39 protein-coding genes are annotated in these 40,766 nt (G+C 64.4%); 14 read left to right on the top strand and 25 right to left on the bottom strand.

Features of this window, described 5'->3' with window-relative positions; all coding sequences use genetic code 11:
* Positions 1-268: 268 nt before the first annotated feature.
* Positions 269-784, bottom strand: coding sequence for a tRNA (N6-threonylcarbamoyladenosine(37)-N6)-methyltransferase TrmO (gene tsaA / locus DVDV_RS09225; RefSeq protein ID WP_075354388.1), 516 nt, complete (start codon positions 782-784; stop codon positions 269-271).
* 26 nt (positions 785-810) lie between these two features.
* Positions 811-1,656, bottom strand: coding sequence for a hypothetical protein (locus DVDV_RS09230; protein WP_075354389.1), 846 nt, complete (start codon positions 1,654-1,656; stop codon positions 811-813).
* A 166-nt stretch (positions 1,657-1,822) separates the two neighbouring features.
* On the opposite strand from DVDV_RS09230, the gene DVDV_RS09240 reads away from it, so the two are divergent.
* Positions 1,823-4,477, top strand: a complete 2,655-nt coding sequence (locus tag DVDV_RS09240) for a cache domain-containing protein (protein WP_075354391.1) — start codon at positions 1,823-1,825, stop codon at positions 4,475-4,477.
* Positions 4,478-4,507: 30 nt separating this feature from the next.
* Positions 4,508-4,873, top strand: a complete 366-nt coding sequence (locus DVDV_RS09245) for a response regulator (RefSeq protein WP_075354392.1) — start codon at positions 4,508-4,510, stop codon at positions 4,871-4,873.
* A 543-nt stretch (positions 4,874-5,416) separates the two neighbouring features.
* On the opposite strand, the gene tsaB is transcribed toward DVDV_RS09245, so the two are convergent.
* The 6 genes from tsaB to DVDV_RS09275 all read right to left on the bottom strand — a co-directional run bounded on the left by tsaB (position 5,417) and on the right by DVDV_RS09275 (position 11,552).
* The gene (gene tsaB / locus DVDV_RS09250; protein WP_075354393.1) at positions 5,417-6,193 is read right to left on the bottom strand and encodes a tRNA (adenosine(37)-N6)-threonylcarbamoyltransferase complex dimerization subunit type 1 TsaB; all 777 of its coding nucleotides are present in this window, start codon (positions 6,191-6,193) and stop codon (positions 5,417-5,419) included.
* On the bottom strand, positions 6,186-7,265 hold the full coding sequence (gene rseP / locus DVDV_RS09255) for an RIP metalloprotease RseP (RefSeq protein WP_075354394.1): 1,080 nt from the start codon (positions 7,263-7,265) through the stop codon (positions 6,186-6,188). Before rseP ends, tsaB begins: the two co-directional genes overlap by 8 nt.
* 126 nt (positions 7,266-7,391) lie before the next feature.
* A complete protein-coding gene (dxr, locus tag DVDV_RS09260; protein ID WP_075354395.1) occupies positions 7,392-8,663 on the bottom strand; it encodes a 1-deoxy-D-xylulose-5-phosphate reductoisomerase in 1,272 nt (423 codons plus the stop codon).
* Positions 8,660-10,174: a hypothetical protein gene (locus DVDV_RS09265; protein WP_075354396.1), complete on the bottom strand. Its 1,515-nt coding sequence runs from the start codon at positions 10,172-10,174 to the stop codon at positions 8,660-8,662. The genes dxr and DVDV_RS09265 overlap by 4 nt, the downstream gene beginning before the upstream one ends.
* A 15-nt stretch (positions 10,175-10,189) precedes the next feature.
* Positions 10,190-10,978, bottom strand: a complete 789-nt coding sequence (locus DVDV_RS09270) for a phosphatidate cytidylyltransferase (protein ID WP_075354397.1) — start codon at positions 10,976-10,978, stop codon at positions 10,190-10,192.
* A gap of 82 nt (positions 10,979-11,060) precedes the next feature.
* A complete protein-coding gene (locus DVDV_RS09275; protein WP_075354398.1) occupies positions 11,061-11,552 on the bottom strand; it encodes a hypothetical protein in 492 nt (163 codons plus the stop codon).
* Positions 11,553-11,682: 130 nt separating this feature from the next.
* Between DVDV_RS09275 and DVDV_RS09280 the strand changes: the two genes are divergently transcribed.
* Genes DVDV_RS09280 through DVDV_RS09290 form a run of 3 tightly spaced genes read left to right on the top strand, consistent with a single transcriptional unit; the run spans position 11,683 to position 13,720 of the window.
* A complete protein-coding gene (locus tag DVDV_RS09280) occupies positions 11,683-12,678 on the top strand; it encodes a sensor histidine kinase (RefSeq protein WP_075354399.1) in 996 nt (331 codons plus the stop codon).
* Positions 12,675-13,058, top strand: coding sequence for a response regulator (locus tag DVDV_RS09285; protein WP_075354400.1), 384 nt, complete (start codon positions 12,675-12,677; stop codon positions 13,056-13,058). The genes DVDV_RS09280 and DVDV_RS09285 overlap by 4 nt, the downstream gene beginning before the upstream one ends.
* 23 nt (positions 13,059-13,081) lie before the next feature.
* Positions 13,082-13,720 (top strand): class I SAM-dependent methyltransferase, encoded by a 639-nt coding sequence (locus DVDV_RS09290; protein WP_075354401.1) that lies wholly within the window; start codon positions 13,082-13,084, stop codon positions 13,718-13,720.
* A gap of 85 nt (positions 13,721-13,805) precedes the next feature.
* Here the strand turns inward: DVDV_RS09290 and DVDV_RS09295 are convergent, their stop codons facing one another.
* A complete protein-coding gene (locus tag DVDV_RS09295) occupies positions 13,806-14,867 on the bottom strand; it encodes a flagellar motor protein MotB (protein ID WP_075354402.1) in 1,062 nt (353 codons plus the stop codon).
* 165 nt (positions 14,868-15,032) lie between these two features.
* Between DVDV_RS09295 and pabB the strand changes: the two genes are divergently transcribed.
* The 3 genes from pabB (at position 15,033) to DVDV_RS09310 (ending at position 18,382) form a co-directional block, all read left to right on the top strand.
* Entirely contained in the window at positions 15,033-16,802 is a 1,770-nt protein-coding gene (gene pabB, locus DVDV_RS09300; protein ID WP_075354403.1) for an aminodeoxychorismate synthase component I, read from the top strand.
* 123 nt (positions 16,803-16,925) lie between these two features.
* The gene (gene dapF, locus DVDV_RS09305) at positions 16,926-17,783 is read left to right on the top strand and encodes a diaminopimelate epimerase (RefSeq protein ID WP_075354404.1); all 858 of its coding nucleotides are present in this window, start codon (positions 16,926-16,928) and stop codon (positions 17,781-17,783) included.
* Positions 17,784-17,803: 20 nt separating this feature from the next.
* On the top strand, positions 17,804-18,382 hold the full coding sequence (locus tag DVDV_RS09310) for a VOC family protein (RefSeq protein ID WP_075354405.1): 579 nt from the start codon (positions 17,804-17,806) through the stop codon (positions 18,380-18,382).
* Between the two features lie 10 nt (positions 18,383-18,392).
* Here DVDV_RS09310 and DVDV_RS22220 read toward each other — a convergent pair whose 3' ends face one another.
* From DVDV_RS22220 to DVDV_RS09340, 8 genes are all read right to left on the bottom strand, one after another.
* Positions 18,393-18,815 carry a hypothetical protein gene (locus DVDV_RS22220; RefSeq protein WP_139311573.1) on the bottom strand — a complete coding sequence of 141 codons (423 nt, stop codon included), beginning with the start codon at positions 18,813-18,815 and terminating at the stop codon, positions 18,393-18,395.
* A complete protein-coding gene (locus DVDV_RS22225; protein WP_139311574.1) occupies positions 18,803-19,225 on the bottom strand; it encodes a hypothetical protein in 423 nt (140 codons plus the stop codon). Before DVDV_RS22225 ends, DVDV_RS22220 begins: the two co-directional genes overlap by 13 nt.
* 136 nt (positions 19,226-19,361) lie before the next feature.
* Positions 19,362-20,555: a sulfate reduction electron transfer complex DsrMKJOP subunit DsrP gene (gene dsrP, locus DVDV_RS09315; RefSeq protein ID WP_075354406.1), complete on the bottom strand. Its 1,194-nt coding sequence runs from the start codon at positions 20,553-20,555 to the stop codon at positions 19,362-19,364.
* Between the two features lie 8 nt (positions 20,556-20,563).
* Positions 20,564-21,340 carry a sulfate reduction electron transfer complex DsrMKJOP subunit DsrO gene (gene dsrO / locus DVDV_RS09320; RefSeq protein WP_075354407.1) on the bottom strand — a complete coding sequence of 259 codons (777 nt, stop codon included), beginning with the start codon at positions 21,338-21,340 and terminating at the stop codon, positions 20,564-20,566.
* A gap of 41 nt (positions 21,341-21,381) precedes the next feature.
* Positions 21,382-21,798: a sulfate reduction electron transfer complex DsrMKJOP subunit DsrJ gene (gene dsrJ, locus DVDV_RS09325; RefSeq protein ID WP_075354408.1), complete on the bottom strand. Its 417-nt coding sequence runs from the start codon at positions 21,796-21,798 to the stop codon at positions 21,382-21,384.
* A 3-nt stretch (positions 21,799-21,801) separates the two neighbouring features.
* Positions 21,802-23,415, bottom strand: coding sequence for a sulfate reduction electron transfer complex DsrMKJOP subunit DsrK (dsrK, locus tag DVDV_RS09330; RefSeq protein WP_075354409.1), 1,614 nt, complete (start codon positions 23,413-23,415; stop codon positions 21,802-21,804).
* 43 nt (positions 23,416-23,458) lie between these two features.
* Complete coding sequence (gene dsrM / locus DVDV_RS09335) at positions 23,459-24,460, bottom strand: sulfate reduction electron transfer complex DsrMKJOP subunit DsrM (protein WP_075354410.1); 1,002 nt, start codon at positions 24,458-24,460, stop codon at positions 23,459-23,461.
* Positions 24,461-24,496: 36 nt separating this feature from the next.
* On the bottom strand, positions 24,497-25,039 hold the full coding sequence (locus DVDV_RS09340; protein ID WP_075354411.1) for an RsbRD N-terminal domain-containing protein: 543 nt from the start codon (positions 25,037-25,039) through the stop codon (positions 24,497-24,499).
* A gap of 167 nt (positions 25,040-25,206) precedes the next feature.
* Between DVDV_RS09340 and DVDV_RS09345 the strand changes: the two genes are divergently transcribed.
* Positions 25,207-25,719 (top strand): hypothetical protein, encoded by a 513-nt coding sequence (locus DVDV_RS09345; RefSeq protein ID WP_075354412.1) that lies wholly within the window; start codon positions 25,207-25,209, stop codon positions 25,717-25,719.
* On the opposite strand, the gene DVDV_RS09350 is transcribed toward DVDV_RS09345, so the two are convergent.
* Entirely contained in the window at positions 25,716-25,973 is a 258-nt protein-coding gene (locus DVDV_RS09350) for an amphi-Trp domain-containing protein (protein ID WP_075354413.1), read from the bottom strand. The genes DVDV_RS09345 and DVDV_RS09350 overlap by 4 nt on opposite strands.
* Before the next feature lie 98 nt (positions 25,974-26,071).
* Entirely contained in the window at positions 26,072-26,575 is a 504-nt protein-coding gene (locus tag DVDV_RS09355) for a CinA family protein (RefSeq protein WP_075354414.1), read from the bottom strand.
* A 212-nt stretch (positions 26,576-26,787) separates the two neighbouring features.
* On the opposite strand from DVDV_RS09355, the gene serS reads away from it, so the two are divergent.
* Both serS and DVDV_RS09365 read left to right on the top strand, forming a co-directional pair.
* Positions 26,788-28,077, top strand: coding sequence for a serine--tRNA ligase (gene serS, locus DVDV_RS09360; protein ID WP_075354415.1), 1,290 nt, complete (start codon positions 26,788-26,790; stop codon positions 28,075-28,077).
* Positions 28,074-28,262, top strand: a complete 189-nt coding sequence (locus DVDV_RS09365; protein WP_075354416.1) for a hypothetical protein — start codon at positions 28,074-28,076, stop codon at positions 28,260-28,262. Before serS ends, DVDV_RS09365 begins: the two co-directional genes overlap by 4 nt.
* Before the next feature lie 265 nt (positions 28,263-28,527).
* Here the strand turns inward: DVDV_RS09365 and DVDV_RS09370 are convergent, their stop codons facing one another.
* Entirely contained in the window at positions 28,528-30,141 is a 1,614-nt protein-coding gene (locus DVDV_RS09370; RefSeq protein WP_075354417.1) for a TolC family protein, read from the bottom strand.
* 246 nt (positions 30,142-30,387) lie between these two features.
* Here DVDV_RS09370 and polA point away from each other — a divergent pair, with 246 nt between their 5' ends.
* On the top strand, positions 30,388-33,060 hold the full coding sequence (gene polA, locus DVDV_RS09375) for a DNA polymerase I (RefSeq protein WP_075354418.1): 2,673 nt from the start codon (positions 30,388-30,390) through the stop codon (positions 33,058-33,060).
* Between the two features lie 131 nt (positions 33,061-33,191).
* Positions 33,192-34,001, top strand: coding sequence for a hypothetical protein (locus tag DVDV_RS09380; RefSeq protein WP_075354419.1), 810 nt, complete (start codon positions 33,192-33,194; stop codon positions 33,999-34,001).
* Here DVDV_RS09380 and DVDV_RS09385 read toward each other — a convergent pair.
* The 5 genes from DVDV_RS09385 to dsrA all read right to left on the bottom strand — a co-directional run bounded on the left by DVDV_RS09385 (position 33,998) and on the right by dsrA (position 39,606).
* Positions 33,998-35,074, bottom strand: coding sequence for a hypothetical protein (locus DVDV_RS09385; RefSeq protein WP_075354420.1), 1,077 nt, complete (start codon positions 35,072-35,074; stop codon positions 33,998-34,000). The two genes, DVDV_RS09380 and DVDV_RS09385, sit on opposite strands and share 4 nt — an antisense overlap.
* Positions 35,075-35,246: 172 nt before the next feature.
* The gene (locus DVDV_RS09390; protein ID WP_075354421.1) at positions 35,247-36,668 is read right to left on the bottom strand and encodes a cobyrinate a,c-diamide synthase; all 1,422 of its coding nucleotides are present in this window, start codon (positions 36,666-36,668) and stop codon (positions 35,247-35,249) included.
* 159 nt (positions 36,669-36,827) lie between these two features.
* The gene (locus DVDV_RS23335) at positions 36,828-37,055 is read right to left on the bottom strand and encodes a dissimilatory sulfite reductase D family protein (RefSeq protein WP_075354422.1); all 228 of its coding nucleotides are present in this window, start codon (positions 37,053-37,055) and stop codon (positions 36,828-36,830) included.
* 57 nt (positions 37,056-37,112) lie between these two features.
* Positions 37,113-38,276 carry a dissimilatory-type sulfite reductase subunit beta gene (gene dsrB / locus DVDV_RS09400; protein ID WP_075354423.1) on the bottom strand — a complete coding sequence of 388 codons (1,164 nt, stop codon included), beginning with the start codon at positions 38,274-38,276 and terminating at the stop codon, positions 37,113-37,115.
* 16 nt (positions 38,277-38,292) lie between these two features.
* On the bottom strand, positions 38,293-39,606 hold the full coding sequence (gene dsrA, locus DVDV_RS09405) for a dissimilatory-type sulfite reductase subunit alpha (protein ID WP_075354424.1): 1,314 nt from the start codon (positions 39,604-39,606) through the stop codon (positions 38,293-38,295).
* A 349-nt stretch (positions 39,607-39,955) separates the two neighbouring features.
* Between dsrA and DVDV_RS09410 the strand changes: the two genes are divergently transcribed.
* Entirely contained in the window at positions 39,956-40,609 is a 654-nt protein-coding gene (locus DVDV_RS09410) for a hypothetical protein (protein ID WP_075354425.1), read from the top strand.
* Positions 40,610-40,766: the final 157 nt, after the last annotated feature.

Genomic DNA, 40,766 nt, shown 5'->3' on the forward strand with positions numbered 1-40,766 from the left:
CCGCATCCTTCCCGGATGCGGCCGTTTTTTGGGTGAAAACGCCAGGGCCAACAACGAGCAAGCCTGTCGTTTCACCCCTTTTTATATAAACGGCCGAGGGCTGCTTTCCCCCGGCGGTCAAAAATCTCTTCCCGTCCTTTCTTGTTTCACTCCCACCACCGCCCCGGCACCGCGCCCCTCAAATCGAACTGACCCCAGGTGGGATTCCAAAGGGCTCAGCCCTTTGGCCGCCGGAGGCATCTTCCTCTTCTCTCCTCTGCTTCCTGTCCTACTCCCGGCCCGCGACCTCGTCGGCCGCCACGAACCGGTCGTCGGAGCGGGTCTTGGCCACGGCGTCCTTGCGCCCATCGAGCCAGCCGCTGCGCACCGCTCCGGCCGGGGCGTCGAAGGCCGGGGCGTAGGGTTTGATGTCGAGCAGCGGCGTGCCGTCGAGGACATCGATGCCGCGAACGGTCAGGACATTGCCGGCCACGGCCACCACCTCCACCACCGACAGGCCGATGGGATTGGGCCGTTTGGGGGCGCGGGTGGCGAAAAGGCCGCGCGGGGTATCGTCGAGATAGGGCGTCACCGCGGTCTTGTAGCCGGTCGACTGGTGAAAGCAGTAGAGGAGGTAGACATGGGAAAAGCCGTCCACATCGGCCAGGGCCGGGGCCAGATCAGGATCCAGCACGACCTGCCCCAACACCTCCCTGGCCCCGCCGGGCTGGATGGGCATTCCTTCCAGGGTGGTAAACGGGGAGTGGATGATCCCGATGGGACGCATGGCGATGGTCTCGGACATGAGCTTCTCCTTGGCGAAATACGGTCTCAGGCGTCGGCCTCAAAGGCCTCGCTGGCCCGGGATACGCCGTAGGCAAAGGCCATGGCTGCAACGCCGATGACCGGGGCGTAATAGGCCGGCGCGGCCAGGGCGAACCGGATCAGCAGCGTGGCCAGGGCGAACCCGGAATTGCGGAATACCGAATGGAAGGCCGGCTGGTAGGTGTGGGAAAGCAGCACGATGAAAATGTCGCTGAAAATAAGGACCGTATAGAAGACGGAAAAGAAGGCGTGAAAATGGCCGGCCACAACACTTTCCCAGCCAATCCACAGGCCGTAGGAAAGGAAAAAGAACAGCAGACAGAAGGCCAGAAATTTCTTGGTGGCCACAAACGGGTAGAGCCAGGGGCCTTTGCGGCCCTGGGCGCGCTTGCGATAGCGCCGGTAATACAGGCCAAGCCCCAAAAACACCACCAGGGCTCCGGCCCCGTCGGCCAGCATGGGCAACAGCACATTGACGGCCTCGACCAGGACGATGGGCTCGTGCAGATGCACCAGTTCCTTGAAGGCGTCCCGCAACAGGATCAGGCACAAGACCTCGAACTGCTTGCCCAGGGACTTGGTCACCGAACAGGGCAGTACGAAAATGAGGTCCACGACTTCCTGGATGAGCACCAGGGTGAAGGCCAGATTGATGGCGTAAAAATGGGAGACGGGCGTCACCCGGGCCAGGACCGGGGGCAGCAGGCCGCGAATGTTGAGTTCAATGCCGATCAGGCCGACCAGAAAGGCGACGACCTGGCTTACCGCCACGAAACGGCGGGTTTTGGGATGCTCCCAGAAGGAATGGAGCGGATCGAAAAGGTCGGTGGCGAGTTCGTAAAATGTACTCATAGAATATTCCTAGGCAGGCTTATGCACCAGGGTTTCCCGAAAGAAAAGTCCGGAAACGCCGGTCCCCTTGCCAGAAGGGGCCGGTTCGTTCATATCGTTGCATAGCATCGCCGGCCGCTGCCGTTTTTTGCTGCCGCCGAAAGCACCCCACGCCCCGGAGAGATCCATGAAAAAAATGCGCGACTGGTCCATCAGCCTCAAGATTGCCATCGTGTTTATCGCCATGCTGACCGCCCTGGCGAGCTTCACCATGTTCTTTTTCATCTACGAGCTGGGTCAGTACCGGGAACAAAACGGCCAGTTGATGCGCACCAAGCTGACGACCGAAGCCAGGGACCGCCAGCGCGAGGCCGTCAACCAGGCCTACGATGTCGTCAAATATTTCTACGATGTCTCCCAGGACGAGGCCGCGCTCAAAAAACGCGCCCACGACCATTTAAAAGGCGTGGTGGACGCCGTGCTCGGGCAGGCCAAGGCCTTTTACGAAGCCAACAAAGACACCATGCCCCGGGAAGCAATCGAGGCACACATCAAGGAACTGGTGCGAAGCGCCCGTTTCGACGACAACAACTATATCTGGATCAACGACACGGCCGCCCGCATGGTCATGCACCCCAGCCAGCCGGCCCTGGAAGGCAAGGACCTCTCGGGCTACCGCGACCCCAAAGGGACAGCCCTTTTCATGGACATGCTCAAAGTGGCCAAAGACAAAGGCCAGGGCATGGTGTCCTATATGTGGGACAAGCCCGGAGCAAAAAACGACCCCAAGCCCAAGGTGTCCTACGTGCGGCTGCTGCCGGAACTGGGCTGGATTTTCGGTTCCGGAGCCTGGATTGAGGACGAGACGGCCCGGCTGCAGGCCGAGGCCAAGACACAACTGTCCAAGATGCGCCTGCTCGATGGCAATTACTTCTTCATCTACGACAACATCCGTCCCATCCCGCGCATCCTCATGCACCCCATCCGGCCGGATTTCGACGGCAAGGTCCTCGACACGGCCCAGTTCGAACGGGCCACCGGCATGATACCGGGACTCGGTGCGCCGGAAGTCCCCTACCCGGCCGGCAAGACCAACATCGCCACAGCCATGGCCGACGCCGTGGCTGCCACCGGCGAAGGCTTCGTCAGCTATCCCTGGCCCAAGCCCCTGGCCGGCGGGGGCGAGACCACGGAATCCTACCCCAAACTGAGCTATGTCAAACTGTTCAAACCCTGGGGCTGGATCGTCGGCATGGGCGACTACATCGACGGCATCGACCGCAACGTGGCCGCAGAGGCCGGCAAGCTCAACGAGGCCATCCGGGCCATCGTCGTCAAACTCGTCATCTTCTCGGCCATCATCCTCGCAGCCATGGCCGCCCTGTGCCTCATTATGGTGCGCCGCCTGCTCAACCGCCCAATCTCGGCCATCGTGGCCTACGCCGACAAGGTGGCCGGCGGCGATCTCAATGCCACGGTCGAAGCCGACCTGTCCGCGGAAATGGCCAGCCTGTCCGCCTCCATCCACGCCATGGTGGACCATCTCAAGACCGAGCTGGAATTTGCCAAGGGTATCCTCAACTCCGTCACCCTGCCCTGCGTGGTGGCCGATCCCTCGGGCAAAATCACCATGGTCAACCGCTGGCTGGCCCACTTCCTGGGTGAGAAAAAAGAACCGGAAGCCTACGTCGGCCGTCCCATGACCGAGGTCTTCGCCAGCCACGCCATCGTGTCCCGGGTTCTTGGCGAGGTCATGTCCCGCCGTGAGATCATGACCAACGTGGAATACGACGGCAACTACGCCTGGGGCGAACGGTTCTTCATCAAGATCGACGCCGCTCCCATCAGCGACGACGCCGGCCGGATGCTCGGCGTGTTCGCCATGCTGGCAACACTCACCAAGGTCAAGCTGCAGCAGGAAGCCCTGGCCGAACAAAACCGGCTCATCGCCACGGCCGCCAATACCGCCGAAGGCATCTCGGCCAAGGTCACGGAAAACGCCCGTGATCTGGCCCAACGCATCGAAAGCACCAATGAAGGCGTCTCCTACCAGCGCCAGCGCACCATTGAGACGGCCACGGCCATGGAAGAAATGAACGCCACGGTGCTGGAAGTGGCCCAAAACGCCGGTCTGGCCGCCAGCAGCGCCGACGAAGCCCAAACCCGCGCCCGCCAAGGCTCGGATATGGTACGCCAGGTGGTGGCCGCCATCGAAGACGTCAAGAAGATGGCCGAAACCCTGCGCCAGGACATGGCCGAACTCGGCAACACCGCCGAAAATATCGGGCAGGTCCTGGGCGTTATCTCCGATATCGCCGACCAGACCAACCTCCTGGCCTTAAACGCCGCCATCGAAGCCGCCCGGGCCGGCGACGCCGGCCGCGGCTTTGCCGTAGTGGCCGACGAGGTCCGCAAACTGGCCGAAAAAACCATGACCGCCACCCGCGAAGTCGGCCAGGCCATCACGGCCGTGCAGCAGGCTGCCCGGCGCGGCAACCAGGAAACCATCCGGGCTGCCGAGGCGGTCTCGCGCAGCACCGATCTGGCCGAAAAAGCCGGCGAAGCGCTGGCCGCCATCGTCGGCATGGTCGAAAACACCGCTGATCAGGTCCGGGCCATCGCCACTGCCGCCGAACAACAATCCTCCACCGCCACCGAAATCAGCCGGGCCACCGAGGAGGTCAGCCGTATCGCCGAAGACATCCGCGAAGGCATGGACGCCTCGGTCATCGCCGTGCGCGGGCTTAACGACGAGGCCCAGGAACTCGGGGAACTGATCGAACGCATGCAAACCTCCAGCCAGGACGAGGCCGACGCCAAGCCGGCCCGCCTGACTGCCTGATCCTATCAACACGCCCAAGGAGAACCCAACGTGGCCCGGATACTCATCGTCGACGACGCCGCCATCACCCGCACCATGCTGCGGGCCATCCTCGAAAAAGCCGGCCATCAGGTGACCGAAGCCGCCGATGGCAACGACGCCCTGACATCCTTCCGCGAAACCCCCGCCCAGGCCGCCTTCGTCGACATCTTCATGCCCGGCAAGGAAGGCCTGGCCACCATCAAGGAGCTCCTGGAAATCAGCCCCGCCCTGCCCATCATCGCCATCAGCGCCGGCAGCACCTTCACCGATACCGAAACCCTGGGCTGGGCCAAAAGCTACGGAGCCAAATACACCCTGCCCAAACCCCTGTCCGCCGCCGCCGTGCTGGAGACGCTCAAACTGATTTTCGGATAAGCGAAGAGAACCGGGACGGTGTCCCGGCCCCTGGCAGGGCTCTGCCCTGCACCCGCCGGGGGGATGATCCCCCCGGCCCCCCCAAAGGGTCGCATGGCGTGGACGAAGTAAGGAACTGCTGCGGCTGCGGGAGGACGGGGAGTTGCGGGCGCGGAGTTCTTGGCGGCTTTGCCGCATGGTTCGCCCGGCAAAAGCAGTCAAACCAGCAATACGTGCTTGCTCTCTCGGAAAGACGCTGGCGCGATCAAAAAGCCCCCACCCCTCTTTCAAAAATGCGTCCGGGCCGGTTTTGCGCGAGGCTTTGATCGCGCAAAACCGGCCCGGACGCTGGCGCGTTGGGGTCTGGGATTTGGCTGGCGGTCCCGGGCGGCTTCCGGCCGGGACCGCCAGCCAAATCCCAGACCCCATTCCCTCACGCCTCCACGCCTCCACGCCCCACACCCACCCCATACGCTTACAACCCCATCGCAGGGGTCCGGGGGGATCATCCCCCCGGCCGCCGGAGGCCTCTTCCCTCCCCCGACTCCCGCTCCCCGGCCTGCGCTATCCCTGCATGGATTGCAGCACCCGGGCATGGGCTTCTTCGGGACTCAGGCCCCGGGCGGCGGCAAAGGTGGCGAGGTTGTCTTCGGCGTCGCAGGGGCGAAGATAGAGCGGCTCGATGGCCGTCACGCCGTAGCTGGCGCGGGCGGCGGCTTCCAGGACGATCTCGGGGGCTGGTTCGTGGTATTCGGGGCCGAGGATGGTGGCCAGCGGGGCGGTATTGAGGAAGACGTCCCGGGAACGGGCAGCGCCTTCGCCGACCAGCCACAGCGGGCCGACGGCAGCGGCATCGGCCAGGCGTTCGGCCGCATCGGCGATGGTGAGGGCCACGGGCGGGCCCATGGGCATGGGCGGGCCGTCGGTCAGAAAGGTTTGCAGGTAGACGAATCCGGTCCGGGCGTAGGTGATGGCCACGACGACGCCGGTGGCCTGTCCGGCGGCGGTGGCGGCCAGAAGCGGCAGGTACTCCAGGCCGGCCATGGGTACGCCGCTGCCAAGCGACAGGCCAAGAGTGGTGGCCAGGGCGACGCGGATGCCGGTGAAGCTGCCGGGGCCGCGCACGCAGGCGATGCCGCCGAGGCTGGCCGGGGCGATGCCGGCTTCAGCCAGCAGGCCGGCAATAATCGGAATCAGGATTTCGGCGCTGCTGCCCGAGGTAACGGCCCGGCGGTGCCAGAAGGCTTGGCCGGGCCGGCCCAGGGTGACGGCCAGTTGCGGCGTCACCCCGTTAATGACGAGGAGCGGCCCGTTTCCGGGCAGTGAAGCGGCATCAGCCATCGGTCAGGCTCAATTGCCGCCGGATGTCGTTGACCGTGGCCAAAAGCATGAGGCCGAGCAGAAAGGCCAGCCCGAGCTTGGTGGTGAGCTGGCGCACCCGGGGGCTGACCGGTTTTCGCATGATGATTTCAAGGGCGTAGAAGAGCAGATGGCCGCCGTCGAGGACCGGGATGGGCAGCAGGTTCAGCACGCCGAGGTTGACGCTTATAAGGGCGGCCAGGGCCACGACGTTGCCAAGGCCTTCGCCGGCCTGTTTGCTGACCATCTGGGCAATCATGATGGGACCGCCGATGCTGTCCAGCGGCACGACGCGTTCGATGAGCTTTAAAAGGCCGGTATAGGTGACGACAACGACGTTCCAGGTCTGTTTGACGGCTTCGGTGGCGGCCAAGCCGGGGCCAAGGGGCACGGTCCGGGTCTTGCCCGAGGCCACGATGCCGACGAGGGGCACGCTTTCCTCTTCACCGAAGAGGTTTTTGACGGTGCGCAGCGTCGGGGTCAGGGTGAAGGTGGCGTCTTTGCCGTCGCGGTTGACGGTGAGGGTGACGGGCTTGCCGTTGCTGCCCCGGATGGCGGTGGCCAGGGTGTCCCAGTTGGCCACGGGTGCGCCGTTGATCGTAAGGACGGTGTCGCCGGCGGCCAGACCGGCCACGGCGGCCGGGCTGTCCTTTTGCACCTGTCCGACCACGGGCAGCATTTCAAAGCGGCCCTCGGCGGCGAGCAGGCCCCAGAAGAGCAGCCAGGCCAGGAAGAAGTTGAACAGCGGGCCGGCGGCCACGACGATCATGCGCTGCCAGGCCGGGCGCAGGCGGAAGTGGGTTTCCGGCGGGAAATCGTCCGGCGCGGTGTCGTCCGGGTCCTGGGCCACGAGCTGGACATAGCCGCCAAGGGGGATGGCGGAGAGGATGTACCGGGTTTTACCGCGGGTGAAACCGAAGAGCTTCGGCCCAAATCCCAGGGAAAAGGTGGTCACGCCCATGCCGAAGGCCCGGGCGGCGATGAAATGTCCCAGTTCGTGGAAAAAGATGAGGCCCCCAAGGACCAGAGCCACGGCAAGGATACTTTCGATCATGGGCACTCGCAAACGCCTGGGGACGGCTTGTCCGGGCGTGGTGTTTCGACGGCGGCCGGGCGGTCGGGAAATCCGAGCCCGGGCCTGCCGAGTGGTAATAATAAGCCGGAATGGCGCAAAAGCAACTTATTGCCGCGCTTTGGCCCAGTCCGCGACCTCGCGGCGCACCTGGACATCGAGGTCCATGACGGCGGCGGCATCGGGCAGGGGCTGGCCGGCGTGGGCGCTTAAGGCCTCGGCGATGGCCGCCGGGATGTCCATGAAGCGCAGGCGGCCATTGAGGAAAAGGTCCACGGCCACCTCATTGGCGGCATTGAGGGCCACGGTGTGGCTGGAGCCGGCGGCCAGGGCCTGCCGGGCCAGGCCCAGGCAGGGGAAATCGTCTTCGCGGGGGGCTTCGAAGGTGAGCGAGGCCAGCGTGACCAGATCCACCCGGGGCACGGACAGGGACAGGCGCCGGGGATAGCCCAGGCAGTAGGCGATGGCCACGCGCATGTCCGGGGGTCCGAGGTGGGCCAAAAGCGATCCGTCGTGGAGCTGGGCCAGGGAATGGACGATGCTTTGGGGATGGACCACCACCTCCACCCGGGCCACGGGCAGGCCGTAGAGGCGGCAGGCCTCGATGACTTCCAGGCCCTTGTTCATGAGGGTGGCCGAATCCACGCTGATTTTGGGGCCCATGGACCAGTTGGGGTGATTAAGCGCCATGGCCGGGGTCACGGCTTCCAGGCTCTCCCGGTTGGTCCCGCGAAACGGCCCGCCCGAGGCGGTCAGCACCAGCTGTTCGACCAGGGGCAGGTCAGGGAGTCCGGCCCCGCCCAGGGCCTGGAACAGGGCGTTGTGTTCGGAATCGACGGGCAGGATCACGGCTCCGGAGTCGGCAGCAGCCGTGCGGATAAGGTCCCCGGCCAGGACCAGGGACTCCTTGTTGGCCAGGGCCACAATCTTGCCGGCGGCCACGGCGGCCAGGGTCGGCGTCAGTCCGGCCGCGCCCACGATGGCCGAAACGACCAGATCGACTTCGGGCATGGCCGCCATGGCGGCATAGCCGTGCGGTCCGACCAGGATGTCGGGGCGGTAGCCGGCGGGGAGCAGGCCGGCCAGGGCCTTGGCCCCCTCCTCGGTGAGGACGGCCAGGACGGCCGGGCGAAAGGCGGCGGCCTGCTCGGCCAGAAGCCTGATGTTGGTCGCGCCGGCCAGGGCAAAGACCTCGTAGGCGTCGGGGTGCTCGGCGGCGACCCGAAGCGTGCTCACCCCGATGGAACCGGTGGCTCCAAGCAGGGCCAGCCGACGGCGGCGGCCGGTATCGGGCACGGTCAGGGAGGAAATATAGCCGGTCCCGCAAGCGTCCGGGAGGCCGGCCGGGGCGGTCGAATGATCGGTTGGGATCGGGGTCATGCGTCGCGTCGCGCCTTTGCCGGATCGGCGGCCCCGGGAGGGGCGATGCCGTACCGGCCGAGAATTTCGGTGACGCGGGCGGAAAGGTTGGTGGCCACCTTGCCGAGCGCCGCCAGATTGATGCACAGGTAGCAATCGACCTTGTAGCTGGCGTATTCCCACAGACCGGCCAGGGACCGGGTCAGTTCCGGCTCGATTTGCAGCAGTCGCAGCTTTTCCTCGAGTTCGGCAGGATTTTTGGCCTTCCACAGGAGCATGTCGGGCTGGTCGGGATCGTCGTCGAAAAACTGTTTGCGCCGGATCTTGCTCAAGCCCGCCTCGGCCAGCGCGTCCACATCGGCCTTGGCGGCCCGGCGGGACCGGGCGGATTTGATCTGGATGCGGGCGGCGTCGGCCGCGCCCTTTTCGCGCAGCAGGTGGGCGAAATCGAGTTCCATGACGTGTTCCAGGACATTGCCCAGCCGTCTGGCCTCGAAGTAGCCGGCCGCCTGGACGAGCCAGACGACTTCCTTGGCCGAGAACTCGCGCAAGGCCCGGGAAAAATCCTCGCGCACCACCCGAAGCGACACCATGGCCCCCAGGCAGAGAGCCACCACCAGCTCGCCGAACCGTTCGCGGGCATCCTCGGCATCGACGGCTTCATCCACCAGGGCGGCCCGGTAGTCGGCGGTCGCAATGTCCATGGCCGCCACCCGGGCGGCGAACTGGAGTTCGTCGCGTTCCAGGCGCTTGTCGCTGTCGCCAAGATCGGCCCGCAGGCACAGGCTCAAGGCGGCCTCGGCATTGGCGCGGCCGTCGTCGGAGTCGGTGGCGTCTTCAAAGGCGGTCTGGACGCGGGTTTGGGAGATGGCCTTGGTGGTGCCTTTGAGCTTGGAGAGCACGGCGTCGAAGGGATAGACCACCATGAGAAGCTGGCCTTCGCGCAACAGCCGGTAGCGGCGTTCGGCCAGGATGTCGTCGTAGGCCCCGCGCACCTCTTCCTTGATGAAGCGGTCGATGTAGGCGCGCCAGTAGAGTTCGTCAAAGACCATGGTGGAGGTGATTTCCTCGATTTTCACCAGGGAATCTTCACCAAAGTGGCGGATGACGGCGTCGCTGAAATTGTCCTTGATCAGGCTCGAAACATAGACCGCGCCCTGCAGGCACTTGGCCAGGATGGTTTCCTGGCGCTCCAGGCGTTTGGCCAGCTTTTCCTGGGCGACGGCATCGCCCACGGCCTTGGCCTTGCCGTAGTGGTTGAGTTCGAGGAGGTAGGCCGAAAAATGCTCTTTGATAAAATGGTACCCGGGATGCAGGCCCTCGGCCCGACGCAGCAGCATGTCCATGAGGCTTTGCTGTTCGGTTTCAAGCAGGGGAAACTCATTGATGCGGCTGCGATTGGCCCGCAAAAATTCCAGAAAAACCCGCTCCTCCAGCACTTCCCGGCGGGCCTTTATGGCCTTGAGTTCCTCCAGGCGTTCCAGGCAGGCGGCAAAGCGGCCGTCCCGGTCAAGCGAGGATGCGTCGTCCATGGTGTGGCGGCTCCTTTAACCCAGTCCGAGCACGGACCGGCAGGCGGCGTAGAGCAGGATGGCGGGCAGCAGGCCGTCCACGCGGTCGAGCAGACCGCCGTGGCCGGGCAGGATGGCGCCGGAATCCTTGACGCCGGCGACCCGTTTGAGGGCAGACTCGAAAAAATCCCCGAACTGCGAGACCGCAGCCAGCACCGCGCCGGCCAGGGCCAGGGGGGGGAGCGCGGCCGGCGTTGCAACGGCGAACACGGCGGCCACGACCGCCCCGGCCGCCACACCGCTCACCGAGCCGGCCCAGGTCTTGCCCGGACTGACCGCCGGCCAGACCTTGGCCCCGCCCACGAGATGGCCGCCGTAGTAGGCCCCGGTGTCGGCAGCCATGACCACGGCCAGGACAAAGGCCGTTTCCAGGGGTGAAAACAGGGTCAAAAGGCCCAGGGTCACAGGCAGATACAGCAGGGCGGCCACCAGCCGGCCACACGGCGGCGACGGTTCCTGGCGGGCAGCGAAACGGCGCAGGAAATCAAACTGCTCGATCCAAAGCGCCGCGGCCAGAAGCCCGACCACGGCCGGCCACTGGCCGCCAGCCAGGGCCGCCACGCAAAGCGCGCCAAGCAGATAACCGACGGCTTCCAGGACCGGTCCGGGCCGGCCGGCCATGGCGAAAAACTCACGCATGCCGAGAACGGAAGCGACGGCAATGAGGGCAGCCAGGGGCCAGCCGCCGCAAACAACGGCCGCAGCCAACACAGGCAGGCCCACGGCAGCGGTGAGGATACGTTTTTTTTGCGATATGGCTTGCATGATGGTTTCAGGCGGCCCGGTTGGGGCGCACAGGTTTTGTAGGCCATTTGCCGGACCAGGGCAACGTCTGCCCCGGGGGCTGTCAGGAGCCCGCTTCCCACCAGCTGACCGGCTCAAAGGTCACGGGTATGACCCCGGCCAGTCCGGGCAGCACCGAACCTTCGATCAGGGCCTGCAACCGGCCGGTGAGATTTTTGTAATAGATGTCGCAGTCCACCAGAAACCAAGCGTCGCCGTCGGCCAGGCCTTCGGTGACCACCATGATGTACTCAAACCCCTGGCCGAACCGGGGCTGGCCATTGCTGGCGTCGGCGGCCTGGGCAAACCGGGCGAAGCGGTCGAACACGGCGGCCAGGGCCTCGCGACGGGCCGGCCCCGGATCGGGATCTGTCTGAAAGGTCAGGGTTATGTAGCCGGAATGGTCCGGCCGGACAAATTCGGCAATCTTGAGCACGCCTTCCTTGGCCGGGCCGCCATCGCCGAGGTCGAGATGAAATCCGGTAAATCCGGCCAGCTTCTCGTGGGCCTTGAGTTCCCGCAGTTGCCGCTTGAGGTCGATGACGCCATCGGACATGGGGGCTCCTCCCTCCGGTTTGGACGCGGTGGATGCAACGCTGCTGCCTTGTAAAAGCTCTCCTGGAGACGTATGCTTTTTTCATGTGTAGCGCCACTGGCTTCCCCTGCCCTCGTCCCGGAGACCGCTTTTGAGCGCTTGGCCGCCCCATCGGCTGTCGGCCCTGGGCTGGACGCTGGGTTTTGCGGCCGTCTCGCTCGTGCCGCTGGCCGCCTGTCTGGCCGCCCTGGACCCGCAGGCCCGCACCTTCGACGTCCTGGCCGCAGCTTCCCTGGGGCTCCTGGCTGCCGTTGCCGCAGCGGCGTTTCTGGCCCGGCGCCTGGAGCGGCAGTTGGATGCGGCCAGGCAGGAAAGCCGTTTTTTGCGCCGCCAGATCCTCAGCCTCGGCAAGCTGGCCGCCATCGGCGAAATGGCTGCCGGGGTGGCCCATGAAATCAACAACCCCGTGGCCATCATGATGGAAGAGGCGGGGCTTGTTCTGGACATTCTGGAGGATGACGCCCCCGCCGCCCCCGGCGATCAGGCCGAAATCCGCCGCGCCCTGCAGCAGATCCGGACCCAGGGGGCGCGGTGCAAAGACATCACCCACATGCTCCTGCCCATGGCCCGCAAGACCGACGATGCCCGTACCGCCGTCGATCTGAGCGCCCTGGCCGGCGAGATGGCCTCCCTGTCGGAACGGCGGGCCAGCCACGCCAAGGTGCGCCTTGTGACCGATCTGGCCCCGGATGTGCCACCGGTGTCCGGTTCGGCGGCCAGGGTGCAGCAGGTCTTGTTAAATCTCATCAACAACGCCTTAGACGCCATGGCCCCGGAGGGCGGCGAACTGACCATCGCCACCCGGCGCGCCGGCGAGGGCGGGGAATTGCTGGTGTCCGACACCGGCCACGGCATCCCCGAAGCGGTCATCGACCAGGTCTTTGAGCCCTTTTTCACCACCAAGGCCCGAGGCAAGGGCACCGGACTTGGCCTGTCCATCAGCGCCGGCATCGTCCGGGAGTTTGGCGGAGACATTTCGGTGCGCTCCGTTCCGGGACAGGGCACGACCTTTCGGGTCGTGCTGCCGGCCTATGCCGGCCAAACGCTCCCGGCCCCTGCCGCCGCCGCACTCCCGGAGAACGAATGAATGCCACGCCCCTGCGCCTGCTGCTGGTTGACGACGAAGCGGGATTTACCGAAGTGCTGGCCAAGCGGCTGCGCCGCCGGGGCCTGGACGTGACCGTCGCCCTGAGCGGCGGTGAAGCCATGCAGGCCGTGGAGCAAGGCGCGTTCGACGCGGCGGTGGTGGATTTCAAGATGGCCGACATGGACGGCCTTGAGCTGCTTGCCTGGCTCAAAAGCCACAGCCCGGGGCTGCCGGTCCTCATGCTGACCGGACACGGGTCCGGGGAGGCGGCCCGGGAGGGCCTCGCCGCCGGAGCGGCCGACTATCTCATAAAACCTTGTGACTTACACGAACTGCTGGCCAAGATCGCTGCCGCGACAGGCCGTGTGGTTGCCCCATGAGCATGGAAAAAGGAGCGCCGCCTGTGGATGACGACACCGCCCGTTTCGACGCCCGCGCTGCGGCCTGGGACGCCAATCCCATGCGCCTCAAACTGGCCCGGGACATTGCTGCGGCCATGACCGCCGCCGGAATTTTCCGCCAGCCCGTACCCTCTGCCCTGGATTTCGGCTGCGGCACCGGCCTTTTGACCCTGGAACTGGCCGAACGGGCCGGACAGGTCACGGGCCTGGACACCTCGGACGGCATGTTGGCCGAACTGTCGGCCAAAATCGAGCGGGCCGGCCTTGGCAATGTCGGCGTCTTAAAGGCCGATCTGGCTGCCGGCGATCCCTTGCCCGCAAGCTACGACCTCATTGCCAGCGCCATGGCCCTGCACCATGTGCCAAAGCCCGAGCCGGTCCTCAAACGCCTGTTTGCCGCCATCTCGGCCGGCGGCTCCCTGGCCCTGGCCGACCTCGACAGCGAGGGCGGCGTCTTTCACGACGACAACGCCGGGGTCTACCATCACGGCTTCGACCGCATCGATCTGGCCGACATGCTGGCCGGCATCGGCTTTACCGGCATTGACGCCGCCACGGCCGCCACCATCGAAAAGCCCGGCAAAAACGGGACGTCCAAGGCGTTTACCGTCTTTTTGATGACCGCCCGCAAGCCGTCCTGACCCGCTCCGGGTCCTTTCCCTGCCATTTCCACAGCCGCCCGTGGCCCGCGCCGTTTCCGGTGCGGGCCGCGGGCGGCCCTGCGCCTTAGGAGCCGGCCGGAGCGTCGGGCAGCGGCGGCGGCAATTCGGGCGAACCGGGCTGGCTGCCAGCCGGCTGTCCCGGACCGGCCTGATCCTGTTGCCCGGCAGCCGGAGCCTCAGACGTTGGCGCGGCCGGGGTCGGCTCCGGGGCCACCGTCGGGGATGGCGCCGGGGCCGGGCCGGCATCCGAAGGCGAAAGCACCGGCGGGAGCGCAGCCTTGCCCCCGCCGTCGGCCGGATCGGCTTTGGCCGGCTCGCTCCCCAGGGTCTGGGGGGCGGTCGGGGCCGGTCCCGAGGGCGGGTTCGTCTCGCGAAGGAGTTCCGAGTCGCCGCCCTTCCCGGCCTCGGCCGGCTGCGCCGCGCCGCCGGGCACCGTGCCGCGCAGGGACTGGGACCCGGTTTCGCCGGCCAACAGCGGCACGTCGGCCACGATGATGTCCACCCGGCGGTTTTCCTGTCGCCCCTCCGGCGTGGCATTGCTGGCCACGGGCTGGTAAAAGGCCCGGCCCATGGCGGTGAAGCGTTCCGGGACAAGCCCGCTTGCCTCGGAGAGATGGCGGATCACCGAAGAGGCCCGGGCGGCGGACAGCTCCCAGTTGGACGGATACATGGAGGAATGGATGGGCATGTTGTCGGTATGTCCGACCACGTAGATGCTCTTGCCCTTGACCTTGGCCAGCACCGTCCCGACCCGGCTCAGGATATCGCGGCCCTTGGGCGTGATCTCGGCGCTGCCCGAGGCGAAAAGCACCTTGTCCACGAAATTGATTTCGAGCTTTTCCCGAAACTGGCGCACCCGGATATCCCGGCTGTCCACTTCGCCGCGCAGATCGGCCACCAGGGAGTCGTAGGCGGTCTGCAATTCTTCGGTCTTGCGTTCGAGGTCCTTGGCCCTGGTTTCGGCCTTGTGCTCTTCCGCCTTGGATTGAAACAACTGTCTGGTAAGATTCTCCAGGGCTTCCGGAACCCCCTTGCGGTTGTACAGGGAATTGGCCAGATAGGCGGTCAACCCCACCGGGAGCAGAACCAGGATCACCATGAGTACTTTGAGCATCCGTCCACGCATAGAGGCCTCCAGAAAAAGCCGTGCTGCCGACGGCCCGTCATGCGGACTTGCGCGACCGGCCCGGCCCCATGCCCTGGTCGGTCGGCCCCAGTCTTATCCGCTATCCCCCCAAAAGGCCACCGCCCACGCCTTTGGCCCAATCCCGGCCCGGCAGGGCGGGCGGCCATGAAGGGCGACGCCTGGTTTGCCGGCACCGCCCCGGCCGGCGACACCGCCACCCGGGACTGGCCCCGGGCCTTTGCCGCCCCGGCTTGGTCCGGCCTGGCCCACACCCTGGAAGAGGTTCTGCCGCTTCTTCGGGCCGCCCTGGCCGAGCAGGAGCGCGGCCGCTGGCTGGTGCTGGCCCTGGCCTACGAAGCAGCCCCGGCTTTTGACCCCAGCCTCCCGGTCCATGCCCCGACCGGGGAGCCGCTGGCCTTTGTCGCCGCCTACGACGCTCCCGTGCCGGCCAGCCCCCCGGCCCAGGCAGGCCCGGCCACTGCCGCGCCCTGGACGCCCGGCCTGTCCCGCGAGGCCTACGGCCGGGCCATCGACGCCATCCACCGGCACATCGTTCTCGGCGAGTGCTATCAGGTCAATTACACCTTTCCTCTAGAAAGCCGCTTTGCCGGCGACCGGGACGCCTGGTTTGCCGCCCTGGCCGCCCGGCAGCAGGCCGCCCTGTGCTGCCGCCTGGATCTGGGCGAGCAGACGCTGCTGTCGTTTTCGCCGGAACTCTTTTTCAAGCGCCAGGGCGGGCAGATCACCGTCCGGCCCATGAAAGGCACCCTGGCCCGCGGCGATACGCCCGAATCCGACGCCGGGCAGGCCGCCGCCCTGGCCGCCTGCCCAAAAAACCAGGCGGAAAACCGCATGATCACCGATCTCATGCGAAACGATCTGGGCCGCATCGCCCGACCGGGCAGCGTGGCCGTCAGCGGCCGTTTTGCCGTGGAACCCCTGGGCGCAGCCTGGCAGATGACCACAACCGTCACGGCCGCCGTGCCCCGCAGCCTGGACCTTGTCGCCGTCCTGACCGCGCTCTTCCCCTGCGGCTCCATCACCGGCGCGCCCAAACGCAGCGCCATGGACGCCATTCGCCGCCTCGAACCCTTCCCCCGGGGCTTTTACACCGGCACCATCGGCTGGGTGGCCCCGGACGGCGAGTGCCTGTTTAACGTGGCCATCCGCACCATGACCCTCAACCACGCCGACGGCCGCTGCCGCTTTGGCGTCGGCGGCGGCATCACCCATGATTCCCGCCCGGCCGAGGAATACGCCGAGTGCCAGTTAAAGGCCCGGTTTCTGACCGACCCGCCGCCCGATTTCGCCTTGCTGGAGACGCTTCGCCTGGCTAACGGCCGTTTTTCGTTTCTGGCCGAACACCGCGCCCGGCTGGCTGCCTCGGCCTGGAGTCTGGGCTTTCCCCTGGACGATCGGGCCATCGACGCCGCCCTGGACCGGGCCGGGCGGGAAGCGGCAGGCCAGCGCCGCCGGGTCCGCCTGCTCCTGGCCGCTGGCGGGGAAGTGGCAACCGAGTCCTTCCCCCTGCCGGCCCGGCTCGCCCGGCCGGCCCGGCTTGGCCTTTGCCCCGATCCGGTCGCTGCCAACGACCCGACCCTTTTTCACAAAACCACCCGGCGGCAGCGCTACGACCGCGCCCTGGCCGCCCGGCCGGACTGCGACGACGTGCTCCTGGCCAACGACAGAGGCGAGGTCACGGAAAGCTGCCGGGCCAATGTGGTGGCCCGGCTTGGCGGCCGCCTGCTCACCCCGGCCCTGTCCTGCGGCTTGCTTCCCGGCACCTACCGGGCGCGGCTCCTGGCCCGGGGCATCCTTACCGAGGCCGTCCTCACCCCGGACGATCTGGCCCGAGCCGAGGAACTGTGGCTGGTCAATTCCCTGCGCCTGTGGACCCGGGCCGTCCTGATCGGGCCTTTGGCCGCCTTGTCCTGACCGGCCGCCAAAAAACAGCGGCCGGCCAGACCCAAACACTGCACCTCCGGCCCCCTGACCGCCTCTCGACGCGGCACCGGTGATCTGCTAGCCTCGCGACACTTCATCCGAAAGGAGACTGGCATGGACATCGAGGCTGTTTGCGGCAAATCCGTTCCGTTTTTCAAGATGCAGGGCTGCGGCAATGATTTCGTGGTGGTGGACAACCGCGCTTTGGCAATCGATCCGGCGGCCATGCCCGAACTCGTCATCCCGGTGTGTCGCAAAGCCTTTGGCGTCGGGGCCGATGGCATGATCTTTTTCGACCACGCCCCGGCCGGCTCCGGGCTGGCCTATATCTGGCATTTCTTCAATGCCGACGGCTCCCGGGCCGAGATGTGCGGCAACGGTTCGCGCTGCGCCGCCAGACTGGCCTGGATGCTCGGCATCGCCCCGGCCAAACATGTGTTCGGCACCGATGCCGGTCCCATTGAGGCCGAGGTCGATGTGGATTCCAACCAGGTGACGGTGCAGCTCACCCCGCCCAAGGATCTGCGCCTCAACATGGAAATCGAGATCGACCGCCGGCCCTTCCACCTGCACTCCGTCAACACCGGCGTGCCCCATGCCGTGGCCGTCATGGACCATATCGAGATGGTCGAGGTCTGGAAGCTCGGCCGGGCCATCCGCCAGCATCCGGCCTTTGCCCCGGCCGGCACCAACGTCAACTTCATCGCCTCCGAAGAGCACGGCAGCCTGTCACTTCGCACCTACGAGCGCGGCGTGGAAGACGAGACCTACGCCTGCGGCACCGGTGCCGTGGCCTCGGCCATCATTGCCCGGGAACTCGGCATGACCGGCGAGGAAACGGAGATCATCACCACCGGCGGCGAAGTGCTCGGCGTCATTTTACGCGACGGCAAGACCTACCTGCGCGGCGCGGCCGAGCTGGTCTTTCAGGGCGTGTTTTACCCGCAAAGTCTGGGAATCGATACCGAATGATTCTGTAGCGGAGTTCGATCATGCACTACACCGGCATCAACCACCTGGCCATGGCCACGGCCGACATGGACGCCACCATCCGCTTCTGGCGGGATCTTCTGGGGATGCGTCTGGTGGCCGGCCTTGGCCGGCCCGGGTACCGTCATTATTTCCTGGAAATCTCCCCGACGGACATGCTGGCGTTTTTCGAGTGGCCCCAGGTCGAGCCGATCCCGCCCAAGGACCACGGCGTCCCGGTCAAGGGCCCCCTGGCCTTTGACCACGTCTCCATCGGCGTGCGCGACCGGGACGATCTGTGGGACATCAAGGACCGCCTGGAAGCCGCCGGCTTCTGGGTGTCGGAACTGATCGACCACGGCTTTATCTTCTCGGTCTATTCCTTCGACCCCAACAACATCGCCATTGAATTCAGCTGTCCGGTCCCCGGCGTGGACATAAGCGGCCATCCCATCATGGCCGACCGCCATCCCTCGGCCGTAACCCGCGAGGGTTCCGAGCCCCAGCCCGGCAAATGGCCGGCCCACACCTCCACCCCCCTGGCCGAGCGGCGCATCTACCCCGGCGAAGGCCGGGAGCTGGTCCTGGTCGAGGACGAGTAGCTCAAGCAGGCTATTTGTAAAGCTTAGATGCATATACTATGCTAATCAACAATGTGCTCACCATTGCCGTTACAGCCCCAAGACAAATCGGTGCATACTCAACGAGCACAGCCCGTGGCTCTTTAAACAGTACCCCCAACAATCCAGTTAAAACTGGCACGGAAAATCCAAGAACAGCGCCAATCAGTGGAGTTTGACTATATCCTACGCAAAAACCGAGAAATAATCCACAAGATGCATACGCCACAACCGCAACTACCACATCTTGCGCTTTTACATCAAAATACTTACTAATACATACACAGATAACTACGCACAACAATGCTGAGACAAGAACAACTGGAAAGAACTCTAAAAGAGTCCCGATTAGGCCCCGCATATTTCCAGCCAATTTTGCAAGAATAACATCCCATTCGCTTGCTAATACTGACATACTTTTACCCCTTGCTGATATGCTGCACCAAGTTCTTTGTAGATCTGAATACCTCTGTAATAATTTTCTAGAATTTGTTGATACGTCATGATTAAATCTACATAATGACCAAATTCTTCTTGATACTTCTCGCTAGTAATCATCGAATTTCGACGTTCTGATTCAAATCGTACCCTCCCGGTCTCTACAGCCCCCTTGAATCCTTCACACTGCAATCGAAAATTTTCACAAGAACGTCGAAATGCCTCTGCATTTTGCCGCTGGCCCTCCCAGCAACTTCGACAATTTGCTTGTTCACAGTGCATGGCAGGAGGATTGTCCAAACCTTGGGCAGATGGCACACTTGGCCACGCATACCCAAACTCGATATTTGCAAAAAGAATAATAGCTAGCGCAACTAAATATTTCATTGTATCCTCCTATATTTAATTGCCCCCTAACATGCCCCGGCCCACTTGTCACCACCATTAGGCATATCTTGCAAAGCCCATAAAAAAAGGCCCGCCTCCTCACGGAGACGGGCCTTTGCAGTCAGGAACGCAGTGCCTATTCGGCAGCCGGGGGCGGAACCATGGACAGGTTGCCGCCTTCGACTTCGACGCGCACTTCAATGGCGATCTTCCACAACACGGTCAGCACGATGCCGCCCAGGGAGAAGATCATAAGCGAGATCATGATTTCCGGGATCGTGGGCGAGTAGACCGTGACCTGCTCAAACGGGTTGGGCGTGAACCCACCGATCAAAAGGCCCAGGCCCTTGTCGATCCAGGAGGCGATGACCAGCATGATCAGGCCCGTGACCAGGGCCGGGGTCTTCTGGCGCACCGGCGTCGGGATGAGGAACAGCAGGCAGCCAAGGCCCAGAACCACGGCGGTCCACATGAACGGCACCATCATGGTGTGGCCGTCGATCCCGTTAAAGAGATAGATCAGCGGGGCCATGTGGCCGGGCATGTTGCTGTAAAACGAGGTGAACACTTCAAGCAGGAAGAAGAAGATGTTCACGCACATGGCGTAGGTGATGATCACGGCCAGGCGGTTGATGGCCTTCTGGCCCGGATCAAACCCGGTCAGGCGGCGCAAAAACAGCACCAGCAACAGCAGGATGGCCGGACCGGAGCAGAACGCGGAAGCCAGGAACCGGGCAGCCATGATGGCCGTCAGGAAGTAGTGGCGTCCGGGCAGGCCGGCGTACAGGAAGGCCGTGACGGTATGGATCGAGAAGGCCCAGATGACCGACACGATGGCCAGGATCTTGACCCACTTCGGTGGGGTCATGTCGTTTTTGAAGTACTGCAGACTTGTCCAGCCGACAATGATGTTGAGGAACAGGTAGCCGTTTAGGACCACCATATCCCAGAACAGCACCGAGTGCGGCGTGGGGTTTAACAGCACGTTGAGCATGCGCTGCGGCTGACCAATGTCGACGACGATGAAACCCAGGCACATTACGACGGCGGCGATGGCCAGGAACTCTCCCAGAATGATCATCTTGGAGAATTCTTTGTAGTGGTGGAAGTAATACGGCAGGACCAGCATGACGGCCGAGGCGGCCACGCCGACCAGATAGGTGAACTGGGCGATGTAAAAGCCCCAGGACACGTCGCGGTTAAGCCCCGTGATCTTCATGCCGAAGGTCAACTGGTAGAGCCAGAACCCCAGCCCTAACAGCATGACCATGCCCAGGGCAGTCAGCGTGCCCCAATAACGGGGACTTCCTTTGAGTGCTTTTTCCAGCATGGCTTACCTCACAGGATGTAATACACGCTCGGCGAGGTGCCGGCGTCCGGTTTGCGGCGGATGGCGAAGTGCTCGCGCAACACCTTGCGGATGTCGGACTGCTCGTCGGACAGGTCACCGAACACCAACGCGCCCCCGGCCGCTTCCACGCATTTGGGCATCTTGCCAATGGCCAGACGCTCGGCGCAGAAGTTGCATTTTTCCACAACGCCGCGCATCCGGGTGGGGAAAAGCGGGTTGAAGTCTTTGATAAACGGGCGCGGGTCCTGGAAGTTGAAGCTGCGGGCGCCGAACGGGCAGCCGGCCATGCAGTAGCGGCAGCCGATGCAGCGGTGGAAGTCCATCATGACGATGCCGTCAGGGCGCTGGAAGGTCGCCTGGGTGGGGCAGACCTTGACGCACATGGGGGATTCGCACTGGTTGCAAAGGAGCGGGAACTGGCGGTGCTCCACCTCTTCGGACAGGTAGTGGCCGTGCTCGGTGGGGAAGGACTCCTCATAAGAGGCTCCCCAGAGCCATTTGATTTCCTTGGGCCCGGCGATGTCGGGCACATTGTGTTCGGTGTGGCAGGCCTTGCGGCACGTGGCAATGAGTTCGGGAGTGAACTTGGCGGAATAAACAGCCATGCCCCAATGCTTGGCTTTGAGGCCCTCCTCGAAATTGGCCACGGTCGGCACTCCGGCAGCGTGGGCCGGAGCGTCGCCCAGGAAACCGAGGCGACCGGCGCCGATTCCCATGGCCGAGACGGCTGCCAGTTTCAGGAACTCTCGTCTGCTATTTTTCATGGTATGGTCCCCTTAAATGGAGGTGTCACCGGCGCGCCGGCCTAGTGTCCGCCCGCGGCCACCGTAGCGGTGGGGGGAATGGGCGTCTTCTGGTCCGGCGTCAGGTTGTGGCAATCCCAGCAATAGGGGGCCACGCCTACCGTTTCGTGGCAGCGGTCGCAGAACTTGGTCTTGTCGGTATGGCAGGACATGCAGGTGTTGGTCAGGCTTTTGACGTACTTCTGGCCCTTGGCATTGACGAAGATACGGCTGCCGTCACGCACGGCCTCATTGCGCCATTCGTTTAAAAGCTGCATGTGTTTGTCGCGCATTTCCCTGGTGTCAAGGACGCACTCTTTCTGATCCTTGGGCAGTTCCGGCTTGACCTCGAACGGGTGTCCCATGTTGTACACCACCGGCACGAGGGCGAGGGCCAGGAAGAACAGAATGCCTGGTATGATATATTTGGCATTGTACATAGGTTATTCCTCCTCGTCCTCCATCCCCGGCAGGGGGTTTTGCCTGAGATCGGTGGTACGCTTTTTCTCGCCATCGAGAATGATGGCATTTCCCACCAACTCATGCACGCCGGAGACGCCGACACCCGGGGCCCAGTAGTCGCAAAGGGGCGGCAGGGTGGCACGGTCGATGGCGCAGATGCAGGCCAGGTTGTTGACGCCGTGACGATCACGCACATACTTGACCGCGTTGCCCCGGGGCAGGCCGCCGCGCAGGCGCGTTTCAGTGAACTCTTCGTTGTTAAGGCCCGCGCCGCCGCCGCAGCAGAAGGTCTGCTCGCGGATGGTGTTCTCGGGCATTTCGTAGAACTGCCGGCAGACATTCTTCATGATGTAGCGGGGTTCGTCCAACAGACCCATGCCGCGGGCAGGGTTGCAGGAATCGTGGAAGGTCGAGATGAAGTTGTCGTTGCGCGACGGATCGAGATTGAGCTTTTTGTTCTTGATCAGGTCGGCCGTGAACTCCGCGATGTGGAGCATCTTGGTGCCGGCGGCCGCGTCGAACTTGGTGCCGGTAATGGGCGACACCGGGGTTTCCAGGAAGTCGGCCGGGCCGTTCATGGTGGACATGTACTGGTTAATCACGCGCCACATGTGGCCGCACTCGCCGCCAAGGATCCACTTGACGCCCAGGCGTTTGGCTTCATTGTACATCTTGCCGTTGATCTTCTTCATCATCTTGTCCGACGTGAAGAGACCGAAGTTGCCGCCTTCCGAAGCGTAGGTGCTCCAGGTGACGTCCAGGCCCAGATGTTCAAACAGGATCAGGTAGCCCATGTAGGTGTAGATGCCCGGATCAGCGAAGATGTCGCCCGAGGGGGTGATGAAAAGGATTTCGCAACCCTTTTTATTCACATTGGGGCGGATGCGCTTGCCGGTGATGTCCTCTATGTCGTCACAGAGGAAGTCCATCATGTCCTTGTAGGCGTGGGGCTGGATGCCGAGGTGGTTGCCGGTGCGGTTGCAGTTGGCGGCCGGCTCGAGAATCCAGTTGATGTTGCAGCCCACTTCGTGGAGCAGCTCGCGGGCCATCATGGTGATTTCGGCGGTGTCGATGCCGTAGGGGCAGAAAAGCGAACACCGGCGGCATTCCGTGCACTGGTAGAAGTACAGGAACCATTCCTTGATGACGTCTTCTTCGAGCTTGCGGGCGCCGGCCAGCTTGCCGAGCACCTTGGCGGCCGCCGAGAACTCGCCGCGGTAGATGGAGCGCAGCAGTTCCGCGCGCAACACCGGCATGTTTTTCGGGTCGCCGCCGCCGATGAAGAAGTGGCACTTGTCCGCGCAGGCGCCGCAGCGCACGCAGATGTCCATGAAGATCTTAAACGATCTGTACTTCTTTAAAAGCGAGCGGAACTTTTCCATGACGATGCGCTGCCAGTCGGGCGGCAGCTGCCAGTCGTCGTCGGTGGGGCTCCAGACGCGGGGGTTGGGCATCCCGAGATACTTGAGGATATCGGGCTTGCCGGGGTAGCTGAAATTGCCGGTTTTAAACGGCGTCTTGGTGTCCATCCACGACTTGACCGGCGTGGTGTAATTAATCTTAATGAGTTCTTCCGGTGGCGGATACTTGGCCATGATCGCTCCTCACTTCTCTCCAGAAATAGTTGATTCCGGCCTCTTAGGCCTCTTTATCCACGGGGAGTCCGGCTTCAATCATCTTCTCGCGGAATTCGTCCTCGTAGGCTTCATAGGAATGGGCCTTCACGGTGGGGTCGTTCCAGGGGTTCACCCACATGGCCCGACGGCTCATATTGGGGCAGACCCGGGTGGGCGAGAGGAAGATGCCGCCCATGTGCATGAGCTTGGAGAAGGGAAAGTAAATGAAAAGCGCGCACACCAGGGTCAGGTGGGCGTACACCGAGGCGTCGATGGGGGCGGTGGGCAGGTGCGGACGCAGCGTCACCAGACCCATGGCCAGTTCCTTGACGGCGATGACGTCGACCTTGACCACGTAGCGCATCCACACGCCGGTCAGCACGATGCCAAGCAGCAGGAACAACGGAAAATAGTCCTGCATGAGCGTGATGTAGCGGACCTTGCCGTCAAAGACGCGGCGGGCCAGCAGAAAGAGCAGGCCGACCAGGATGAGCGCGTCGGACTGGTACATCACCGGCAGGCCGATCTGGAGAATCGAATCCAGAAATTCGGCGATGCCGACCGGGCCGGGCACCGGCGCCATGAAAAAGCGCAAGTGGCGCACGAAGATGAGCAGGAAGCAGTAGTGGAAGATCAAGGCGAACAGCCACAGGGATTTCTCCGAGCTGTAGCCGACCTTGGGTCCGTCCTGCTGGAGCTTCACCGACGTGTTGCGGAAAAGCGACCGGAAGCAGAGCACTTCCAGGACCATCCGCATGAACACGCCCTTCTTGTCGTCAGGGTTGTCCCAGGGGCTGTTTTTGATCCAGGGCAGCGATTTCTGCTGACCGCCGGTGGTGGGAATGCAAAACGGAACCGGGCTTTTGGCCCAATCCACGATGCGCATGGTAAAACCCACCAGAAAAATGATGATTGCGATGTACGGGAGTGCTATCCCGAACAGCGCGCTCATCCCCATCCCCACGCCCAACCACGGGATGACGATAAGCGCCAGTACCGCGAGAAAGGAGTAAAACGCTGCCATGTACCCTCACCTCGTTAAAGGTTTCCCCATTGACGCCTACTGGTCCTCCCCTCCCTCGGCGGAGAGGTCGCAGACGAGATTGGCCCGTTTAAGGAGCCGGTCGTACTGTTTCTTGATCTGATCGATCCGAAGGGCGTAGATTTTTTCCCGGCACTGGCAGTAGATGTCGAGCGAGAACAGGGCCAGTACATCGATAGCCGATTCCAGGGCGAGGAGCTGGACGAACAGATTGTGCTCGACGATCTTGGGCCACAGGGCTTCCCGGACCGCCTTTTTGAGCAGAAAAATGAACGCCGTGGCCTGGGCCGGGGTGAAATCCTGGACAGCGCGCACCCGCACGATCTCGTCGAGAAACGGTGTGAACGTGGCCGCGTCCGGTGCCTCGCCGCAGCTGGCAAGGCCCATGACAATACCGCGCATTCCGGCCTCGAACCGGTGGCGCACGGGATTGGCAAAGGGATCGTCGCGTTTTTTCCACAGCACGGCCGTATTCTCGGCATAGGTGCCGAGAATCAGGTCGAACCAGGCGTCAAGGACAACCTGCTGGTCCAGGACGAGGAAATCCACCAGTTTGAGCATGGAAATGTACCTTTCTTCACAAATGCTTAACAGGCTGGTTCCTTACCAGAAAAGCGCAAATTGTAAAGGACGGAAATCCTCAGGCCAGAGCGGAAATCACCAGGGATTTCCGGGGACTTGCCGCCCTGGGGCGCATTTTGCTAGTCTCGGAAAAAAAGAGAGCCGCCATGCAGCCCACACCCGCACAATTTGACATCCTGCGCGCCGCCGCCGCATTTTCCGCAGTGGAGCGCTACAGCGGGACCATGCCCAAACGGCAGGCCCTGCATTATGACAAGACACAATTGACGGGCCTCGAAGATGCCGGATTTCTGGAGCGGGTCAAGCTCTCATTTCCCTGCGGCAAGGATGTCGAAGGCTGGCGGCTGACGGGGTTTGGGCGGCTGATCCTGGCCGACAAGGCGGCCGACGACGCCCTGGAGCCGGAGCATCTGCGTATCCTTTCAGATGTCTACCACTACTCCCGGCTGTCCCAGAACCGGGGGATGATGCCCAAGGAACTGGCCCGGACGTTTGACGCCGACGACGTGCGCGACCTGTTTATGCACGGCTATCTGCTGCGCATCCATCTCAAGGGAGCGGTCAAGGCCAAAGGCTGGGTGGTGTCCAACAAGGGCCTTGCCGCCCTGCGCCGGGCGACCGGTCCGGTCTTTGTCGGGGCCGGTCCCCAGAAAAACTAGAACTCGCCGCGAAGCCCGGGTTCGCCCGGCTGGTGCGGACTCCACGACAGCCGCACGTCCAGGCCCTCGCGGTCGGGCCGCTTGGTGGCTTTTATTTCCACATCCAGCATCACGGCCGGCGTCAGCCGCACCGACACCCGTCCGGCCGCAACGCCAAGGCTGCCGGCCCGCAGTTCCCGGGCCATGGCTTCCAACCGGTCCGCCGCCTCCCACACGCCCATCACCCCGCCCAGGCGGGCCTTCTGGATCCCCATGCGACCTCCCCGGCCGCCTGTCGGCGGCCATGACGCCCTCTACCCGGCCCGGATGGCCGGCTGGCGTCGGGTTGGCGACAAGACGTCGACGCGACGGTTCAGGCTCCGGGACCGGCGGTCTGCCGTATCCGGACGAGGAGTCCCTCCATGGCCTCGACCACGGCCAGCCGCTTGACGGCCAACCGGTCGCCGGCAAAGAGAAACTGGCGCACATCGGTAAAATCCGGCCCTTCCCAGGCCATCCAGACCGTGCCCACAGGCTTCTGGGGCGTGCCGCCCGTTGGGCCGGCAATGCCGCTTATGGCCACGGCCACATCGGCCCGCAGCACCCCGCGCGCACCCCGGGCCATGGCCAGCACGGCCTCCCGGCTGACCGCCCCCTTGGTGTCGAGCACAGCCTGGGGCACGCCCAGCACATCGCGTTTAATGCCGTTGGCATAGGCCACCACGCCGCCGCCAAACCAGGACGAAGCCCCTGGCGCGTCCGTCAGAACGCTGGCCAGCAGGCCCCCGGTACACGACTCGGCGCAACCAAGCATCCAGCCCCTGGCTGAAAGCGCCTCGCCCAGGGTTCCCGCCAGTTGCCGCATCACCTCTTCCATGCTGCCTCCTCGGCCATTTTGCCCCGCCTATCTGATTTTTCCCGGCCTGTCACCGCCTTGCTTCGAGGTCTGTTGCCAATTTTGTTAAAAGAGCCGCCCGCCACGCCCGTTCCCGCCCATGGGCCGACGGCCGGCGCTTGCCGCGTCCAGGCTTGACGCGGCAAACGCCGGCCGCGTACAGGCATGGCCGATGGATATGACAAGGAGCGAGTATGCTGGATCTTAAATTCCTGCGCCAAAACCCCGAGGCCGTGGCCGCGGGCATGGCCCGACGGCGTTTTCCCTTCGACATGGCGGCCTTTCTGGCCTTGGAGGAACGCCGACGCGCCTTGCTGACGGCGGTTGAGCAGAAAAAAGGCCAGCGCAACGCCGCTTCGGCCGAAGTGGCCAAGATCAAACGGGCCGGCGGCGACGCCGCCCATGTCCTGGCCGGGCTGGGGACGCTGTCTGACGATATCAAGGCCCTGGACGAGACGGCCAAGGCCATTGACGCCGAAGTGGCCGAACTGCTTCTTGGCGTGCCCAACCTGCCCCACGCCACCACCCCGGACGGGGCCAACGAGAACGACAATCCGACCGTGCGCGTGGTCGGCACGCCGCGCGAATTTTCCGAATTCCCCCCGCGCGAGCACCAGGACGTGGGCACGGCCCTCGGGCTTGACGCCGAGCGGGCCGCCAAACTGTCCGGGGCGCGCTTCGTGGTCCTTCGCGGCGGCCTGGCCCGGCTGGAACGCGCCCTGGCGGCCTTCATGCTCGACCGGCACATCGCGGCCCACGGCTACACCGAAGTGGTCGTCCCCTACATCGTCTCCGATGAGAGCCTGCTTGGCACGGGCCAGTTGCCGAAATTTGCCGCCGACCTGTTTAAGATCGAGGGCGCCGCCTCCTACCTCATCCCCACGGCCGAGGTGCCGGTGACCAACCTGCACCGGGGCGAGGTGCTGCCCGAGTCGGCCCTGCCCTTGGGCTACGTCTGCCATTCCCAGTGCTTCCGCTCCGAGGCCGGGTCCTACGGCAAGGACACCAAGGGGCTCATTCGCCTGCACCAGTTCGGCAAAGTGGAACTGGTGCGCTTTGTCCATCCCGACGCCTCCTATGCCGAACTGGAAAAGCTCACCAGCCATGCCGAGGCCATTTTACAGGCCCTGGAACTGCCCTACCGGGTGGTGGCCCTGTGCGCCGGGGACATCGGCTTTTCCTCGGCCAAGACCTACGACCTGGAAGTCTGGCTGCCCGGCCAGGACAAATACCGCGAGATCTCCTCGTGCTCCAATTTCGAGGATTTCCAGGCCCGCCGCGCCGACATCCGCTTCAAGCCCGAGGGCGGCAAAAAGACGGCCTATGTGCACACGTTAAACGGCTCCGGCCTGGCCATTGGCCGCACCATGGCCGCCATCCTGGAAAACTATGTCCGCGCCGACGGCGCGGTGGCGATGCCCAAGGCGCTCATCCCCTACATGGGCGGCCTTGAAGTCCTGGAACCGGAGGGAAAGCAGGCATGATCACCGACGAAAAGCGCAAGGCCTTCTGGGCCGACGTCAAGCGCGGCCTGTTGATCGGCGGCGCGGTGGGCGTCCTTGGCGGCATCTTTTTCATGGACATGCGCCGGGGCCTGGCCCTGGGCCTCATCGGCGGCTTTTTCGCCGTGCTGACGCGCCGGTCCCTGGACAAACGCCGACGCCGCTAGCCCTTCCCGACAACGGGAAAACGCCCGGCAGCCTTGGGGTTGCCGGGCGTTTTTGCGTCTGGGCCTTGCCGCCCGGCCTTCCCGCCTCTTCGGCCGGGTGCAGGCCGGCCCCGGCGGCCGGAACCGCCCTGGGCGCGTCCGGCCCGTGCCTCCGGCCATCATTGGCCAGGACCGCCCGCCCCGCATTTTCTCCCACCCGCACCATAAAAAAAAGCGGCAGGCCCCGTGGCCTGCCGCTCATGGCGTCGCCGGAAACCCCGGCGGCCTAGTTGACCGCGAGGTTGAGATTTTTCGTACCCATGGCCACGTAGATGTCGGCCAGGGCGCTCTGGTAGTCGGTCAGGGCCTGGGTCAGGTTGAACTCGGCGGTGCTGACCCGGGCCTGGGCGTCGAGCACGTCGGTGCTGGTGCCGACCTGGGCCTGGTAGCGGGCCACAGCCATGCGGAAGCCTTCCTTGGACGCTTCCAGGGCGGTGCGGGCCACCGAGATGCGTTTGGCCGCATCCTGGATATTGAGGTAGTAGGTCTTGACCTGATAGCCGACGTCCAGGCGCAGTTTGGCCAGATCGGCCTGCAGCTTCTTGACGTTGTCCCGGGCGGCCTGCAGCCCGAAATAGGTCGAGCCCCAGTCCCAGGCCTGCAGGGAGGCGGTGATGCCCACGGCAGTGGTCTCCGGGGTGGTCGAACCGGAATTGTCCTTGAGGTCGAGATCCAGGGTGTTGCCCTGCTTGGTATAGGTGGCCTGGGCCTGGACCTGGGGATACAGCGGGCTGGCTGCGATCTTGGCGCTGCGCTCGGCGATCTGCACGGACTTGACGGCCATGTACAGGTCGGGACGCTGTTTGTAGGCCAGATCGAGGCAGTCCTCGATGTTCATGGCAAAGGGGATGTAGGACAGCTCGCCCAGATAGTTGGTCTGCTGGTTGAGCGGCAGGTTGAGCAGGGAATTGAGCTGGGCGATCTGCACCAGGACGTTGTTTTCGGCCTTGAGCAGATCCTGCTCGGCCTGGGCCAGATCGGATTCGGCCTGCAACACGTCCAGGCGGGGCTTGAGGCCGACGTCATAGTAGGCCTGCGCCACCTTGTACTGGGATTCCAGACGGGCCACGGAATCCTTGTTGCTCGCCACGTTGGCCCGGGCTTGCAGCAAGGTCAGGAAGGCCTGCTGCACGGCCTTGACCAAGGTCAGTTCGGTATACTTGATATTGGCTTCGGCCTGCTCTTTGGTCAGGGCGGCCTTCTGGTAGGTATTTAAAAGGCGGAAACCGGTAAAAAGCGGCTGGGTGACCTGCAACTGGAGCTGGTAGAGATTTTGCCAATAGCCGACCCGGGTGGAAGCCGTGCGCGTCGTGGCCAGGTTTGAGCCGGTCATGGTGTTGACCAACTGGTTGCCCGGGTTGGCCAGGGTGGTCGAACTGACGACCTTGGCGTCGGTGCGCTGGAAGGCGTAGCTGACGGTTCCCACCGGGCCGAAGTTGGCCAGGGCCTGGCGCCGGTACTCTTCAGAGCCCGACAGGGTGGCCCGGGCGGACTGCATTTGCGGGTTGGCTTCCAGGCTGCGCTGGACGCTTTGCTGCATGTCCAGGGACTGGGCGTCGCCGGCCTGGGCCACGGCTTTGCCGCCGGCCTGGGTCACGGCCGGGTCCGTCTGTTTTTCCTTGACGAATTCGGGCAGGGGGATCTTGTTGATCTGGTTTTCAAGGCCGGCATCCGGGGTCGTGGCAGCGGCTGCGCCGGACTGGGCAGTACCCGAATAGCGTTTGGCCACACGGTCTTTGTTCGTGGCCGCGTCCTGGGCGAAAGCCGGCCCGACAAAAAAACCAAAAATTAAAAAGCCCGTTATTATAATCTGATAGGGCCGTTTCGTGTCTGCGGTCATGCCGTGTCCTCTCCATCTCGAGAGATTACCCGGAGTCCGGGCAACTTCCCGATAATACAATTGATCCGGATTGTATACTCTTGTGAACAGTCATTCACAACCCTGGCATACACCCCATTCCAGCGCGGTAGCGTATCCGGGTTTCCCCTCTTTGTCGAGTCCAGGCCAGCCCTGGTTGCATCCACCCGCCCCCTGCCGTACAAGCCAAGGCATCGGCGCGGCCAGAATGCCGCCAAAAGGAGCCTCATGACCCTGACCAAACGGCTTGGCTTCGCCAAAACACCCCTCTTCCTCGTCGACGGAAGCGCCTATATCTACCGTGGCTACCATGCCTTCCGGGACATTTCCCGGTCGGACGGCTTCCCCACCAGCGCCCTGTTTATGATTTTCCGCCTCCTGTTCAAACTTCTCAAAGAGCAGGAGCCGCGCCACCTGGTTTTCTTCCTCGACGGCAAAGGCCCGACCTTTCGCAGCAACATCTATGCCGCGTACAAAGCCAACCGCGAGGCCATGCCCGAACCCCTGGCCCGCCAGATCGAACCCCTGCGCCAGGGGCTGGCCCTGCTCGGGGTGCCGGTCATCGTGCCCCAGGGAGCCGAGGCCGACGACGGCATCGCCAGTCTGGCCGCCCGGTTCAGTCCCCAGTTGCCGGTGGTCATCGTCGGCGCGGACAAAGACCTTAAACAATGCTTGAGCGAACAGGTGGCCCTGTACGATCCCTCGGGCAAGGCCGAACGCCTGACCACCCTGGCGGATTTCACGGCCGAGTGCGGCATCGCCCCGGCTTCCTGGCCCGATTTGCAGGCCCTGGTCGGCGACGCCAGCGACAATATTCCGGGCATCCCCGGCATCGGCCCCAAGACGGCGCTGGACATCCTGCGCCGCCTGCCCACCCTGGAAGCCGTGCGCCAGGGCCTCGACACCTTAAAGCCCACAGTGCGCAGCAAGATCGAACCGGCCTTTGAAGCGCTCCTCACCTACCGCGAGCTGACCCGCCTGCGCACCGACATCCTGCCGGAGACCACTCTGGCCGATACCGCCCTGGGGATCCCCGACCAGCCGGCCCTGCGCGCCTTTCTGGAAGGCTACGAATTCCGCACCCTGGCCCGGGAAATTCCCGGCCAGCCGGTCCAGGCCCCGACCCCGGCCCGCAAGGAACCGGCTGCCTCGGCCCAGCTCTCGCTGTTTGATCTGCCGGCCCGGCAAGCGCCGGGGGCATCCGCCAAGCCTGCCCCGGTTGCGTCGGCCCCGGCCAATGACCCGGCCAAGGCCCCGACGACCGGCCAACCCGTCACCGCCCTGGCCGATCTGCCCGATCCGGCCGGCCGCACCCTGGCCCTGGTTCCTCTGGAGAACGGCCTGAGCCTGTCGTTTGGGCCGGATGACTATCTCCTCGATGCCGCGCCTGCGGCCCTGGCCGCCTGGCTGGCGCCGGCCAAACGGGTGGCCGTGCCCTCGGTCAAGGCCCTGCTGGCCGCGAACGCCGCTTACGCCGCCCTGCCGCTCACGTTGTGGTTCGACCTGGGTCTGGCCGCCTACCTGCTTAACCCCGAGAGCCGCTCCTATGGCTTTGAGCGGCTGCGCGACAGCCTCTTTTCCGACCCGGCCGTGGACGCCAGCGAAATTTCCCCGACCGACAATGGCCGGGCCGCGGCCCTGTTGGCCGACACCCTGTCCGCGCGGCTGGAAACGGCCGGCCTGACCCGGCTTGTGGCCGAACTTGAACTGCCGCTCATTCCGGTGCTCCTGGCCATGGAACAAGCCGGCATCGGCATCGACCGGGCTGCCTTTGCCCGCTTCGCCGAGGAGGTGGGGACGCGCCTGGCCGCCCTGGAAGCCGACATCGCCGCCAAGGCCGGCAAGCCCTTCAATCCGCGCTCCAGCCAGCAGCTTGGCGAAATTTTATATACCGACCTGGGCCTCAAGGCCCACGGCAAGACCCCGGGCGGCGCGGCGTCCACCTCCCAGGAAGCCCTGGAGCGGCTGGCCGGCGTCCATCCGCTGGTCGACCGGATTCTGGAATTTCGAAAGCTTGAAAAACTGCGCTCGACCTATCTTGGCCCCCTGCCGGCCCTGGCCGATGCAGCCGGGCGCATCCACACGACGCTCAACAACATGGCCACGGCCACCGGCCGGCTGTCGAGCTCCAACCCCAATCTGCAAAACATCCCCATCCGCGGCGAATTCGGCCGGCGGATGCGCGACTGCTTCATCGCCGCCCCCGGCAACAAGCTGGTCGCCGCCGACTATTCCCAGATCGAACTGCGGGTGCTGGCCCATCTGTCCGGCGAACCGGCCCTGCTCGACGCCTTTGCCCACGGGGCCGACATCCACGCCCGCACCGCCGCCCTGCTCTTTGACACGGCCGAGGCCGACGTGGCCCCGGACCAGCGGCGTCAGGCCAAGACCATCAATTTCGGCCTGCTCTACGGCATGGGGCCGCAAAAGCTCTCCCGGGATCTCGGCATCAAGCTCGATGCGGCCAAAGCCTTTATTGCCCGGTATTTCGAACGGCTGCCCGGATTGTCCGCCTTTTACGACGGCATCGTGGAATCGGCCAAGGCCCAGGGCTTCGTCACCACCCTGGCCGGGCGGCGCCGGCTTTTGCCCGACATCAGCTCCGCCAACAGCCAGCTCTCCTCCCAGGCCCGGCGTCAGGCGATAAACACCGTGGTCCAGGGCGGCGCGGCCGACATCATTAAGATGGCCATGCTGGCTGCCGCCCGGGACGAAACCCTAGCCGGCCTCGGCGCGACCCTGGTCCTGCAGATCCACGATGAACTGCTGCTGGAAACCCCGGCTGCGGCGGCCAAGGCCGCCGGCGAACAGCTGGCGGCGCGCATGACCGGCGTGTACCCCCTGGCCGTCCCCCTGGAAGTCGATTGGGGCATCGGCCAGACCTGGGGCGAGGCCCACTAGGCCGACGAAGGCCGACGGACGCCAAAGGGCTTTTCATCCGCGCCAAAGTTGCCTACCATCATCAGGCTTCATGGCCGGCTGGGAGCTGCAAAACGCCGCTTGCGGCAAATGGATCGACAAGGAACAGACGGATGCCGCCAACCGGTAAATCCATTCGGGAAGATTTGGCCCGGGCCAAGTCCGCGTACGCAAAAAACGACGAACTGCGCGCCGTGCAGCTCGTAGCCGTATCCTTGCGCTCGTTTCTGGCCGTCAAACTTCCGGGCAGCGAACGCACCCCCATTGAGGGCCTTTTGCGCGAAAGCCTCTCCAACATCAGCAAACTGCCAAGCGTCAAGAAATACGTGCCAAACGGCATCCCCTACACCAAGGGCCAAGAGCAAAAGCTGGCTGCCTTCACGATCTCCCTGGCCCAAAAGATCGAAGCCGATCTGGCCGACGAAGGCCTTGACGCCATGCGCCAGCGCAAGCTTCGCATCGACCATGCCATCATCAAGGGAACCAAGCTGTTGGCAGAGGGCAACCTCTTGGAAGCCCAACGCAATTTTCGCGCGGCAGTGGATGAATACGTCGATGAGAAGGGGCTTTTTCCGCTTATTGCCTCGCGCCTGATCGATGCCGGGCAGTACAAGGCCGCCTTTGAATACCTCAAGCGGGCCATCGACGAATCGCCCGAAAATCCCAGAATTTATGATTTTCTGATCCTGGCCGGCAGCAAGGGCGAGGAATGGGCAACGGTGGAACGGCTGCTCCTTGAGGGCAAACCGCGCAGCGGCTCCCTGCCGCTCTACGACCAGACCCTGGCCCTGGCCGCCTCCCGGCTCGGCCACTGGGATCTGGCCCGCTCGGCCGCAACCCAGGCCCTGACCGCCGATCCGAAACTGGAAGAGGCCAAGCGGGTCCTGGCCGCTGTTCACAAGCAGGCTGAAGGCAGCGCCTAGCGGCCGGAGAACCGGGCCAGGGCGGCGACCAGGGCTCGAGCATGGCCGGGCCAGGCCCGGGCCAACAGCGCCGCCTCGTCCTCGGGACACGGCCAGCCAAGGCCACTGCCGGCCCGGGCCAGTTCCTCAGGCGAAAACGAACCCAGAAAGTCCAGGATGCCGCGTTGGGTTTCGGCCGCAAGCCCCTGGGCCGCCAGTCCCGAGACAAAGCCCTGCACTGCCGTCTCGGCCACATCCTCGCCAGCCAGCACCAGTTCCCCCACGCCTTCCACCCGGTCCAGACGCATACGCAGGGTCATGTTGGTGAAAAAGGCCAGGGCCGCCAGCTTGTCGGCGAGTTGCCCGGCCTCGGTAAAATCCTGCCCGGCTCCGTAACCGCGAACGGTAATAAGCCGCACGGCAACCGCCTCTCCGGCCACCCTGGCCACGAAATCCCCGGCCGCGTGGTGCCACGGGCCGATGCCGGCCCCGGTGTCGGCATGGTAATAGCGCGTGAGGATGTGGGCCGCCTGCCGGTAGATCTCCAGGGCGGGCCGGGCCTCCAGGCTGCGCTCGCCGGCATCGTAGTCCCAGAGCCGGACCCGGCCGGTCCCGTCCTGGTGAAATTCATGAAAGCCGGCAAACCAGTCCTCGAGCAGGAACGCCATCCCGCCGGATGTGGCAAAGGCATGGGGACAGGGCAGATAGTCCGGCGTAAAATGCGTACGCAGGCCGGCCAGCAATCCGGCCTCCTGTTCGAGCAGGGCGACAGCGGCCGGGGTGGCGGCCACGTTGACGCACAGCTTCACCTCGACCCCGCCCCCCCGCACGGTCAGGCTGGCCGGATGATACAAGGCCCCATGCTTCTCTGCCCGGATGACCAGTGCATCGATCCCGGTTCCCGCTGCCGGACAACCAGCGGCGACGAGGGCGGCCAGCAATGCCGCCCGGGCCTCGCCGCAGGCAAAGGCCTCCAATCCGGCAAAATAGGTTTCATAGGTCAGGCCGTCGCCGCCTTCCACAGCGACCGCCCCGAGTTCGGGCCGATAGTCCAGCAGGCCTTGCGGCGAAGCGATCTGGCGGGTGATGCTCATCGGGGGCTCCTTGGCGGCAAGGGACAGATGTGGAAAGAGGGCGCGGCCGGAACGATACGCCTCGGGAAAACAGCCGAAGAAAGCGTGCGTTGCTCCCTTGGGTCCGCGTCACAGCCCAGGGGCCACACTGCGGCCAGGGGCAAGGCCACAGGGGAAACCGTCCGGGCGGGTATCAGCCCCGTGCAGTGCAGCGGGCCAGGGCGGCAGCCACAAAATGGTCGGCCCAATGGGGTGCGCCGTCGGCGTGGATGTGGGTGTAGGCGGCAAAGGTATTGGCCGTGACCAGACCGTCCAGGCCGTCGAGCATCCCCACGCCGCGCTCCATGGCCAGGGCAAAGGCCTCGGCTCCGGGCAGGCCCGGACCGGTGCCGGAGCAGGTCCCAAGCGCGGCCTGGCATTTGGAATAATGAAATTCATGGCCGCGAAGGACCGTGCCCACGGGATGGTAGGGGTTGTCCCTGACCACCCGGGCCACGCTGTAGCCCAGGCCTTGCGGCCGGGCGCACAGGGTCGTCGTCACCGGAAAGACGCCGGCCATGGGGTAGACCGTGCCGGCAATGTCGAGCCCCTGGCACAGGTACATAAACCCGCCGCACTCGGCGTAAATGGGCAGGCCGTCGGCGGAGAGGTCCCGCACCCGGTCGCGCACCACGGCATTGGCGGCCAGGGCCTCGACATGGGTTTCCGGGAACCCGCCGCCGAGATACAGGCCGTCCAGCTTTGGCCAGGGCGCGGCATCGAGGATGCTGACCGTGACCAGCCGGGCTCCGGCCCGCTCCAGGGCTTCGAGATTTTCCGGATAGTAAAACCACAGGGCGGCGTCGCGCACCACGCCGATGACCGGCCGGGTCCCATCGCCCCGGGGGGCGGGCCGGACCGGCGGGGCGGCCTCGGCCAGGGCCGGCGCGGCCCGGGCAATGGCCAGCAGGCGGTCCAGATCGACATTGTCCCGGATCACAGCGGCAATGCCGTCCAAAATGGGGTCCACGGCGTCCTGTTCGCGGTTGGACACCAGCCCCATGTGGCGTTCGGGAATGGGATTGACGGAAATTTTCGGCAGTAAGCCAAGCACCGGCACCCCGGCCAGGGATTCAATGGCCTCGCGCAGGATGTCGCGGTGGCGCGGACCGGCGGTGCGGTTTAAGACCACGCCGGCCAGATGGAGCCCGGGCTCGAAGGCGGCCACGCCGGCCACGATGGCGGCCGCGGTGCGGGTCATTTTGGTGGCGTCGAGGATGAGTACGACCGGGGCGGCCAGGGAGCGGGCCAGGGCAGCGGTGGAGCAGGAGCCGGCCACGTCCATGCCGTCGAAGATGCCGCGGTTGCCTTCGATGATGCTGATGTCGCCGTCGGCGGATTTTTCGAGGAAAAGTGAGGGAATCCGGTCCGGGGGCAATAAGAAAGGGTCCAGATTGGTGGCGTCGTGGCCGGCGGCAAGGCCGAGCCAGGCGGCGTCGATGTAATCCGGACCCTTTTTAAAAGGGCGGACTCGCAGACCCGCAGTGGCCAAAGCCCGGCAGATGCCGAGGGAGAGGATCGTCTTTCCGGCCCCCCCGGAGAGTCCGGCCAGGACCAGACGCGGGCGATAGTTCACGGCGCGTGTCTTTGGGCGCGCATTGCGGCGCGTCGGAGAGTTCGGGTTTCACGAGCAGGTCCCACAAAGGCCAAGAGGGCACATCGGGAACGGCAAAGTTCGAGGCGTGCCGCCAAAGCCGAAAGATCCGACTCGCAAAACGCTTCGCGCCGCTTTGGGCTATTCTTCTTCGGCCTTCTGCTTGCCGGCGCCGGTCAAGCCGTACATGGTCGTGGAGCCGCTCGACCAGAATTCCAGCTTGCCTTCGTTGACCAGCTCGGTGAGGACTTTTTTGACTTCGCGCTGCTTTTTGTCCGGAAAAACCTTGCAAAGATCGCTGAAGTAGAACTTGGACTTGCCAGTTTTCCCCGTAAGGAATTCGAGAACTTGCTCTTTCTCGGAAGGCATAGCGTCCCCTCTTTGTTTGTTTCCGGGCGGGGATCGCTCCCCGCCCGGAAGTTGTTATTAAGCCTCGATGTGCTTGGTGAACTTGAACTGGGTGCTCTGGCGCCACGTGTAGTAGGCCGGATCACGGAAGTCATCGATGCAGTGGTGGGTGAACTCCAGGTCGCACAGCTCGAAGAACTTCTCCCAGCCAATGCGCTCGGCCCACTCGCCCAGGCGCTCGTACTTGCGAGCTTCCTTGGCGTACACTTCGACGATCTGCTTGACCATCTTGGTCAGCGTCGGCCAGCGGGGCGGCTCGTTGGGGATAAAGGCCACAACGACCTTGGAGAACTTGGGCATGGAGATGCGGTTGGACACCTTGCCGCCGACCATGAGCACGATGCCGTCACCCTCGCCGGAAGCGAGCGGCATGGCCGGGCACATGGTGTAGCAGTTGCCGCAGTACATGCAGCGCGAGGCGTTAACGGCAACGGAGTTGACCTTCTTGCCGTCGATCTCGACCTTGGCCGGCTTGATGGCGCCGGTGGGGCAGGCGGAGACAGCCAGGGGCACTTCGCAGATGTTGTCCAGGCGGTCGTGCTCGACGATGGGGGGCTTGCGGTGGATGCCGACGATACCGATGTCGGAGCAGTGCACCGCGCCGCACATGTTGAGGCAGCAGGCCAGCGAGATGCGGACCATGGCCGGCAGGGTCATGGACTGGAAGTACTCGAACATGTCGTCCATGACAGCCTTGACCGGGCCGGAGGCGTCGGTGGCCGGGGTGTGGCAGTGGGCGTAACCCTGGGTGTGGACGATGTTGGAGACGCAGGCGCCGGTGCCGCCGACCGGGAACTTGAAGCTGCCGCCAGCGAACTTGCGGGAAGCCAGATCGGCCAGCAGGCCGTCAAGAGCGGCTTCGGTCTCGACCATGAACTCCACGTTGTTACGCGTGGTGAAGCGCAGGTGGCCGCCGCAATGCTTCTCGGCGATCTCGCAGATCTCGCGGATGTGCGTGACGCTCATGAGGCGGGCAGCGCCGACGCGCACGGTGTAGACCACGTCGCCGGACAGGCCGACATGCTTGAGCACGCCGGGTTTGACGATCTCGTGGTAGTCCCACGCGCCTTTGTTTTTCTTGATGACCGGCGGATAGAACTCCTCGAAATGACGAGGACCGATATCCGTGATCCGGTTTTCCATGGGCTTGTCGGGATTGTATCCGGAAGAGATGAATGCCATTTCTTATGTCCCCCGCTTATCTCATGTGTCTCTGGCGATAGGCCTTTTCGTCATGGGCAAAGCCGCCGGGCACTTCCTCTTCCTTGAAGAAGATGTACGGGTTGGAGCGCGGCTCTTTGACATGCTGCGGCATAGCCTTGATGTTGGTGACCTCGAGCAGCTTCTGGAAGGACAGACGCTTCATGGTCTCGCCCACGCGCTCGCGGTTCTTGCCTTCTTCCATCCACCAGTCCCAAATGTTCTCGATGACTTCTTTGATCTCGTCGTAGGGCTTTTCGACCACGACGAAGGGAACGAGCAGCGAGGACATCTGGGCGCCGTCAAGGATGGGGGCCTTGGCGCCGAGCAGGATCGAGGTGCCGGTTTCTTTGCCGATCTTGACCGCTGCGGGCATGGTGTTGATGCAGTGCATGCAACGGGTGCAGTTGGCATTGTCAATGGACAGCTTGGCGCCGTCGTAGCTCATGCAGCCGGTGGGGCAGCGATCCACGACTTCCTTGACGATGTCGAACTTGCCCCAGTCGCGGCCGGAGTGGGAGCCGCCGCCCGGCTTGAACTCGCCGGCGACATAGGCCTTCACGCGATCCTGGTCGATGCGGATGTCGTCCTTCCAGGTGCCGATGACCGAGAAGTCGGAACGGGCGATGGAAGCGACGCAGCCGTTGGGGCAGCCGTCGAACTTGAACTTGAACTTGTAGGGGAAGGCCGGACGGTGCAGCTCGTCCTGGTAGTCATTGGTCAGGGTGTGGCACAGGTCCTGGGTGTCGTAGCAGGCGAATTCGCAGCGCGACTGGCCGAGGCAGTCAGCCGGGGTGCGCAGGTTGCCGCCCGAGCCGCCGAGGTCGGTGTTCATCTTGTGGGTGACGTCGAAGAAAATTTCTTCCAGCTGCGGGGTGGTGGTGCCGAGCAGCACGATGTCACCGGTGGAGCCGTGCATGTTGGTCAGGCCGGAACCGCGCAGGTCCCAGATGTCCATGATGCCGCGCAGGTAATCAGCGGTGTAGTACTTGCCGGAGGGCTGGGCCAGACGCACGGTGTGGAAGTGGGCAACGCCCGGGAACATCTCGGGCTGGTCGCAGTAACGGCCGATGACGCCGCCGCCGTAACCGAAAACGCCCACGATGCCGCCGTGCTTCCAGTGGGTCTCTTTGTCCTTGAAGGAGAGTTCCAGCACGCCGAGCAGATCGTCAGGGCAGTCAACGGGAGTCTGGTAATCCAGGCCGTCGGGGTTAGCGGCCCGATGGGCTGCTTCCTGTTTGATGTCGGACACGAAGCTGGGCCAGGGCCCAGTTTCGAGCTGGTCCAACAAGGGAGTTTGGTGTTTCGCCATTTGCTTCCTCCAGTGGGGTTTGAAGAGTTACCGCCTTAACCAGCTAACACGCGCTCCGTGCGGGCTTGCGCGCCGCTTAGGGCGCCCTCCCCACCGACCGACCCTGCTCGCCGACGTGTGGGGTGTTATTCATTTGGGGGTCTCTGAACGAAACGTGAACTTTTGAACAATCGCTCCCGATCTAAAATGACAACAGCCGTTATGTCAACGGCAAACCGGGCTTAGAGCGAGAACTCCCGGAACATTGTCCCTATCACGAGACCCCCCTCGTTGCAAAGCCTATTTCCTGCCAGCCCAGAACCACGGCCCAAAACTTGCCAAACGCCGCCTTTTGAACCATCACCCCCCCATGCCGTCGCCCACCCCTGCCCCGACCTGCCGCCGCTGCGGCCGCTGCTGCCGCCTGGGCGGTCCGGCCCTGCACGCGGCCGATCTGCCGCTCATCCACCAGGGCCGCCTCACCCCGGCCCAACTGGTCACCCTGCGCCGGGGGGAAGGAGTCACCGACAACGTCGCCGGCACGGTCGGGCCCTCCCCGGCCGAGCTGGTCAAGGTGCGGCCCGTAGCCGGCGGCCGGGCCTGCCTGCTCTATCGCGACCCGCCGGCCTGCGCCATCCACGATGCCGGCCCGCTGGAATGCCGCGCCCTTTTTTGCGACGATCCGGCCGCCCTGGCCGCCCTCTACGCCGCCGACCGCCTCACCCGGGCCGACCTCATCGAACCGGGCAGCGCCCTGGCCGAGTTGTGCGCCCATCACGAGGCCGAGACGGATCTGGCCCGGCTGGCCGGGCTGTGCCGGCTGGCTGCCGCCGGCGATCAGGCCGCCCGGGAACAGGTTGCCGCCCTGGCCCGCTTCGACGCCGCCATGCGCGAACTCCTCCCGGCCCGCCTCGGCCTGGACCCGGACACCCTGCCCTTCTATCTCGGCCGGCCCCTGGCCGAGGCCCTGCCCGCCCTGCGCGCCGCCGTCATCCCGGGCGGCCTTTACAAGCGCCGGCCATAAGCCTACATCCGAACCTGCCAGTTTTGCCGGCGCTCCGGCCTGGGGGAGTTCACATGATGTTCAAAGCCTTGCTTGTCAGCCTCTGCCTCTTTTTCGCGTCGCCGCTGGCCGTCGTTTCAGCGGCCGATTCCCGGCACACCTTCGGCAAATACAGTTT

Source organism: Desulfovibrio sp. DV (assembly GCF_001936595.1).
Taxonomy (GTDB): Bacteria; Desulfobacterota; Desulfovibrionia; order Desulfovibrionales; family Desulfovibrionaceae; genus Solidesulfovibrio.

What these genes read in the sequence shown, in the direction of transcription:
- tsaA (WP_075354388.1), bottom strand. Translation starts at nt 784, where the DNA reads ATGTCCGAGACCATCGCCATGCGTCCCATCGGGATCATCCACTCCCCG.
- DVDV_RS09230 (WP_075354389.1), bottom strand. Translation starts at nt 1,656, where the DNA reads ATGAGTACATTTTACGAACTCGCCACCGACCTTTTCGATCCGCTCCAT.
- DVDV_RS09240 (WP_075354391.1), top strand. Translation starts at nt 1,823, where the DNA reads ATGAAAAAAATGCGCGACTGGTCCATCAGCCTCAAGATTGCCATCGTG.
- tsaB (WP_075354393.1), bottom strand. Translation starts at nt 6,193, where the DNA reads ATGGCTGATGCCGCTTCACTGCCCGGAAACGGGCCGCTCCTCGTCATT.
- rseP (WP_075354394.1), bottom strand. Translation starts at nt 7,265, where the DNA reads ATGATCGAAAGTATCCTTGCCGTGGCTCTGGTCCTTGGGGGCCTCATC.
- dxr (WP_075354395.1), bottom strand. Translation starts at nt 8,663, where the DNA reads ATGACCCCGATCCCAACCGATCATTCGACCGCCCCGGCCGGCCTCCCG.
- DVDV_RS09265 (WP_075354396.1), bottom strand. Translation starts at nt 10,174, where the DNA reads ATGGACGACGCATCCTCGCTTGACCGGGACGGCCGCTTTGCCGCCTGC.
- DVDV_RS09270 (WP_075354397.1), bottom strand. Translation starts at nt 10,978, where the DNA reads ATGCAAGCCATATCGCAAAAAAAACGTATCCTCACCGCTGCCGTGGGC.
- DVDV_RS09275 (WP_075354398.1), bottom strand. Translation starts at nt 11,552, where the DNA reads ATGTCCGATGGCGTCATCGACCTCAAGCGGCAACTGCGGGAACTCAAG.
- DVDV_RS09285 (WP_075354400.1), top strand. Translation starts at nt 12,675, where the DNA reads ATGAATGCCACGCCCCTGCGCCTGCTGCTGGTTGACGACGAAGCGGGA.
- DVDV_RS09295 (WP_075354402.1), bottom strand. Translation starts at nt 14,867, where the DNA reads ATGCGTGGACGGATGCTCAAAGTACTCATGGTGATCCTGGTTCTGCTC.
- pabB (WP_075354403.1), top strand. Translation starts at nt 15,033, where the DNA reads ATGAAGGGCGACGCCTGGTTTGCCGGCACCGCCCCGGCCGGCGACACC.
- dapF (WP_075354404.1), top strand. Translation starts at nt 16,926, where the DNA reads ATGGACATCGAGGCTGTTTGCGGCAAATCCGTTCCGTTTTTCAAGATG.
- DVDV_RS09310 (WP_075354405.1), top strand. Translation starts at nt 17,804, where the DNA reads ATGCACTACACCGGCATCAACCACCTGGCCATGGCCACGGCCGACATG.
- DVDV_RS22220 (WP_139311573.1), bottom strand. Translation starts at nt 18,815, where the DNA reads ATGTCAGTATTAGCAAGCGAATGGGATGTTATTCTTGCAAAATTGGCT.
- DVDV_RS22225 (WP_139311574.1), bottom strand. Translation starts at nt 19,225, where the DNA reads ATGAAATATTTAGTTGCGCTAGCTATTATTCTTTTTGCAAATATCGAG.
- dsrP (WP_075354406.1), bottom strand. Translation starts at nt 20,555, where the DNA reads ATGCTGGAAAAAGCACTCAAAGGAAGTCCCCGTTATTGGGGCACGCTG.
- dsrO (WP_075354407.1), bottom strand. Translation starts at nt 21,340, where the DNA reads ATGAAAAATAGCAGACGAGAGTTCCTGAAACTGGCAGCCGTCTCGGCC.
- dsrJ (WP_075354408.1), bottom strand. Translation starts at nt 21,798, where the DNA reads ATGTACAATGCCAAATATATCATACCAGGCATTCTGTTCTTCCTGGCC.
- dsrK (WP_075354409.1), bottom strand. Translation starts at nt 23,415, where the DNA reads ATGGCCAAGTATCCGCCACCGGAAGAACTCATTAAGATTAATTACACC.
- dsrM (WP_075354410.1), bottom strand. Translation starts at nt 24,460, where the DNA reads ATGGCAGCGTTTTACTCCTTTCTCGCGGTACTGGCGCTTATCGTCATC.
- DVDV_RS09340 (WP_075354411.1), bottom strand. Translation starts at nt 25,039, where the DNA reads ATGCTCAAACTGGTGGATTTCCTCGTCCTGGACCAGCAGGTTGTCCTT.
- DVDV_RS09345 (WP_075354412.1), top strand. Translation starts at nt 25,207, where the DNA reads ATGCAGCCCACACCCGCACAATTTGACATCCTGCGCGCCGCCGCCGCA.
- DVDV_RS09350 (WP_075354413.1), bottom strand. Translation starts at nt 25,973, where the DNA reads ATGGGGATCCAGAAGGCCCGCCTGGGCGGGGTGATGGGCGTGTGGGAG.
- DVDV_RS09355 (WP_075354414.1), bottom strand. Translation starts at nt 26,575, where the DNA reads ATGGAAGAGGTGATGCGGCAACTGGCGGGAACCCTGGGCGAGGCGCTT.
- serS (WP_075354415.1), top strand. Translation starts at nt 26,788, where the DNA reads ATGCTGGATCTTAAATTCCTGCGCCAAAACCCCGAGGCCGTGGCCGCG.
- DVDV_RS09365 (WP_075354416.1), top strand. Translation starts at nt 28,074, where the DNA reads ATGATCACCGACGAAAAGCGCAAGGCCTTCTGGGCCGACGTCAAGCGC.
- DVDV_RS09370 (WP_075354417.1), bottom strand. Translation starts at nt 30,141, where the DNA reads ATGACCGCAGACACGAAACGGCCCTATCAGATTATAATAACGGGCTTT.
- polA (WP_075354418.1), top strand. Translation starts at nt 30,388, where the DNA reads ATGACCCTGACCAAACGGCTTGGCTTCGCCAAAACACCCCTCTTCCTC.
- DVDV_RS09380 (WP_075354419.1), top strand. Translation starts at nt 33,192, where the DNA reads ATGCCGCCAACCGGTAAATCCATTCGGGAAGATTTGGCCCGGGCCAAG.
- DVDV_RS09385 (WP_075354420.1), bottom strand. Translation starts at nt 35,074, where the DNA reads ATGAGCATCACCCGCCAGATCGCTTCGCCGCAAGGCCTGCTGGACTAT.
- DVDV_RS23335 (WP_075354422.1), bottom strand. Translation starts at nt 37,055, where the DNA reads ATGCCTTCCGAGAAAGAGCAAGTTCTCGAATTCCTTACGGGGAAAACT.
- dsrB (WP_075354423.1), bottom strand. Translation starts at nt 38,276, where the DNA reads ATGGCATTCATCTCTTCCGGATACAATCCCGACAAGCCCATGGAAAAC.
- dsrA (WP_075354424.1), bottom strand. Translation starts at nt 39,606, where the DNA reads ATGGCGAAACACCAAACTCCCTTGTTGGACCAGCTCGAAACTGGGCCC.
- DVDV_RS09410 (WP_075354425.1), top strand. Translation starts at nt 39,956, where the DNA reads ATGCCGTCGCCCACCCCTGCCCCGACCTGCCGCCGCTGCGGCCGCTGC.